Source organism: Pseudoalteromonas sp. P1-7a (assembly GCF_001401855.1).
In the GTDB taxonomy this organism is placed as follows: domain Bacteria; phylum Pseudomonadota; class Gammaproteobacteria; order Enterobacterales; family Alteromonadaceae; genus Pseudoalteromonas.
This window is the reverse complement of sequence record NZ_LKDU01000011.1, coordinates 1-57,671: the sequence shown is the minus strand read 5'-3', so window position 1 is coordinate 57,671 and position 57,671 is coordinate 1. Positions and strand designations below refer to the sequence as shown.

At 41.0% G+C, this 57,671-nt stretch carries 56 protein-coding genes (1 of these 56 running past the window's edge); 26 read left to right on the top strand and 30 right to left on the bottom strand.

Translation table 11 applies throughout. From position 1 onward, the window contains the following. Window positions 1-606: the beginning of an ATP-binding protein gene (locus AN389_RS09155; RefSeq protein WP_055019680.1), read on the bottom strand. Its footprint begins 879 nt before the window's first position; 606 of the gene's 1,485 nt are visible here — the first part of the coding sequence; its start codon is at window positions 604-606; the stop codon falls past the left edge of the window. A gap of 567 nt (window positions 607-1,173) precedes the next feature. Here AN389_RS09155 and AN389_RS09150 point away from each other — a divergent pair. The 8 genes from AN389_RS09150 to AN389_RS09115 all read left to right on the top strand — a co-directional run bounded on the left by AN389_RS09150 (window position 1,174) and on the right by AN389_RS09115 (window position 8,294). Then, window positions 1,174-2,034 carry a phage integrase N-terminal domain-containing protein gene (locus AN389_RS09150; protein WP_055019679.1) on the top strand — a complete coding sequence of 287 codons (861 nt, stop codon included), beginning with the start codon at window positions 1,174-1,176 and terminating at the stop codon, window positions 2,032-2,034. A gap of 138 nt (window positions 2,035-2,172) precedes the next feature. After that, window positions 2,173-3,150, top strand: a complete 978-nt coding sequence (locus tag AN389_RS09145) for a hypothetical protein (protein ID WP_055019678.1) — start codon at window positions 2,173-2,175, stop codon at window positions 3,148-3,150. Further along, on the top strand, window positions 3,147-4,232 hold the full coding sequence (locus tag AN389_RS09140) for a hypothetical protein (protein ID WP_146258069.1): 1,086 nt from the start codon (window positions 3,147-3,149) through the stop codon (window positions 4,230-4,232). The genes AN389_RS09145 and AN389_RS09140 overlap by 4 nt, the downstream gene beginning before the upstream one ends. A gap of 3 nt (window positions 4,233-4,235) precedes the next feature. Next, window positions 4,236-4,913, top strand: coding sequence for a hypothetical protein (locus tag AN389_RS09135; protein ID WP_055019676.1), 678 nt, complete (start codon window positions 4,236-4,238; stop codon window positions 4,911-4,913). A 547-nt stretch (window positions 4,914-5,460) separates the two neighbouring features. Further along, the gene (locus tag AN389_RS09130; protein WP_055019675.1) at window positions 5,461-5,688 is read left to right on the top strand and encodes an AlpA family transcriptional regulator; all 228 of its coding nucleotides are present in this window, start codon (window positions 5,461-5,463) and stop codon (window positions 5,686-5,688) included. Further along, window positions 5,688-6,554, top strand: a complete 867-nt coding sequence (locus AN389_RS09125; protein WP_055019674.1) for a hypothetical protein — start codon at window positions 5,688-5,690, stop codon at window positions 6,552-6,554. Before AN389_RS09130 ends, AN389_RS09125 begins: the two co-directional genes overlap by 1 nt. A 241-nt stretch (window positions 6,555-6,795) precedes the next feature. Next, window positions 6,796-7,143: a hypothetical protein gene (locus AN389_RS09120; RefSeq protein WP_055019673.1), complete on the top strand. Its 348-nt coding sequence runs from the start codon at window positions 6,796-6,798 to the stop codon at window positions 7,141-7,143. 158 nt (window positions 7,144-7,301) lie between these two features. Continuing rightward, the gene (locus AN389_RS09115) at window positions 7,302-8,294 is read left to right on the top strand and encodes an Abi family protein (protein ID WP_055019672.1); all 993 of its coding nucleotides are present in this window, start codon (window positions 7,302-7,304) and stop codon (window positions 8,292-8,294) included. A gap of 64 nt (window positions 8,295-8,358) precedes the next feature. Here AN389_RS09115 and AN389_RS09110 read toward each other — a convergent pair whose 3' ends face one another. Both AN389_RS09110 and AN389_RS09105 read right to left on the bottom strand, forming a co-directional pair. After that, entirely contained in the window at window positions 8,359-9,675 is a 1,317-nt protein-coding gene (locus AN389_RS09110; RefSeq protein WP_055019671.1) for a tyrosine-type recombinase/integrase, read from the bottom strand. A gap of 506 nt (window positions 9,676-10,181) precedes the next feature. Beyond that, entirely contained in the window at window positions 10,182-11,003 is an 822-nt protein-coding gene (locus AN389_RS09105; RefSeq protein WP_055014710.1) for a DUF4437 domain-containing protein, read from the bottom strand. 143 nt (window positions 11,004-11,146) lie between these two features. On the opposite strand from AN389_RS09105, the gene AN389_RS09100 reads away from it, so the two are divergent. Continuing rightward, on the top strand, window positions 11,147-12,100 hold the full coding sequence (locus AN389_RS09100) for a LysR family transcriptional regulator (protein WP_055014711.1): 954 nt from the start codon (window positions 11,147-11,149) through the stop codon (window positions 12,098-12,100). Between the two features lie 197 nt (window positions 12,101-12,297). Next, a complete protein-coding gene (locus tag AN389_RS09095) occupies window positions 12,298-14,178 on the top strand; it encodes a methyl-accepting chemotaxis protein (RefSeq protein WP_055019670.1) in 1,881 nt (626 codons plus the stop codon). A 61-nt stretch (window positions 14,179-14,239) separates the two neighbouring features. Here the strand turns inward: AN389_RS09095 and AN389_RS09090 are convergent, their stop codons facing one another. Then, entirely contained in the window at window positions 14,240-14,569 is a 330-nt protein-coding gene (locus tag AN389_RS09090) for a 5-carboxymethyl-2-hydroxymuconate Delta-isomerase (protein ID WP_004588643.1), read from the bottom strand. Between the two features lie 167 nt (window positions 14,570-14,736). Here AN389_RS09090 and AN389_RS09085 point away from each other — a divergent pair, with 167 nt between their 5' ends. From AN389_RS09085 to AN389_RS09060, 6 genes are all read left to right on the top strand, one after another. Then, entirely contained in the window at window positions 14,737-15,219 is a 483-nt protein-coding gene (locus AN389_RS09085) for a CreA family protein (protein WP_055014713.1), read from the top strand. 9 nt (window positions 15,220-15,228) lie between these two features. After that, the gene (locus tag AN389_RS09080) at window positions 15,229-16,002 is read left to right on the top strand and encodes a hypothetical protein (protein ID WP_055019669.1); all 774 of its coding nucleotides are present in this window, start codon (window positions 15,229-15,231) and stop codon (window positions 16,000-16,002) included. An 11-nt stretch (window positions 16,003-16,013) separates the two neighbouring features. After that, a complete protein-coding gene (locus AN389_RS09075) occupies window positions 16,014-16,640 on the top strand; it encodes a LysE family translocator (protein ID WP_055014715.1) in 627 nt (208 codons plus the stop codon). A 15-nt stretch (window positions 16,641-16,655) separates the two neighbouring features. Continuing rightward, entirely contained in the window at window positions 16,656-17,150 is a 495-nt protein-coding gene (locus AN389_RS09070; RefSeq protein WP_055019668.1) for a gamma-glutamylcyclotransferase family protein, read from the top strand. 11 nt (window positions 17,151-17,161) lie between these two features. After that, window positions 17,162-18,703 carry a serine hydrolase gene (locus AN389_RS09065; protein WP_055019667.1) on the top strand — a complete coding sequence of 514 codons (1,542 nt, stop codon included), beginning with the start codon at window positions 17,162-17,164 and terminating at the stop codon, window positions 18,701-18,703. Window positions 18,704-18,779: 76 nt separating this feature from the next. Then, on the top strand, window positions 18,780-19,697 hold the full coding sequence (locus tag AN389_RS09060) for a histone deacetylase family protein (protein ID WP_055014718.1): 918 nt from the start codon (window positions 18,780-18,782) through the stop codon (window positions 19,695-19,697). A gap of 54 nt (window positions 19,698-19,751) precedes the next feature. Here AN389_RS09060 and AN389_RS09055 read toward each other — a convergent pair whose 3' ends face one another. The 14 genes from AN389_RS09055 to rsmD all read right to left on the bottom strand — a co-directional run bounded on the left by AN389_RS09055 (window position 19,752) and on the right by rsmD (window position 35,744). Next, window positions 19,752-20,045, bottom strand: coding sequence for a hypothetical protein (locus AN389_RS09055; RefSeq protein WP_055019666.1), 294 nt, complete (start codon window positions 20,043-20,045; stop codon window positions 19,752-19,754). Between the two features lie 2 nt (window positions 20,046-20,047). Next, window positions 20,048-20,857, bottom strand: coding sequence for a DUF2797 domain-containing protein (locus AN389_RS09050; RefSeq protein WP_055014720.1), 810 nt, complete (start codon window positions 20,855-20,857; stop codon window positions 20,048-20,050). A gap of 28 nt (window positions 20,858-20,885) precedes the next feature. After that, window positions 20,886-23,426, bottom strand: a complete 2,541-nt coding sequence (locus AN389_RS09045) for an EAL domain-containing protein (RefSeq protein ID WP_055017934.1) — start codon at window positions 23,424-23,426, stop codon at window positions 20,886-20,888. A 339-nt stretch (window positions 23,427-23,765) separates the two neighbouring features. After that, complete coding sequence (purD, locus tag AN389_RS09040; RefSeq protein ID WP_055014722.1) at window positions 23,766-25,049, bottom strand: phosphoribosylamine--glycine ligase; 1,284 nt, start codon at window positions 25,047-25,049, stop codon at window positions 23,766-23,768. 16 nt (window positions 25,050-25,065) lie between these two features. Next, window positions 25,066-25,887, bottom strand: coding sequence for a class I SAM-dependent methyltransferase (locus AN389_RS09035; protein ID WP_055014723.1), 822 nt, complete (start codon window positions 25,885-25,887; stop codon window positions 25,066-25,068). 97 nt (window positions 25,888-25,984) lie between these two features. Then, the gene (gene purH / locus AN389_RS09030; protein WP_055019665.1) at window positions 25,985-27,571 is read right to left on the bottom strand and encodes a bifunctional phosphoribosylaminoimidazolecarboxamide formyltransferase/IMP cyclohydrolase; all 1,587 of its coding nucleotides are present in this window, start codon (window positions 27,569-27,571) and stop codon (window positions 25,985-25,987) included. 325 nt (window positions 27,572-27,896) lie between these two features. Beyond that, window positions 27,897-28,187: a DNA-binding transcriptional regulator Fis gene (gene fis / locus AN389_RS09025; protein WP_002957804.1), complete on the bottom strand. Its 291-nt coding sequence runs from the start codon at window positions 28,185-28,187 to the stop codon at window positions 27,897-27,899. A 19-nt stretch (window positions 28,188-28,206) separates the two neighbouring features. Next, entirely contained in the window at window positions 28,207-29,178 is a 972-nt protein-coding gene (gene dusB / locus AN389_RS09020; protein ID WP_171037620.1) for a tRNA dihydrouridine synthase DusB, read from the bottom strand. 282 nt (window positions 29,179-29,460) lie between these two features. Further along, on the bottom strand, window positions 29,461-30,342 hold the full coding sequence (gene prmA / locus AN389_RS09015) for a 50S ribosomal protein L11 methyltransferase (RefSeq protein ID WP_055019664.1): 882 nt from the start codon (window positions 30,340-30,342) through the stop codon (window positions 29,461-29,463). A gap of 66 nt (window positions 30,343-30,408) precedes the next feature. Next, window positions 30,409-32,256 carry an RNA polymerase sigma factor RpoD gene (gene rpoD, locus AN389_RS09010; RefSeq protein ID WP_055014727.1) on the bottom strand — a complete coding sequence of 616 codons (1,848 nt, stop codon included), beginning with the start codon at window positions 32,254-32,256 and terminating at the stop codon, window positions 30,409-30,411. A gap of 123 nt (window positions 32,257-32,379) precedes the next feature. Next, entirely contained in the window at window positions 32,380-34,131 is a 1,752-nt protein-coding gene (gene dnaG / locus AN389_RS09005; protein ID WP_055019663.1) for a DNA primase, read from the bottom strand. A 179-nt stretch (window positions 34,132-34,310) separates the two neighbouring features. Then, a complete protein-coding gene (locus AN389_RS09000) occupies window positions 34,311-34,757 on the bottom strand; it encodes a GatB/YqeY domain-containing protein (RefSeq protein WP_055014729.1) in 447 nt (148 codons plus the stop codon). A gap of 20 nt (window positions 34,758-34,777) precedes the next feature. Then, a complete protein-coding gene (gene rpsU / locus AN389_RS08995) occupies window positions 34,778-34,993 on the bottom strand; it encodes a 30S ribosomal protein S21 (protein WP_002957797.1) in 216 nt (71 codons plus the stop codon). A 145-nt stretch (window positions 34,994-35,138) separates the two neighbouring features. Beyond that, the gene (gene rsmD, locus AN389_RS08990) at window positions 35,139-35,744 is read right to left on the bottom strand and encodes a 16S rRNA (guanine(966)-N(2))-methyltransferase RsmD (protein ID WP_055014730.1); all 606 of its coding nucleotides are present in this window, start codon (window positions 35,742-35,744) and stop codon (window positions 35,139-35,141) included. Between the two features lie 207 nt (window positions 35,745-35,951). Here rsmD and ftsY point away from each other — a divergent pair, with 207 nt between their 5' ends. From ftsY to rpoH, 4 genes are all read left to right on the top strand, one after another. After that, complete coding sequence (gene ftsY, locus AN389_RS08985) at window positions 35,952-37,841, top strand: signal recognition particle-docking protein FtsY (RefSeq protein ID WP_082430552.1); 1,890 nt, start codon at window positions 35,952-35,954, stop codon at window positions 37,839-37,841. Window positions 37,842-37,916: 75 nt separating this feature from the next. Then, the gene (gene ftsE / locus AN389_RS08980; RefSeq protein ID WP_055014731.1) at window positions 37,917-38,594 is read left to right on the top strand and encodes a cell division ATP-binding protein FtsE; all 678 of its coding nucleotides are present in this window, start codon (window positions 37,917-37,919) and stop codon (window positions 38,592-38,594) included. Then, window positions 38,591-39,577: a permease-like cell division protein FtsX gene (gene ftsX / locus AN389_RS08975; RefSeq protein ID WP_055014732.1), complete on the top strand. Its 987-nt coding sequence runs from the start codon at window positions 38,591-38,593 to the stop codon at window positions 39,575-39,577. The genes ftsE and ftsX overlap by 4 nt, the downstream gene beginning before the upstream one ends. 259 nt (window positions 39,578-39,836) lie before the next feature. After that, on the top strand, window positions 39,837-40,700 hold the full coding sequence (gene rpoH, locus AN389_RS08970; RefSeq protein WP_055014733.1) for an RNA polymerase sigma factor RpoH: 864 nt from the start codon (window positions 39,837-39,839) through the stop codon (window positions 40,698-40,700). Between the two features lie 139 nt (window positions 40,701-40,839). Here rpoH and AN389_RS08965 read toward each other — a convergent pair whose 3' ends face one another. The 4 genes from AN389_RS08965 to gpmM are packed head-to-tail and all read right to left on the bottom strand — an operon-like array spanning window position 40,840 to window position 45,625. Further along, window positions 40,840-41,595, bottom strand: coding sequence for a divergent polysaccharide deacetylase family protein (locus AN389_RS08965; RefSeq protein WP_055017928.1), 756 nt, complete (start codon window positions 41,593-41,595; stop codon window positions 40,840-40,842). Window positions 41,596-41,635: 40 nt separating this feature from the next. Next, window positions 41,636-42,901 (bottom strand): S41 family peptidase, encoded by a 1,266-nt coding sequence (locus AN389_RS08960; protein ID WP_055014735.1) that lies wholly within the window; start codon window positions 42,899-42,901, stop codon window positions 41,636-41,638. Between the two features lie 36 nt (window positions 42,902-42,937). Beyond that, on the bottom strand, window positions 42,938-44,077 hold the full coding sequence (locus tag AN389_RS08955; RefSeq protein WP_055019662.1) for a murein hydrolase activator EnvC: 1,140 nt from the start codon (window positions 44,075-44,077) through the stop codon (window positions 42,938-42,940). Between the two features lie 3 nt (window positions 44,078-44,080). Further along, the gene (gene gpmM / locus AN389_RS08950) at window positions 44,081-45,625 is read right to left on the bottom strand and encodes a 2,3-bisphosphoglycerate-independent phosphoglycerate mutase (RefSeq protein WP_055019661.1); all 1,545 of its coding nucleotides are present in this window, start codon (window positions 45,623-45,625) and stop codon (window positions 44,081-44,083) included. A 577-nt stretch (window positions 45,626-46,202) separates the two neighbouring features. Here gpmM and AN389_RS08945 point away from each other — a divergent pair. From AN389_RS08945 to gpsA, 4 genes are read left to right on the top strand one after another with little or no spacing between them, the layout of a single operon-like run. Continuing rightward, window positions 46,203-46,634 (top strand): rhodanese-like domain-containing protein, encoded by a 432-nt coding sequence (locus tag AN389_RS08945; protein WP_055014738.1) that lies wholly within the window; start codon window positions 46,203-46,205, stop codon window positions 46,632-46,634. A 31-nt stretch (window positions 46,635-46,665) separates the two neighbouring features. Beyond that, window positions 46,666-46,923 carry a glutaredoxin 3 gene (grxC, locus tag AN389_RS08940; protein ID WP_055014739.1) on the top strand — a complete coding sequence of 86 codons (258 nt, stop codon included), beginning with the start codon at window positions 46,666-46,668 and terminating at the stop codon, window positions 46,921-46,923. Window positions 46,924-46,957: 34 nt separating this feature from the next. After that, entirely contained in the window at window positions 46,958-47,443 is a 486-nt protein-coding gene (gene secB, locus AN389_RS08935; RefSeq protein ID WP_055014740.1) for a protein-export chaperone SecB, read from the top strand. Between the two features lie 3 nt (window positions 47,444-47,446). Continuing rightward, the gene (gene gpsA / locus AN389_RS08930; protein WP_055014741.1) at window positions 47,447-48,454 is read left to right on the top strand and encodes an NAD(P)H-dependent glycerol-3-phosphate dehydrogenase; all 1,008 of its coding nucleotides are present in this window, start codon (window positions 47,447-47,449) and stop codon (window positions 48,452-48,454) included. Window positions 48,455-48,655: 201 nt separating this feature from the next. Here the strand turns inward: gpsA and trmL are convergent, their stop codons facing one another. Further along, window positions 48,656-49,120, bottom strand: coding sequence for a tRNA (uridine(34)/cytosine(34)/5-carboxymethylaminomethyluridine(34)-2'-O)-methyltransferase TrmL (gene trmL / locus AN389_RS08925; protein WP_055014742.1), 465 nt, complete (start codon window positions 49,118-49,120; stop codon window positions 48,656-48,658). Window positions 49,121-49,279: 159 nt separating this feature from the next. Here trmL and AN389_RS08920 point away from each other — a divergent pair, with 159 nt between their 5' ends. Further along, window positions 49,280-50,116, top strand: a complete 837-nt coding sequence (locus tag AN389_RS08920) for a cation diffusion facilitator family transporter (protein WP_082422798.1) — start codon at window positions 49,280-49,282, stop codon at window positions 50,114-50,116. Here AN389_RS08920 and AN389_RS08915 read toward each other — a convergent pair. Genes AN389_RS08915 through AN389_RS08905 form a run of 3 tightly spaced genes read right to left on the bottom strand, consistent with a single transcriptional unit; the run spans window position 50,106 to window position 53,139 of the window. Further along, complete coding sequence (locus tag AN389_RS08915) at window positions 50,106-51,053, bottom strand: alpha/beta fold hydrolase (protein ID WP_055019660.1); 948 nt, start codon at window positions 51,051-51,053, stop codon at window positions 50,106-50,108. The two genes, AN389_RS08920 and AN389_RS08915, sit on opposite strands and share 11 nt — an antisense overlap. A 3-nt stretch (window positions 51,054-51,056) precedes the next feature. Continuing rightward, complete coding sequence (locus AN389_RS08910) at window positions 51,057-52,472, bottom strand: ATP-binding protein (RefSeq protein ID WP_055014744.1); 1,416 nt, start codon at window positions 52,470-52,472, stop codon at window positions 51,057-51,059. Beyond that, entirely contained in the window at window positions 52,450-53,139 is a 690-nt protein-coding gene (locus AN389_RS08905) for a response regulator transcription factor (protein ID WP_055014745.1), read from the bottom strand. The genes AN389_RS08910 and AN389_RS08905 overlap by 23 nt, the downstream gene beginning before the upstream one ends. 175 nt (window positions 53,140-53,314) lie before the next feature. On the opposite strand from AN389_RS08905, the gene AN389_RS08900 reads away from it, so the two are divergent. Next, window positions 53,315-53,806: a Spy/CpxP family protein refolding chaperone gene (locus AN389_RS08900; RefSeq protein WP_055019659.1), complete on the top strand. Its 492-nt coding sequence runs from the start codon at window positions 53,315-53,317 to the stop codon at window positions 53,804-53,806. A 73-nt stretch (window positions 53,807-53,879) separates the two neighbouring features. Here AN389_RS08900 and yacG read toward each other — a convergent pair whose 3' ends face one another. The 4 genes from yacG to AN389_RS08880 all read right to left on the bottom strand — a co-directional run bounded on the left by yacG (window position 53,880) and on the right by AN389_RS08880 (window position 57,510). Next, the gene (gene yacG / locus AN389_RS08895) at window positions 53,880-54,110 is read right to left on the bottom strand and encodes a DNA gyrase inhibitor YacG (protein WP_055014747.1); all 231 of its coding nucleotides are present in this window, start codon (window positions 54,108-54,110) and stop codon (window positions 53,880-53,882) included. A gap of 52 nt (window positions 54,111-54,162) precedes the next feature. Continuing rightward, a complete protein-coding gene (gene pilB / locus AN389_RS08890) occupies window positions 54,163-55,839 on the bottom strand; it encodes a type IV-A pilus assembly ATPase PilB (RefSeq protein WP_055019658.1) in 1,677 nt (558 codons plus the stop codon). Window positions 55,840-55,985: 146 nt separating this feature from the next. Then, a complete protein-coding gene (coaE, locus tag AN389_RS08885) occupies window positions 55,986-56,606 on the bottom strand; it encodes a dephospho-CoA kinase (RefSeq protein WP_055019657.1) in 621 nt (206 codons plus the stop codon). A gap of 1 nt (window position 56,607) precedes the next feature. Further along, a complete protein-coding gene (locus tag AN389_RS08880; RefSeq protein WP_055018833.1) occupies window positions 56,608-57,510 on the bottom strand; it encodes an A24 family peptidase in 903 nt (300 codons plus the stop codon). Window positions 57,511-57,671 lie beyond the last annotated feature (161 nt).

Below are 57,671 nucleotides of genomic sequence, written 5' to 3'. Positions count from 1 at the left end.
ACGACTTGATATAAAAGGTATTCTAAATGGAGCTTTGTTTTCTACAGCTTCAACTCCGCAAATATTGACTTTTTTACTATCTAAGAATTTGCGGAAGCGCCCATCTAGATCTTTCAAAATTTCACTTCCCCAAGTTAGTTCAGACGAGAGTTGGTGATTTGTCAGCTTTGATAAAGCTCTAGCAAGGAAAGGAATCTTTGAACCATAAGATGGAGAAGCGCCTAAAAATAAAGCTACTCGCTTGTCCCTGAAAAGTTCGCATTCTTGTTCTAAGATGTATCTAGCAACAATCCCACCAGTACTATGCGTAACGAAAACTATTTTTTCGAAGGTAATTGGAGCTCGGTTACCAAGTACATCAACCCTAGTCAGCTGACCTTTAACTTCTTCAGCACACTCTTGGACACCATAGTCATTCGAAGTTGGTGATGTATAAAATTGTGATAAAAAAACAGAAGGGTTTTTAAAACGACTATCTTGCGTTATTAAATTAGGCCAGAAAGTATTTGTAGCTTTATTTTTCCAACAGTATTCAGGGGACGAAAATAGTCCGTGAATGAAAATAATTACCGTGTCAGAGCCATTAATTTTTTGCCATCCTTTCAATATCGTTTTGTCCTTAAGATTTGATTTATAAGTCTCATTTTATAGCTACTAGTAATTTAATCAATAATTAAAGTCGTACCTACTCGAAGAGGTAGGGACGACTCACAGAGTCGCCTATCTCAAGGCCACTGCTCATGATGCCTTGAGACCTAGTATCCAACCGCAAAATCGAAAGGCCAGAAGAGGGAACGGCATCCACTTGAAGAAATAGCTACTTGCAATCTAAGATCAATATGCTAGTTTAAATATGAACTAGCTCAATTTGAGCAAACAAGAAAAAGGGCGTTTTCCAACTGCCCTCGACACGTCAAGAGGAGCTACATCCGTAGCTGTCAGGCTCAACAGAGCCAGATTAATAATTACCAAAACCACTATAGTCTGCGCCTTGAATCAACAGACTCAGAGCCGCTTTGCTTGTTTGCTTTTGATCAGCCAGCCCATGTGTCTTATGACAACTTTTTTAGTTATGCACTAACTAAGTGGCTTTAAAACTTACCTTTATTGGCTTACGCCCCCTGATCTTCGGTTTTGGTTTTCTATCTTCCACTTAAATTTTGAGGAGTTGATATGAGCCAGTTGGGATATTCACTAAATCAGTTAAACATTAATAACAAAGAACGTAGCCATGCTACACGTCAAAATAGAAAGAGCATTTTTAATCTCGTTGCTAAACAGCTTCATGGTTTTGGCTTTAAGTTAAAAGATGCGAAAGGGTTAAAACCTAAACACGTAAATGCTTTAGTAAAGCATTGGCAAGATCAAAAGCTGGCAAACAAGACTATCAAAAATCGAATGTCGGCCATTAGATGGTGGGCAGATAAAGTAGGTAAACGTAATGTAGTCGCTCGTACTAATGATGAATACGGTATTGATAAGGTACGCAATAGTCCTTTGGGGAAATCCAAGGAGCTTGATATGCAGAAGCACGCACAAATTAATTGCCCATACGTAAAGTTTTCACTGCGATTACAACAAGAATTCGGGCTACGCCGAGAAGAGGCGATAAAGTTCAATGTCAGCTATGCAGATCAAGGCAATTATATCCGCTTAAAAGGCTCATGGACTAAAGGTGGTAAACCCCGCTCCTTGCCTATCCAGAAAGAGTCACAGCGCTCTCTGCTTGATGAAGTTCGCTCTTTTACACGCTCATCATTAATTCGCGCGACAGACCGCTACGTGGATCAAATGCGCCGCTATGAGCGCGAAACTAATAAGGTAGGCCTTAGCAAAAATCATGGCTTACGCCATCACTATGCCCGTCATCGTTATCTAGAACTAACTGGTTGGCAATGCCCCGCTAATGGTGGGCCACGACGTATGTATTTAATAGGCAAAGAGCGGGAGCTAGATTACAAGGCACGAATGATAATTAGTAAAGAGTTAGGGCACGAAAGATTTAGTATTACTTACACATATTTGGGTAGTTGAGCTCAATATACAGCCAACATTAAGACATATTATTGTGTTGTGAGCCTATGAGATAGGCGCTAATTACTCTTTGACTAAACAGATAGAAATGCCATAAAGTAAGTAGCCATAAGGACCCTTAAATAATGGAGTAATGAAATGGCGGAGACCATAAACACAGCAGAAGCAGCCGTTCAGATATCTAAGGAAATATTTTCTGTTTTTAAATGGAAAAAAGGAGAACTACACGACCAAAACTTAGATTGTGTAATACCGGAACACGAAAAGCCTACTCACCCTTGTGATTGTGTTTTTTATTATATTGACCCTTACCTTGGGAAGGTCATTTACTTAAACACCGATTTAAAGAGCTATGGTGCTGGTAGTATCAAAAAAACAGCTGTTGGTAACGCATTAAAAAGCCTATCTCTCGCTACTCACTGTGCAAACGTTTCTGATCAATGGAAAAACTTATATCTATTGCCAGATATTGAGTTTGACTACAATATTCGTGGGTTCTTGTTTGTATACAATCACGATAAAGAATATTCCAATAACTTTCACGAACAGTTATCCGCAATAAACCCTGCTAACTTAAAAATTGCGAAAAATCAGCAGTTGCATGTTTTTGGCCCTAGGCAGATTGAAGATTGCTTCGCTATTTCCAGCGATCTGAAAATCCAAAAAGGTGATCAAGATATCGAAAAGTATTCTTTTTGGTACCCCGATATGATCATTCATAAAGTTAGGCATGGAGATCCATGGGACCAACCAGCAACAATAGAACTGCTATCAAGCCCCCTGATAATCGTCAAATACTTAACCAGGGCAAAAGAGGAAGGTTATATTATTTATTACCGTAGAGATGGGAACTCAGTAGAAGAGTTCGTTTATTTGATTGATTTACTATCACACTATCAAATACTTTCTGAAGAACTTCCTATTAACCTGCGCTTTATCTCCAAACACGCAGATAATAACATCCAAACCAATTTCAAAAATGCGAAGTACCAATATATGCAAAATTGGTCGATGGATGAAGCACGGGAAAGACAGCTTAACCAAATATCTCCAGAGCTAGTTACTCGACATACTGCACACTATAATATTGGAGAGTTAGGATGGAGGGAATTATGATCAATAAAAAACAGTACGGACCGACCTTATATTACTTCCATGATAAAGCTATTTATGACGGACTTTCTCAGCATAGTATATCGAAACCTGACCTACACCGCTTCTTATTAAAAAAAGGTGTTCTAGCTTCACAGGAAAGTGATACTGGTTTATTGGCTTATTATTTATCCTCGTTTACTTTTGATTATTTTGATCGAAACCACTTATCGGAATTGTTAACTACCACTCCTAAAAGAGAAAACGTTAGTTCTAGTACCATTAAGACTGAAGAAAACCCAGCCCTATCAGATGAGGCAATCCGACAAGCATTGACTGTTTTAAAGGGAGAGTTAGCTACAGATCCTGACTGTGCCGCAAATGTGGTTTGTTCAAAAGATAGTTTTGTTCTGGATATTACATACAAAGACCACGATCTCAGAAAACCTGAGGCTCGACAAATAGAAACCAAAAAAGCTCAAGTTGAGATAATAAAGGATGAAAGTGGCTATACAATAAGAAGTCCTGCAAATGATTTTGGTTCAAAAATAGTGGAACAGCTAAAAGACTCCTTGAGCAAAGAAGTTGAAGAGCAGCTGGTAGTCAAAGAACTTAGTTTAACCTCAATCACGGATAGTCTTTACGTATCAAAGTTCTTTGAAATCTTGATGAATAATGTAGAAGGTTACAATCTGAAGGATGTAACTAACGTTAAGCTTTTTCATCCTGAAAATGATGAGGAAAGTGAAGAAATAGCAGCTAGTCATATAAGGAAAGCTATGCTTAATGGTGAACAGGTTCTTATTTCACCTGAGCTTAAAAGCTTATTTGATAGAGGTTTCCACATTTCCAGTGTGCAATGGGTATCGGATGAAAAACTATATGCTGGTGACAGAGTTGCTTTCGAAGCATCACTTAAGAAACCTGAAACTAAGGAAGGGTTCTCTTTTCAAATTCGAGGGATCTATAGGTATAGTGAAAGGACTCATGACATAACACAGAAATTAACCACACCTAGTAACATTGAAAAAAAAGCAATCCATAAAAAGTTAGAGCAGGCTTCAGAGAGCGCATTAAGTGAAGTTAATGCGATGCTAGAGGACTAATTCATGGAAAGGTTCTATTGGTATAAAGCTGAATTGAGAAGTAATTTCGAGAGCTTTGCACGTGCGATTAAAAAATGTACATTTGATGATGGTATTGGTCAAGGTTTTACCGTGTCTTCAATTACCGAAAACACTTTAACGGGAAAATACATTCTCTCTAAATATGTAACCCAAGAATACATCAACCCATTTGGTGAGAATGAAATAGAAGAGCGACGAGTTTTCGAAATGATAGATTTCGAGCTAATAAACGGTCCTACTATTCTAATAGAAACAAAAAACCCGGGAAGGTGTATGAAGCCATTTTTTAATGATCTCCATAAATGCTCAAACTATGATTTATCAGTAGATACCCCTTCTTTCAATCTACCTAACGTAATAGCTGAATTAAATAGCAAGGGCTTGAAGTTCATCGATGTAAAAGAAATAGAGTTAACTAATTTAGTGTTGGGAGCCAAAGCTACTGGTTCCTTAATTGTAAAAGGTAGCTTATCTCTTGAAGATTATGAGAAGACTTTACCTCTAGCTGATATCAGACATCGTTTAAAAAAATTTAAAGCTATAGTCGATTATAAAGGTATTAGAGATACTCTTGAAGTTCACACTTCATCCAAAATCATCACGTCAGGTAAGCTAGCACAGTTAATAATCCCCCATATTCGAGACACCCTCTATGATTAAGGGTGTCACTATCTCTTACCACCACGACGCATCCAAAGAAACGATTATGGATGAACTAGACTTAAGTTATGAAGACAACAGCATTAAATAGTTCAATTCAGGCCTCAGCTGGGCTGAACTACAAACGTTAAAGCTAAAGAGATACAAAGAGGAACAAGGCTATAAGTAAGCCCCAAAATTAGGCATGCCTAATCTTTCTAAACCGACTCGACCGGAGTGAACCACACAGAATTAGGCATGCCTAATTCTATCTGGCAACACATCAATCAAAGGAGAGAACAATATGCTACCGCTAATCGTAAGCAATATCATGATCTTATCGCTTGTTTTATTTTTCTGGTTGCTGTTTCGACGAATGAAAGTGCGTAATTATTAAAAAAGCGGTCTAAACCATTCCCCGATTTGGCATGCAAAATTGAGCTCTCTCCCAGCACTTAAATTGTTCAAAAAAAAAGCTCCGGAAAAGTCAGGGGGGTTTTTCTGAGACAACGGTAAATTCATTCCCATAATAGTAAGGCATTCCATATATTAGTAAACGGAGTGCTTTATGCCGAAAATCAAACCTCAATTTTATACAGCAGATGAAGTTGCAGAAGCTTTATGCTGCTCTAAGCAAACCTTATACAATAAGCTAAGTGAGAACAGGCAAGCAAAAGCACGTCACTCACTGCCTCCTTATATCAAGCAAGGTGGTAAAACACTCTTTCCTATATCAGAGTTCCACCACTGGATTGAAACGCAGCCTTTAATTCGCAGCGGGGAGGTTCATTACTAATGGCCCTTTCTCATAACAACATAGAGATAATTACAAAGTGCCCTATAGAAGAGCGCACCATTGGTTTATACCCAGCATTTTTGATAGACCCATGTATTTTGCCTCTTAAAAAGCTTGAGAAGTGCAATGTCGAAGGCTTTGGCAAGTACAAAACTGTAATGTTGAGTAGCCCTCAAATCTTGCCTCATGGCCATTATGCAAGGTTGATTATTGCTCATCTTACAACACAGATCAGCCGAAGGCCTGAACTACCTTCATACGTCATAGCTAAATCGGTAAGCGACCTGTTTCAGCAAATAACAGGTCAAGACTGTATATCAGGTGGCACATACGCTAATTTTTTACTCTCTCTCGAAAGAGTGTTTGATAGGACATTTACAGTTGTTTCAACTAATAATTCAGAAGATAAAACTCGAAGAAGAGGGTTTTTCGCTGAAGCAGATAATGTGAGCACCAATGAGTATGACGTTGGTCAATTCAACGCTAAATACAAGCAAGTTCTCTACACTCCCTCGAGCAGTTTTAAGGCGTTGATTACCGATGATAAAAGTATTATCCCCATTGATTTAAGATTCCTTCAACTTGCTCGAGCTAAGGACATTGTTCTCGCCCATGATCTCTACCTATTTCTCATACGTCGAGGTTACGGACGCAAAAGAGTTGGTTTTGTTCCTTGGGTGACTCTCCACAAAGACATCTTTCCTTATTTTAAACGATTAGCCTTTAGTAGATTTAAACGGCGCTTTTTGCTCGCTTTAGATTTCATTCTTGACTGCCATCCTCATTCAGGCATTCGTGTAGATAAAGAGGACAAAGGTTTAGTCATTCCACCTAACAACTATCTACTTCGTGGCAGAGGAGGCTAGTGTTTAGTTGCTTACAAATTATGTATAAGTAGTTGCTAGTAATGTCACTGGCGGGCAAAAGTTTGTCACTGGCGAACAGTTTTATGTCACTGAGAGCCAAATGTTTGTTACTGGCGTGCAAATGTTTGTCACTGAAGGACAGTAGTACCAGTGCAGCCCTTTACTATCAAGGCCTCTAGCTCTCAGCTTAATACCTTAAATTCTCAATATCCAAAAATCTTATTATTAAGGACACTTAACTGTGAATAACAAAGCATATAAGTACGAAAAGTACATGAGGAAGCTGCCTTACATTAAAGACCTTCAGTTATACAAGGCTGTGGGGATGACTCTTTATCTTATCATTGATAAAAATAGAACTTTGAAGTTTGCACTATCTTCTGCAAGCACAAAACATAATTTTAAGCCAAAGAAGCGAATTGAAGACCTTGTTCGAATAGCTCTCCCTGATGACTTCTTCGACAAAAGGCAAAGAGCTAATGCACCAAAAGAAAAGCGAGAAGAGGCTGCTATCAGGCACCAAATGCTCCGTGATATGGAGGCTCAAGCTGATTTACACATTAACTCGATGCGTGAAAAAAACGAGTAAATTTCTAATGCCCAGAAACGAAAAAAGCGCCGCAATGGGCGCTTTTTCGCATACATACAACCTACTCTGTTAATTTCGGCCACATGTATGTACTATGCACATAGGTTATGGAACACAGTGAACCTATGTACGTTCACTAGAGATGATAATAGATAAGAATGATTAGAAACGCAACACAAATTGACAATAGCGTCAAAAAAATATGTGACAAAGAAATTGAGCGCTACATCTCAGCCCCTCGATTAAGAAGCTATGAAAAAATAATAAAAAACAAAACCCAAAAGAACCTTATCGCTGCATATGCTTGGAATAAACACGTTTCCTCAGCTATTTACCCAATCATACAATGCCTTGAAATTTCACTAAGAAATGCTTTGCATGAAGCCGCTTCTGTTCATTTCAAGACCAAAGATTGGTACGAGCCAGTATTGAAGCATGGTGGAGACAACAAATTTATAGCTGAACATAAAAAGTTCACTACAAAATACTACAGAAAATCAGCTGGTTACAAGAAAGAGAAAGGGAAGCAAGCATGGGTGTCAAATCATGAAAACATGCTTAAACGGGCCCAGAAACAGCTAACTAACAATGGAAAAAGCCCTAGCCCAGATGCTATCGTCAGCGAGACAATGTTTGGATTCTGGGTTAGCTTTTTTGAGGATGCTTATAGTGACAAAGATCCAAAGAAAAGTCTTTGGCCTCATATCACAAGCGATGTTTTTAAGAATAATAAACGGTTGGATAGAAAAAGTGTTCAAGCAATGTTATTAAACCTCAAAGAGCTAAGAAATAGGCTTTCCCATCATGAGCCAATCTGGAAGAACTCTGCTGTCAAAAATGATGAAGATGCCATAAAACTCCTACATGAACGTATTGAAGATGCAATGACTATCATTAGAGGAATCTCAGAAGATCGCTATAGACAGTTCGTAGCTTCAGGACAGCTTTCCTACTTCAAAGGTATATGCTCAAAGAAGACGTTGCTCAGATACTTAAAAGGCAATAGTGAAGTCACGATTGATAAACGCAAGCTAAAAAGACTAACAGTAAAATCTTTAAAGCAGCCTCAAGTAGAGCCTATCGTTCTATCTGTTAAAGGAGTTCCAAAAATTGTTATTGATTTGTGGCCTGGATGTGGACTGACACCATAGTGAGGCAATGGTATGGTGCAGCTAAGTATACCATTTTACTATTACACCATACTTCGCTTAATACCTACCCCATAAAGCTAGCCAGCAGCTCTAACCTTTGTTCTTTTGACAGCCCGGAAATCACAGACCTTAGATTTCCAACCTGAACATCAGCGTAGTCGTCTAAAAAACCTGCATATTTGGCTATTGTTTCTGTTACTTTTTCTGCGGGCTCTTTAAGCTCCTCAGCGGTTAAAATTAAATAGCCAGCAGTTACATCACTTTTATCTGTAATATGGTTTAGAAGGCGTTTCAGGAGGTATCCTGATACTCCGCTACTCTCAGCCATTGATGTAAATGTACGGCGCAAATCATGCGAAGTGATTTTTACTCCTGCAATTTGGCATACATGTTTCAGCGTTTTTTTAGGATCAGTGAGGTAGCCCTTTTTACTGTTTGTCCCAAACACATAGTCAGATACTTTGTATTCTTTTCGTCGATTAAATATCTCAGCTAATCGATCTGTAATAGGGAACTCGACATCTAAGCCATTTTTTGTATCTTCTAAAATGAATATCCTATCTTCAAGGTGTACTTGTGACCAAGGAAGTTGCAGTAACTCTGATCTTCTTAGGCCTGAAAAGGTTAAAAATTCTAGGTAATCACAAAAAGCAACGCGGCTATTTTGACGATACTTAGCAGCTTCATTTCTAACTTCATATAGTGCGTCTATAAATGGTTTTAGTTGTGAACGACGCAGTCTTGTTGTTTTACGCTTTACATTATTCCAGCTTCGTTTTTCAGAAAGTGCATCTACAGGATTTTCTGGAAATAATGAACGACCTTCTGAAGATTTGTATTCAGCTTTAGCAAAGTTAAATAAAGCACGCATTAGGCGCATGGTATAATTTGCCTGAGTAGGGCTTCTTGAGGTGATTTCTCGTTGGCGCTTTAAAATCATTGTTTGATTAATATCGGCTAAGCGCTTGTTATGCCAGTCCGGTAGATAGCAGTCCATTTTTTGCTTATAACCTCTTTTGGTTATAGGCTTGAGATCTCTAGATTCGATGTATGAATCAAAGGCTTCTTTCAAAGTAACTGAAGCCGCTCTAAATTGGCGCTTAAGGTCGTTAGGGTTTATACCCTCTGCGATATCTGCCATTACTTTTCTAGCCATTCGCCTTGCATCATCAAGTGCAATTGATGGAAAGTAACCAAGGGTGACATTAATCGGGGTGTCTCTCCCTGGTATTTTTTTATAAACTCTAAATGATTTTTTACCTGCTACGCTCACATCTAAAATGAGTCCTGACAATAGACTGTCATAATAGCGAGTACGTTTTCCGTTTGTTTCGATCTTTTCAAGCGACAATTCTGTGAAGCGAAATTTTGTGTCTGACATATGGTGCTACCTCTGTGCTACTTTGAACGTAAAATTTAACGTTTTGAAATACATAATGATTTATGCATCAGAGGTATGGGTTATTCAATAACCCTATGATATAACTATGAAAATTAGTAAATAGTTATATCAAAAAGTAAATCGTAGTAAGTCCTTGTTTTGCAACTCATAATCGTTAGGTCCCCAGTTCGAGTCTGGGAGGGGCCACCATTTTAAATATCCTATAGTAATAACATTTCATTCAATGGCTTATAGCTACTTAGCCAATATCTTTAAGATAACTAATCATTTAGCATTTTAGGCAACAAGCTAGAACTGTAATTTAGATTTATCCCTCTATTTTATATTCTGCAATCAAGAAGGTAGTTATCTTGCTAGCGACAGCTGTTATTATAAGTCCTGCGGCTTTTTCAAAAACTGCTCGTTATAGCTTTTAAGTATTAATAAATGAAAAAGCGCACTAAACAGTGCGCTTTTTTATGCAATTTACTTTTTATAAGTAGCTTCTAATTAACTTGGTACTTACTGTTAGTACGAATGTAGATAGTTGCAGGTTTGTCGCTGTTATTTTCAAGCGAGTGGGTAAAGTTACCGGTTGATTCTACATAGCTGCCTGCGCTTAGGTTTTGCGCTTTATCTTGCTCGCTTGAGTTGTACTCAACGGCGCCGGCTATAACAACAGCACGAAATTCGCTTGCATCTGTTTTTATTTCACCTTTAAAGCCGGCAGGAAGTTTAATCATTGAGCCGTTCATGTCAGCTGTATTTCCCCAAAGGTAGGTTGTTTGCACGCCTTGGGCGTTAATGTTGTTTAAATCGCTGCTGTTTAACCACACCATGTTGTCTGCATGTAGGTTTAGCGGGCGCTCGCCATTATCAAACTGCTCTTTTGTGGGCTTTACCAAATAAGGGCCTGAGTCTATTTCTAGGTAAATTAAGTTAGTTTTGCTATTAGCTGCTGTAGTGTGGTTTTCACCTGCAGGTTGTGTCCAAAATGAACCCGCTGGCATCCACATTTTTTCAGCTGTTGGGTCGTCATTATGCATTTGTCCTTCAATAACGATACCGCGGTAGGTAATGTTGTGAATGTGTGGTGGAGATTCAAAGCCTTTTTTAAACCGTACTAACATGCCTGTAGCAGTATTGGTTGTGCGATTTCCCCATAAATCTGCAGCGCCTGGGCTTTTATCTCCACGTAGTGGGTTTAAATAACCCCAATCAATATTGCTAGCGGCAACTACTTTTGATGCGCTTTGCTGTGCTAAAGCTGGCGTTGATATGAGTGTGGCAACCAGTGCAAGGGTTGATACATTAAGTGATAATTTCATTAAAAGCTCCGTTGAATTGGTATGCCGTATATAGTAAGACCTAAAATTCAGTCAATAAATGAGCATATATTAAATACACTTTCGCAAAAACGTGGATAATAACGTTATAGTTATGCAAGCTGTGAACGTAACAAGAGGGCGTGATGAAAATAGCCGATCTACAGGTATTATTGAAAGTGGCTGAGCTGCAATCCATTACTGCTGCTGCAAATCAATTGGACATGAGCTCATCTGCTGCTAGCGTTTCTTTAAAGCGGATAGAGCAGTCGCTTGGTGCACAATTATTTGTGCGCACAACAAGGCAAATACGCCTTACACCTGAAGGGGAGCGCTATTTACCTCTTTGCCAACAGGCGCTGGATTTGTTGCAGCAAGGGCAAGTACTTATTCATGAAGAGCAGCAATCAATTAGTGGTGAAGTACGAATCGCCGTGTCATCCGAAATGGGGCGCAACCTTATGCGGGTGTTACTTAATAACGTGATGGATAAACACAGCGAAGTGACGCTGCGCTTGCAAGCAAGCGACAGCCGCGCAGACTTTTACCGCGATGGTGTTGATGTTGCGCTGCGCGCCTTGACCAAAGAGGCTGCACAGGATTTAAATTTATATGGGTTTAAAATTTGTAACATTGCACATGTGCTGTGTGCCTCGCCTGATTATATTAACAAGCATGGTGAGCCTTCAGCCCCAGAGGATTTAGTGAATCACAATGCGCTGTTATATAAGCTTTATGAGGTAGTGCATGATGGGTGGGAGTTTTATAACGATAACCAAAAATATAAGGTTAAAATGAACAGCGACCGCGCTGTTAACGATGGCGATATAGTTAGACGTTGGTGTATTGATGGCACCGGGATTGCTAAAAAATCGGCCATTGATGTAGCAGAAGACTTATTGACTGGTAGGCTAAAAAGATTAATGCCTGATTACAAAATCCCCCTAACTGAAATGTGGTTAGTACTACCTAGCCGCCAGCTAATAACGCCCGCCATTAGACTTATTCGTGATGAGTTAAAACACACTATTAGCCAATTAAGAAAAAACTTGATTGCGCAAGGGATAATCAACGAGCAAGAGTGGCCCGACTCACCTTAGTTTACTTTACGTGAGGTTAGTTTTAGCTAGCCTTGCGCCTTTAAAATTCAATTCGCTTTCCAGCGGTGGATTAAATTAAAATATACGCTCTTCTTTTATGTTCTATTTTTTCTAATTATTGGGCTTATTGCTCAGCTGATCCTATATTTATTCTAAGCAGGTGTTAGTTAAGCCCTTTATCCATTTACAGGTATCGTATGTTACTTAAACAAAAAGTTTATATTAGTCTTATTTTAGCTATTGTTGTGCCATTAGCGGTTTCTACGTTTTTATTTTCAAATAGTATTCAAAATCATACCGATGAAAAGCTCGCAAAGGTTGATTTACCTACCGCGCTGAGTGAAGTTAAAAGCAAAATTGAGCTTGAACTTGCCACTCCCATTATTGTTGCTAAAGAGATTGCGCAAAACAGCTTTGTTAAACAATGGCTAAGTAACGGTGAGAGTGAGCAAGCAAGGGCCGATTATATTAATTATTTAGCCAGCATTAAAAAAGATAACAACGCAGTTATTGCTTATATAATTTCTAAAAACACTAACAACTATTACACAGATACTGGTATATCTAGAAAGATAGATAGAAATGAAGATGTATGGTTTGATCAGTTTTTATCCTCTAACAGACCCTTTGAAATAGCACTGGACATAGATAAAACCACAAATAGCATGGTGGTTTTTATTAACTATGCGCTACAAATTAATGGCGAGCGTACCGCCATTACGGGCGTAGGACGCTCGCTTGATTCTATGATCAACTTAATTAATGAATACCGTATTGGCGAGGCCGGTGTAGTGTATTTGGTTTCTGATAAAGGTGAGGTAATGCTTCACAGTGATAGAAGTAAAATGGGCCAAAAAATTAATATTAACGATATTAAAAATGGCGCCATTATTAGTAAAACAATGGCCGGTGAAGATTATGTTGTATCGAGTACACCTATTGAATCATTAGGCTGGCACTTAGTAGCAGAAGTACCCGAGCAGCAGCTATACGGGCCAATAAACAGTGCCATTAATAGCAATTTATTATTTGGTGTGATCATTGCCATTATTGGCTTTGCCCTAGCCAGAGTTTTAGTGTCGCAAATATTTAAACCCATTGAAAATATAACCGCTGCTGTGAGCGCGTTAACTAAAAAAGACGGCGATTTAACTGTAAGGCTGCCCACTAACGATAACAACGAAATATCAGAACTTGCCGCTAACTTTAATTTATTTTTAGAGCAGTTGCATGGCATGTTTAAGCAGGTTTCGGACTCAGCAACTCACGTAAAAAGTATTTCAGAGGATGTGTTAGTACAAGTACAAGGAGCCGCCAATTTGGCCGAGGTGCAATCATCTAGTACGCAAACTGTTGCGGCAGCCGTTAACGAGATGGAAGTCACCGTACAAGATATTTCAAATAGTGCCAGTAATGCCTCTGACATTGCTTCTTCAACAGAGGAAGCGACCCACAAAGGGGTTGAGTTTGTAAATAGTACGATAAAGCAAATGGAGCAGTTAGAAAACGCCATGGCTACCTCGGTTGCCTCGGTAACTGAGCTTTCAGGGGAAATAAAATCAATTACACAGGTGCTTGATGTTATTAAAGCAATATCGGAGCAAACTAACTTACTGGCGCTCAATGCTGCCATAGAAGCTGCACGGGCAGGTGAACACGGCCGTGGTTTTGCGGTTGTAGCCGATGAAGTAAGAACCCTTGCTATGCGTACTGCAGAGTCGACCGAGCAAATTAACGAAATGATAGACACGTTAAACTCTAAGGCGTCTAGCACGGTGTCGGATATAGAGCTGGGGAGTAAGAATACCTTAGAAAATGCTGAGCGCTTAAAAGTAACTGGCAGTACCTTAACGGGTATTTCTCAAGAAATTGTTACGCTAAGTGAACTAAATAGCTCGGTGGCTACAGCCACCCGCGAGCAAACATTGGCGACCTCAGAAATTAGCCAAAATGTAGTAATGATTTCTGACTCTGCGCAGCAAACAAAGCAAAATATGAAAACCTCAGAGGAGTTATGCAGCGGGCTAAATGAAGAGTCAAATATATTAAAAGAATTACTAGGTAAGTTTACGCTTTAGCAAAGTAATAGGTTTCAGTGAAAAGCGCGCTGTAATTTGGTAACAGCGCGTTTTATAACACTTAGTTCTTTCGGTAAATCTCGTGTTGAATGTCGTAAATATTAACGCTTAAACTATCAGAGTCTCGACAGTAGGTTTTTAGACATTCAAGCAAGCTCTCACTCAACATTTGTTTTTGTTCAATCGAGCGCCCAGCCATGATATGCGCCGCAATATGAATAAACCCTTCTTTTCCTTCACCTAGCTGATATTGCTGATAAGCAATTGCGCGGGTTTTAATGGTTTCTAGGTCAAACAAACCACTTTGAAAAGTCGCGTTGTGTACTTTTTCAACAAGCACTTGCGGTAATACAGGAAGATCTTCAGAGTGTTCAATAATAATGTGCGGCATTTACGCGTTTCCTATTATGAGTTACTACGTGGGCGTGCGCGTCATTGTACCAAAGCCTGAACTGCGCGCTAACCCCTGAAGAGTCTAAATTTAGTTGTATTAATTTTTGATGGTAGTATAAAAACAGTCACGTGAACCTTCGCTTATAAGCAAAATTAAGGATTAATATGAAATTACCATACCGCTTTAAACGTTTAGCTGTGCTCTTAGGTGCAGTGGTTACATTAAGTGCCTGCTCAGATGACGTTGCGTCGGTGAGTTTAGGGCTGTTTACTACTAAAGATGTAGTGGTAAATTCGCAGCAAGACCCGCTAGTAAAAGGGGTTACGTGCCATATTAGCCATATAGAGGCCGATTTAGATTTTTCAGATCCCTCTGATATGTCTATTGCGTGTCGTCAAACTGGGCCAATTACAGCCGATATGTTACAAGCAATAGATCGCAGTAAGTCGGGCGAAGTGGTGTTTAAGTCATCAAAAAGTATTTTATTTAAATCGCTAAAAGTGCGCCGTATTTACGATGCACAAAATCGTACATTACTGTACTTATCGTACTCGACTAAAGAGTCGAGCGGCAGCCATCACCATGCACTTTCAACAGTGCCTTTATATAAGACACAGGCCTGGAACTGGGCACTTGAACAAAAATAAGAGCACATTATGTTAGCGTTATTTAAATCAAAGCCGTTGCTAGAACAAGCTGAGCAGCAATGGCTGATTGATACCTTTATTTGGGCGGTAGAGCACTTTGATGCCGAATTTTTTACCAATCATACGCAAATAATATTACCAACCGTTGAGCACTTTCCTGATTCGGTATCGAGCATTGAGGAAATGGCTACTAAGGTTTTTGTGCGAGTACGCGATTACGCAGGTATGAATGCGTGGCCAATACAGTTGGTTGCACCACAGCAGTTACAACCACAAGTATTCCCACACTTTGAATTTGCTGAACATATAAGGGGAGAGCAAAGCCAGCTTATAGTACCGCCAAGCCATACGATTAATATCTCGTTTAACCCTAATCAAATTAATCAGCCGCAAGATTTAGTGGCCAGCTTTGCTGGCACGCTGGCGACTGCATTAATACATCATGTTGGGGTGTTACCGCCAGGCGGTAAAGACTACTTACCACAAGCGGCAGATGCGCTGGCCTGTTTTTTAGGGTTTGGGGTAATGATGAGCAACACTGTGTATCAATTTAAAGGCGGGTGTGGCTCGTGCTATAACCCGTATGCTAATCGTGAGGCTAAGTTAAGCGAAACCCATACTGTATTTATGCACGCGCTAATTAGTTATTTTAAAAACGACAGTGTCTCTAAAAAACATTTAAAGCCACATTTGCGCAGCCAATTTAAAAAAGCCCAAAAAGAGATCAAAGCATTAGTTGAAAACTCTGCTAATCCACTATTGCTTGCCTATGCACCCACTTAAACCGGATACTTGTGAACTACTTAGACGAATTTTTACTAATTGCCATTGCCCATTTTTTTGCTGTAGCCAGCCCAGGCCCCGATTTTGCTGTGGTGCTCAAACAAAGTATACAGCAGGGCAGGCGTAACGCCCTATGGACAAGCGCTGGCGTAGGCGCGGCTATTTTATTACACGTAGGATACTGCGTATTAGGGGTTGCGCTAATTTTAACGCAATCGCCTACTTTATTTATGGCACTAAAGTACGTTGCGGGCGCGTATTTAGCCTATTTAGGCGTACAAGCATTAAGGGCTGCCAAACCACCGGTAAATAAAACAGATAACATTGAAAGCAAAACAGCCCCACAAGAAAGCGTATGGCATGCATTTAGGCGCGGCTTTTTAACCAATGCACTTAATCCTAAAGCAACCCTCTTTTTTATGTCGTTATTTACCTTAGTTATTAGTGTAACTACACCTACCAGCGTGCAAGTTGTGTATGGGGTTTATATGGCTTTAGCTACTTGGGTGTGGTTTTCTATGCTTTCTTTAGTGTTGTCAAAACCCAGTGTAAGGGCGTTTTTTCAAAAAAGTGGCTATTGGTTTGACCGAGGGATAGGTGTTATTTTAATTGCTCTAGCCATTCGTGTTGTCATTTAACCTTAGGAGGAAGTCATGCCTATTTATAATTTTTCGTTTGGATCGAATATGTCTTCTAACCGCTTGCTTGCGCGTTTACCAAAAGCAAAGCGAGTTGGCACGGCTGTATTAAAAGGCTACGAGCTTACGTTTAATATGTTATTTAAAGATGGCTCGGGTAAGTGCAGTATTCAAAAGAGTGATGATAAAAACGCCCTGGTATACGGCGTGGTGTATGAGCTTGATGAAGCTGAAAAAGCAATTTTAGACACCATAGAGGGCCCAGGCTACGACTGTGTTGCTGTTAACCCCACTCTGTTAGATGGTGAGCAAATAGAGGCGCATTGTTATATAGCCAATACGCACGATAACGATGTGCTGCCATACGACTGGTATATTCAGCACGTTCATCGCGGCGCACTTGAGGCGGGCGTACCAAAAGAATACAGTGATGCAATACTTAATCGGCCGCATAAGCCCGATACAAATAAAGCGCGTGCTGATATTGAATTTGCAGTGCACCAAAAATAATAAGGATAATCATGAAACTCACCAAATTAGCCAGTTTAGCCTTGCTTGCCAGTACCACTTTTAATAGTTGGGCACAAATTAATACCACGCACTTAGAAGAGGTGATTAATACCTCAATGGCACGCTTTGACGTACCAGGTATGGCAGTAGCGGTTGTGCAAGACGATAAAGTGGTATTTGCTAAAGGCTTTGGCACAAGTAATCTCAATACAAATGCAAAAGTAAATAAAGACACACTTTTTGGTATTGCCTCAAATACAAAGGCGTTTACCAGTGCAGCACTGGCTAAGTTGATTGATGAAGGTAAGTTAAGTTGGGATGACAGAGTAATTGACCACTTACCTGAGTTTAGGCTGTACGACTCATACGTCACTCGCGAAATGCGTATCCGTGATTTATTAAGCCATCGCAGTGGATTAGGGCTTGGCCAAGGCGATTTAATGATTTGGCCAAGCACTGATAAATCTATAGCAGATATTTTAGCCGGCCTACAATATTTAAAGCCAGCCAGCAGTTTTCGTAGCCAGTATGCCTATAACAATTTAATGTTTGTAACCGCAGGCGAAGTGGTGGCACGTGTATCTGGTATGAGCTGGAGCGATTACATCGAAAAAAATATTTTACAGCCTTTGCACATGGAAAACTCGCGCGCGGGTTTTTCGCGTATTCCTAAAAGCAATAAAAACTGGGCAATTGGCCATATTCCTATGGATGGCAAGCTTAATCCATTCTTTGTTAACTACCTAGAGGACTTTAGAGGCGCAGGGGCTATTGCATCGAGTGTAAACGATATGAGCCAATGGTTACTTACGCAGTTAGCTGGCGGTAAAATGCCAAGCGGTGAGCAACTCTTTAGTGAGAAACAGCAAGCGCAAATGTGGCACCCGCATATTACCTCTATGGCGTCTAAAAGTGCGTATGAGGCCTATCATCAGCAATTTAGAGGCTATGGGCTAGGTTGGAGTATTGAAGATTACCACGGCTTTAAAAAGCTAGGCCACGGCGGGGGCATTTTAGGTATGGTGTCGCAAGTTACATTACTGCCTGAGAAAAAGCTTGGCATAGTTATTTTATCTAATCAGCAAGCGTTTAGTGCGCTTTCTGCGGTTACCCACGAAGTGCTTGAAGATGCCCTTGATCTTGAAGATAAAGACTGGGTTGAAGAGTTAGCTAAAAAACATTTTGCGAGTAAACAAAAAGCCTACGCAAATGCAAAACCCGACACCCCAGCAGATTATCAGCCACAATTACCTAATATAAATTACACCGGCACGCTACATGACGATTGGTATGGCGATGTAATTATTGAGCAGTTAGATGGCAAACTACGTATTGATTTTACCCATACCAAACGCTTAAAAGGCACCCTTGAGCATTACACAGGTAATACGTTTATTGTTAAATGGGATGAAAAACTACTTGAGGCCGATGCGTTTATTCGTTTTGATATGGGCGAAAATAACCGTGTAAATAGCGCTAAAATGCGTGCGGTATCAACAGCGGTAACAGACTTTAGTTTTGATTTTAGAAACCTTAATTTAAAAGCTAAGTAGTAATGCTATACACCAAAGTCGCAAAGCCACCTTAAGGTGGCTTTGTTATATTTAGACTCAAAGGAAAGGAGCGTTTATGCGTACTGCTGTTATTTCACACCCCCATTGCCGTAAACATAAAATGATTGACGATCATCCTGAGTGCCCACAGCGCCTTGACGCCATTGCCGATAGACTTCTGGCAAGTGGTATAGATATCGGCTTAACGCATTTACAAGCACCTAAAGCGCACCGTGAACATTACTTGTTAGCACATGACGAGTCGTTAGTTAATCTTGTGGAGCGTTTGCTCCCTAATGAGGGGTTAAATAACCTTGATGGCGACACTTGGCTATGCCCTGATTCATTAAAAGCAATAGAGCGCGCCGTAGGGGCAGGGCTGTTGGCTGTAGATGAAATACTCGCAGATAAACTCGATGCCGCCTTTTGCGCTGTACGCCCGCCTGGGCATCATGCCAATGCACATGCTTCATCTGGATTTTGTGTATTTAATAATTTAGCTATAGCGGTTAAGTATGCTCAAAGCAAAGGCGTTAAACGTATAGCCATAGCTGATTTTGACGTACACCACGGTAATGGTACACAAGACATATTTTTGGATGACGACAATGTATTACTTTGTTCGTTATTTCAATATCCATTTTATCCAAATACAGCCGTAAAAAATAACAGCCACATAGTTAATTCCCCTTTGCCAATAGCCAGTAATGGCGATGATTTAAAAGAGGTGTTTAATACTCAGTGGTTGCCTAAATTAAAAGCCTTTAAGCCAGAGCTGCTATTTATAAGTGCAGGGTTTGATGCACACCTAGAAGATGACATGGCCAGTTTAAAGTTTGTAGAAGATGACTACAGCTGGCTTACTGAGCAATTATGCGACGTTGCAAAAGAGAGTGGCTGTAAAGGTGTTATATCTTACCTTGAAGGCGGCTATGCGCTATCAGCATTAGGAAGAAGTGCTGTAGCGCATATAAAAGTGCTTAGTGAGTACTAATACCAATTTGAAATAATTAATAATTAAGCGAATTGGTATAACAAAGGCTGAGGGTTATAAACCTAGTAAATCAAACGCCTGCCTGGTATTAAGGGTTTTAATTTTGCCAAGGCAGCATTGCCCTTCATTTAACAAATAAGTGGTTACCAGCTGCGCAAGTTGCTCTTCATTAAGGGGCTTACATGCAGCGCCTTGTAGGTCAACGTATTCGCCTTGCTTATTCAGCACACGCACATTACTAAGCTCACTTTGTGTTACGCTGTGCAAACACGCTTGTTGCTCTTGTTTATCGCGTGCTATTTCAAGCTCATTATAAACAATTAATAACTGTGGAAAGCTGTTTAGCATAGTTACCCTACTGTTACCTCATATGAAGTAAATTTACGTACATTAATTACGCCTGTATCAAAAATTAAGTACTGACCTTTTATACCTTGGAGCACACCGCTTACTACTGGGTTTTTATCAAAATTAAACGAGCTAATTTTAGTGGGGTACTCTGTCACCGGAAAGTTTAAGTCAACCACGTCTTCATCAAGTTGCTCTATAGCTGTGGCACCAAATAACTCGCTTAACTCATTTAATTTATCGCTAATTTGCGGGATAAGCTCAGCCGCAGCGGCTTTTAAGTCAATTTCTTCGTTTTGGCCCTTTAGCATATTACGCCAATTGGTTTTGTCGGCGATAAACTCAGCCAAAGCCACCTCCACTAAGCCTGATTGCAAACGTGTTTGTACTTTAAAAATAGGTAAGGCTTGAGTGGCACCCTGATCAACCCAACGTGTCGGTATTTGAGTATGACGGGTAATACCTACTTTAAGGCCAGAGGTATTGGCTAAATAAACGTAGTGAGGAATCATGCAGTTTTCTTCGCCCCACTGCGGCTCGCGACAAGTGCCTTGATCGTAATGGCAGGTTTCTGGCTTCATAATACACATATCGCAGCTAGCAAGCTTACGCATACACACAAAACAGTGGCCTTGCGAGTAACTCTTTTTAGTTTTTTTGCCACAGTTTGAGCATAAAATAGTACCGCTAAATGTAAGCGTTAACTCTTTACCAATGAGTGCGTTTAGGTCGATTAAGTTGTCGCCCACAGGAAGGTGATATTGAACCGGTTCTGTTAAGCTCGATTTTAGTTTACGCAAAGTGCCTTGCATCTTTACTTGGCCCCTAAAGATGTTGATATTAAAACGTGGAGTTTAACATCTTTAAACTGTATTGGCTTTTTAAGAAGTGTAAATAGTCATCATAGGGCAGGGGTTTTGCGTATAAGTAACCCTGTGCTCTGTCTGCGCCCATCTCTTTTAATAAGTGGTGTACATCTTGGGTTTCTATGCCTTCCATGGTGATAGATAGCCCTAGGTTATGTGCCATGTCTATAGCGGTTTGCACAATCACTTTATTGGCGGTGTTATTTGTTAAATCAAATACAAATGATTTATCTACTTTAAGCTCTGTAAAGCGGTAATTTACCAAATAGCTTAATGATGAATAGCCAGTGCCAAAGTCATCAAGCACTACCCGTACCCCTAAATCTGATAGTTCATTAACTAATGAAATAAGCGCTTCGTGGCTATCAACGAGAGCCGACTCCGTTAACTCAAACTTAAGTAACTGTGGCGGAACTTGGTATTTTATAAGAATGTTTTCTACTTTTTCAGCTAGGTTTTTAATTGACAGGTTTTTAGCACTTAAGTTTACGCTAATAGGGTGGTCTTTATAGCCTTGCTCCGTTAGTTTAATAATATCTTTACAGGCCTGCTCAATAACCCATAAGGTGAGCTCATTAATTATACCTGTGTGTTCAGCAAGGGTAATTAGCTCCTCTATAGAGACACCTTTAAAAGCGGGATCAGGCCAACGCAGCAACGCTTCGGCGCCACTGACTTGATTGAATTTAAGCCCTATTTGGGGTTGGTAATATAGCGCTAGTTGGTTGTCTTTAATCGCTTTTTGTAATTTAGCCGCTAATGCTACATCCATTAATATATTACTGTTATTAGAGGCGCTGACGACTAAATCGTTACTACTCTTGGCTTTTTTAAGCGCTAAATAACCCCGTTTTGTCCAATATTCAAAATCGTCATTTTTGGCAGCATTACTAATGCCTATGTTATAGGTCAGTTGTAAGTTTAGCCCTTGAATTTCGTATTGCTTTGGCAGGCTATTAATCACTTTAATTAAAGCCCCTTCAAGAGATTGCTGATTTTGGTTCTTAGTCGATATGCAGGCAAATATCCCGCTGCCTAGATCGGCTAAGCGGGGACTGTTATTAAAGTCTATGTCGAGGCTGGTAAATTCCCGCTCATGGCTAAGCTCTAACTCTATTTGCTTAGCCACGTGCTTTATTAACGTGTAGCCCTGTGATGGGGTAATTATTGTGTTGAGCGAATTAAAGTGGCGAATTTTAATCAAGCATAGGGTGGTATTACGCCCTTGTGCTTGTAAGCTCATAAACGCTTGTTTTAATTTGGCACTGTTAAGTAATTTAGTTTGCTGAGTATGTGTAGCATGATAAAGCGCGCGCTCGCGCTGATAGCGCACTCTATCGGCAAGCGCCATAGCCATTAAAATAACTTCACACAAAATCGCCACTAAAAACGCGTGACGAATCGCAAAACTATAATCCAAAAAGCCGGTTAACTCTAATGGCTGTATTGCTGCGCCAACAATGAGAGGAACCCACGAAAAAACATAAAACTTCGCCCACCTAAAGCCCGTGCGTAGTTTATTGTAAATCAAAATAGCGCACATGATGTACAACAGGCTTAGCACACAAAAAAACAGCGGCGCTGCAATGTACTCGGGTATGAATAATGTAATTAATGCTAATAAAAATATTAGAGTAAGTAGCGCTTTACTCATTTTATAGCGCCAACATTTATCTTTGTGGTAGCGTAAAAACATGGTGCAAAAGGCGAGGGTAAAGAAGGCCATTGAGTAGTTTGAAAAAATTACTTTTTCGTGCAGATACAATTGCCACTCTAGGGGCCATAAATAAAAGCCAAAGCCCATTACAATGCCCATTAAACACAGCGCACTAATGATATAGCCTATATAAACTAAATAAACGCGGTCTTTAATTCCAAAATAAAGCACTAAATTATACAGGGCGGCCATTAGTAGCACGCCTGCAAATATGCCCCAAATACCGGTTTGCGAGCGAACTAAATCAACAAATTCTTTATGGCGATACAAATTAATAGGGGTTTTGCTAATCCCCGTTGTATCAATTTTAATGGCTAAGCGCTCTGTTGTTTTACTCTCAAGTGCAAAACGTATATGCGGTACGCTATATTGGAAAAGCGTGAGAGACTTTACTTTATCACCTAATTTATAGCTTTCTATAAGCTCATTTCTTTTATTTAATCGATACACGCTTAAGTGATCAACCATAGGGTTATCAAAATGAGCAACAATGTCTTGAGTATCTAAACTTTTATTTTCAAGGTCTATAAATAGCCAATAGTTTTGCTGCTTAAAGCTCCACGGAATATCGCTCAGCGATTGGTGGGTGAGCAAATTAGGATTTAAAATAATATCGTTTAGCGTGTGAGATTTACTCTCATCTATATAGTAAGCAAAGTCTAAATATACAGGTGTGGTTTTATCGATGGTATAACGAGTCGGCACTACTAGGTTAGAAGCGAGTGTGCTAATAATATATAATATGAAAATCAGTATGGCTAAGGCCGTGGCATGATAACGTAAAGTTTTCGTTTCCAACGTTGTATACTTGTAATAACTCTTTTAATTAGTGTAGCACTAAAAAAGCGCATATAAACTGCGCTTTTTTAGTTAAATTTTTAGGGCCTGCTGACCTTTCAGGATTAAAATTTGTTTATCCTAGAGATAATTTAATCGCGGCGTGAGGTTTGTAACCTAGTGGATTAAGTCAAACCCTTTGGGCAGCGCATGTTTGGCATTTATTCCTCGTTATCGCCCATTTATGGGGAATAACCACATTACATAGGCGCTGCCTTGCCTAAATACCAAACATACTGCTGCAAATTTAACCTATAAAGATAAGCAAGCTCTAAGTTAAACCAATAATTTAGTTACAGGCTACTGCTCGCGAGCAATTGCTCTGTAAGCTATATCGGTGCGGTACTCCATACCTTCCCAGCTAATTTGTTTTACAAGCTCGTATGCACGTTGCTGCGCCTCGGTAACGGTATTGCCAAGTGCCGTTGCACATAATACACGTCCACCTGCGGTGACAACGTTTTCGCCCGCTTGCTTAGTACCTGCATGAAATACTTTTTCATCGGCAGGGTAGTTAACTTTAAGGCCTGATATTGCATCACCTTTAGGGTAATCACCTGGGTAGCCTTTAGCGGCAAGTACAACACCTACGGCTGCGCGCGGGTCAAACTCAATGGTTGTTTTATCAAGCTCTTCGCGGTTAGCCGCTTCAACAAGCTCAACTAAGTCTGATTTAAGACGAAGCATCATAGGTTGTGTTTCAGGGTCTCCAAAGCGGCAGTTGTACTCAATCACTTTAGGTGTGCCCTGGGCATCAATCATTAAACCTGCGTATAAAAAACCAGTGTAAGGGTGGCCTTCGCTTGCCATTCCTTCAACGGTAGGAACGATGACTTCGTTCATAATACGCTGGTGGATCTCGTCGGTTACGACAGGTGCCGGTGAGTACGCGCCCATGCCGCCAGTATTTGGCCCTTTGTCACCATTGTAGGCGCGTTTATGATCTTGGCTTGTTGCAAATGGCAAAATATTTTTACCATCAACCATAACAATAAAAGAAGCTTCTTCGCCTTCTAAAAACTCTTCGATTACAACACGGCTGCCAGCTTCGCCAAACGCATTACCTGCCAGCATATCGCGAATAGCGTCTTCAGCTTCACGCTCGTTCATTGCTACAATCACACCTTTACCAGCCGCTAGGCCATCTGCTTTTATTACAATTGGCGCGCCTTTTTCTTTTAAATAAGCAAGGGCAGGGTCAATTTGTTCAAACGTTTGGTAATCAGCGGTTGGGATTGCATGGCGAGCTAAAAAGTCTTTAGTAAACGACTTAGAGCCTTCTAGCTGTGCTGCGCCGGCTGTTGGGCCAAAAATAGCGAGACCGTGTTCACGGAACTTATCTACTACACCCAGTACAAGCGGAACTTCAGGGCCCACAATAGTAAGTTCTACATTGTTTTGTTGCGCAAAGTGTAATAGGCCATCTAGGTCTTCAACGTTAATTGCAACGTTCTCTAATTTTGGCTCAAGTGCAGTACCAGCATTACCTGGTGCTACAAATACGGTGTTTACTTTACTGTTTTGAGCGGCCTTAAACGCAAGTGCGTGTTCGCGGCCGCCACTGCCAATGACTAATACATTCATGGCGAAATATTCCTATTTAAAGCGGTTTTTTAAATTTCAGCGTCATACGGTCGCTTTCACCAATAGCTTTGTATTTATCGGCATCTTGCTCGCCAAGGCGTAAGCTTGGTGGAAGCGTCCATACCCCTTTAGGGTGATCGGCTGTATCTTTTGGATTCGCGTTAATCTCACTTGTTGCAACTAATTCAAACCCAGCTTTTTTAGCTAAATCGATGACGTAGCTTTGCTTCATGTAGCCAGTTGATTTTTGATCCTCATCAGCACGGCTCTCATCTAAGCGGTGTTCAACTACACCTAATACGCCACCTGGTTTTAACGCTTTATAAAAAGATTTAAACGCGCTTAATGCACCTTCAGTGTCTTTACCCATGTACCAGTTATGTACATTGCGAAAGGTTAGTACCATGTCGGCAGTACCGGCTGGGGCAATATCAGTGTGCGTTAGAGGAGCAAATTCAGAAATTTTTACTTTGCTAAAACGCTCATCTTCGGCCACTTTTTTCTTAAAGTTGGCCAGTGAGCGTTGGTAATATCCCACCGATGAATCACTCGGAAAGTGCGCAGCGTAATATAGGCCTTGCTCTTTAAGTGCTGGTGCTAATATTTCACTGTACCACCCACCGCCTGGCGCAATTTCAACCACGGTCATTGTTGGTTTAAAACCAAAAAATGCCAGAGTTTGCTCAGGGTGACGGTATTCATCGCGGGCGCTATTTTTAGCGCTGCGCTCACTTGATTGAATAGCATGGCTAAGGCTTGACTCATGGTTATGGCTAAGTGCCATAGTTGATGTAAGCGCAAGCGAGGCAACAAGTAGTGACTTTAGTGCAAATTTCATCGTTTGTTCCTTAACATTTTATATAGGTGTTGAATCAGAATACGTGAATTGATTGCAAACAAAAAGGGCTAAACGCTGTGTTTAACCCTTTGTGTGATTAGTGGCGGAAGTGGCGCATGCCGGTAAATACCATTGCCATGCCAGCTTCGTCAGCAGCGGCGATAACTTCTTCATCGCGCATTGAGCCACCTGGTTGTATTACGGCTGTAATACCGGCCGCTGCAGCTGCATCTATGCCGTCACGGAACGGGAAGAATGCATCCGACGCCATCACTGAACCAGGTACTTCTAGGTTTTCATCAGCGGCTTTAATACCTGCTATTTTAGCGGAGTAAACACGGCTCATTTGACCTGCGCCTACGCCAATGGTCATTCCGTCGCGGGCATATACAATCGCGTTTGATTTAACAAACTTAGCCACTTTCCAGCAAAACAGTAAATCTTTAAGTTCTTGCTCAGAAGGCTGACGTTTAGACACAACTTTTAAGTCGCCTTGAGTAACCATGCCTAGGTCGCGGTCTTGTACTAAAACACCGCCGTTTACGCGTTTAATGTCGTGGCCTGTTGCTTTGCCACTCCATTGTCCACACGCTAATAAACGTACATTCTTTTTCGCTTCAACAATTTTTGCCGCTTCGTTTGAAATGCTAGGGGCAATAATCACTTCAACGAACTGGCGATCAACAATGGCTTGTGCTGTTTTTGCATCAAGCTCGCGGTTAAAGGCAATAATGCCGCCAAACGCTGAGGTTGGATCTGTTTTAAAGGCACGGTCGTAAGCACTAAGAATATCTTCGCCAATTGAAACGCCACATGGGTTAGCGTGTTTAACAATAACACATGCAGGTACATCAAATTCTTTAACACACTCAAGTGCGGCGTCGGTATCTGCAATGTTATTAAACGACAGGGCTTTACCTTGTAGCTGAGTAGCTGTTGCAACGGATGCTTCGCTTACGTTGTTTTCAACATAAAAAGCAGCATCTTGGTGCGAGTTTTCACCGTAACGCATATCTTGCTTTTTAGTGAACTGCATATTGATAGTACGAGGGAATTTAGACTCTTCGGCGGCTTCTTCTGTGTAATCAGGCACCATTTTGCCAAAGTAGTTAGCAATCATGCCATCGTACTGAGCAGTGTGCTCATACGCTGCAATGGCTAAGTCAAAACGTGTTTTATACGTAGTTGAGCCATTATTGTTTTGCATTTCGCTAATAACACGCTCGTAATCGCTCGCGTTTACCACAATCGTTACATCTTTGTGGTTTTTAGCGGCTGCACGAACCATTGTAGGCCCACCAATATCAATATTTTCAATGGCATCTTCAAGGCTGCAGTTTTCTTGAGCGACAGTATTCGCAAAGGGGTATAAGTTAACTACAACAATATCGATAGCTGAAATGTTATTATCTGCCATTACACCTTCATCTTGTCCGCGACGCGCCAATATGCCGCCGTGAATTTTAGGGTGAAGAGTTTTTACGCGACCATCCATAATTTCAGGATGACCTGTGTGATCTGATACTTCAGTCACTTTTATGCCGTTATCAGCAAGGAGTTTGCAGGTACCGCCAGTTGATAAAATATCAACACCTTGCGCTTCTAGAGCGCGGGCAAATTCAACAATACCAGTTTTATCAGACACACTTAAAAGTGCGCGACGAATGGGACGATGAGTATCCATTGTAGTTTGATTTCCTCAGTTAATGAGCTAGCTTAGAAGCGGGCATTTTAACTGATTACTACTCAAAAAACGACTTATAAAGCGCCAATAAGCGTGAGCATTTTGCAATTTGGTTAATGAATTGCAGGTATAAAAAAAGCACCCAAAGGTGCTTTTTTTGCATGATACCAATTGTATTGGATTAGTAAGCAGTTATTACGATAGAAAAACAAGTCTATAACAAGGCAAAAATTTTACAGTGTAGTTATTCTACATAAGAAATTTTTAACGCCGTTATGGGCTTGTTTAGTCCGTTAGAATGCTTACGCTTTCAATATCATTGGTATTAGTTCATGCCGTATTTTTTTAGCTTTTTACGTAAAGTACCGCGGTTGATACCTAGTAAAATTGCCGCACGAGTTTGGTTACCACGTGTGTATGTCATTACTTCTTCAAGTAATGGCGCTTCTAGCTCTGAAAGAACAAGGTCGTAAACGTCTTGCACATCTTGACCGTTAAGCTGCTTTAAATAGTGGTGAACAGCTTTTTTTACTGCATCACGCAATGGCTGCGGTTTCTCGTGTGACTGAACATGAGGGTTTGTGATAAATGGAGAAGTCACGTTTTGTTCGAACATTATTTAATCTCTTTCTTTCTTAGTTAGCTGCTAGTGTTTTAAAGTATTGCGTTAATGCGTCAACTTGTGCTTTTGGGTTGTCGAGCGCATTAAATACTCGCCTAAACTGACCGTCACTGTCATGGGTTTGCAAATACCAAGATACATGTTTGCGAGCGATTCGCGCTCCCATTGGCTCGCCGTAAAACGCATGGAGGTTATCTAAATGCTCCATTAAAATACTTCGCACCTCTGAAATAGCAGGTGGTGGTAAGTGTTCTCCAGTTCGCAAATAGTGGTCTATCTCCCTAAATATCCAAGGGCGACCTTGGGCGGCTCGGCCAATCATAATGGCATCTGCACCCGTATAGTCCAAAACCTGCTTTGCCTTCTCTGGTGATGTAATATCACCATTAGCAACCACAGGTATCGACACTGAGCGTTTTATATCCCTAATCGTGGCATATTCTGCTTCACCTTTGTACATACATGCGCGCGTACGCCCATGTACAGCAAGTGATGCAATGCCATAACGCTCAGCTATTCTCGCAATCTCTACACCATTACGGTTATCCTGATCCCATCCTGTTCGGATTTTAAGTGTGACCGGGATATCAACAGCATTTACTACTGCATCAATTATCTCTTCCACAAGTTCAGGAAACTGTAATAAGGCAGAGCCTGCGAGTTTCTTGTTCACTTTTTTTGCTGGGCACCCCATATTGATATCTATGATCTGTGCACCGTTTGCAACATTGAATTGTGCGGCCTGCGCCATAAGCTCAGGATCTGCTCCTGCAATTTGCACCGCGCGTATACCCGATTCGCCGCTGTGATCCATACGGTTCATCGATTTTTCAGTCTTCCAAACCTTCGGGTTTGACGATAACATTTCAGACACGGCCAAGCCTGCGCCTAAGCGGCGGCAAAGCTGTCTAAATGGTCTGTCTGTAATACCTGCCATTGGCGCGACTATTACATTATTCTCAAGTTGGTATGAACCGATACGCACTGTATTCAATAGGCCTCTTTTCAAGGGGCGCTAAGTTTACGGTTTTTTTAGGAAAAATCAAAGGCTATAAATTGAACAAAAGTGACTTTTTTTTGCCCTTTTCGTATTGACTTTTGATAACCGCATGACAAGCGGGTTGATTTGTTTGAAATTTAAGCAAAAAATAATTTTGCCAAATGATGCGGGCTAATTTTTTAACTGTAAAAAAATAGTAAAGCCTGTTAAATACAGGCTTTACATGCAAGTTTTGAGTTAAAACTCTAAATTTATAAATGTATGAGGCTAGCTATTTTTTGTACCGCTTACACGGGTCCAATCACCCTCAAGTGCAATATCATCAAGCTTAATAAACGGTGCGTAAATATCGGCAACGGATTGAGCTTGTTCTTCTAATATGCCCGACATAGCAATTTTGCCACCAGGCTTTAGTAAACCCAAAATTACACTGTGAAGCTCACGCAGCGGCTGCGCTAAAATATTAGCTACTACAATATCAGCACTAAACTCAGGCAGGTTTTCTGGCAGGTATACCTCAAGCTTATCGGCTACGCCATTACGTTGTGCGTTATCTAAGCTTGCTTCAAGCGCTTGCGGGTCGATATCAATACCTATCATGCGCTCTGCACCAAGTTTGATGGCTGCAATGCCTAAGATTCCCGATCCACACCCAAAATCAACCACTGTTTTACCGCTTAAATCCTGGCTTTCTAGCCATTTTAGGCATAGTGCTGTTGTTGCATGTGTACCCGTACCAAACGCAAGGCCTGGGTCGAGCAATACATTGACTGCATCTGGGTCTGGAATTTCGCGCCAGCTTGGGCATATCCACAGTTTTTCACCGAACTGGATGGGGTGAAAGTTATCCATCCACTCACGCTCCCAGTCTTTATCTTCAAGTTGCTCAATTTTGTATACTAGCGTGTCTTTAATTTCATCATGACGTTTAAGTAGTGCAATTACGCTGTTCATATCATGATTGGCTTCAAAAAGACCAATTACAGTGGTATCGGCCCAAAACTCAACGGTGCCAATTTTAGGCTCATAAATAGGTGTATCTTTAGCGTCAATAAAAGTAACAGAGGCACTGCCTGCTTCCATTAATAAGTCACTCACTGCATCTGCGGTTGCAGCATTGGCATTGATACGGATTTGGATCCAAGCCATGGTTGTTTCCTTTAAATAGAAAAAAGGCCGCTACAGCGGCCTTTTTAGTTTATAAGAAGCGCTAAATTATTTAGCGTCTAAAAAGCTTTTTAGTAAGTCTGAGCGAGAAGGGTGGCGTAATTTACGCAGTGCTTTCGCTTCTATTTGACGAATACGCTCACGGGTTACGTCAAACTGTTTACCTACTTCTTCTAAGGTGTGGTCGGTATTCATATCAATACCAAAACGCATACGTAATACTTTAGCTTCACGTGCTGTTAAGCCCGCTAACACATCGTTTGTCGCGCCACGAAGAGACTCCATTGTTGCCGAGTCGATAGGCGAATCAATAGTAGTATCTTCGATAAAGTCACCTAAGTGCGAATCTTCATCATCACCGATTGGGGTTTCCATTGAAATTGGCTCTTTGGCAATTTTAAGTACCTTACGGATTTTATCCTCAGGCATCATCATGCGTTCTGCTAATTCTTCTGGATTTGGCTCACGACCCATTTCTTGTAACATTTGACGAGAAATACGGTTAAGTTTATTAATCGTTTCTATCATATGTACCGGAATACGGATTGTTCTTGCTTGGTCAGCAATTGAGCGAGTAATCGCTTGGCGAATCCACCACGTAGCGTAAGTTGAGAACTTATAACCACGGCGGTATTCAAACTTATCTACCGCTTTCATCAAGCCAATGTTACCTTCTTGGATTAGATCTAAGAATTGTAAACCACGGTTTGTGTATTTTTTAGCAATTGAGATTACAAGACGTAAGTTAGCTTCAACCATCTCTTTTTTCGCACGGCGCGCTTTTGCTTCACCAATGCTCATACGACGGTTTATGTCTTTAATACGCTCAATGCTTAAGCCTGTGCTTTCTTCAATAACACATAGCTTTTGAATGCAACGAATAATTTCAGGCTTCACTTGCTCAAGTTTAGCTGAGTGTTTTTCGTTAGCAGCAATTTCTAGGTCTAGCCATGCTGTGTCTGTCTCGTTATTAGCAAAATGCTTAATAAACGTTTTCTTAGGTAGCTTAGCTATTTGTACAGCTTGTTTCATGATAAGACGTTCTTGAACACGCACTCTGTCCATCATTTCTCGCATGTTATTTACCATGCGATCAAACTGTTTTGGTACTAATTTAAAGGTTCTGAAAAGCTCGCCAATCTCAAAAATAGCGGCTTGAGAATCTGGGTGCGAACGCCCTTTTTCATCAAATGTAGTACGAGCCTTAATGTATAAATCACGTAAGTTTTCAAAGTGAACACGGGCTTCCTCTGGATCAGGGCCTGTATCTACTTCTTCTTCGTCTTCATCATCATCGCTGTCTTTGTCATCTTCATCATCGTCTTCATCAAGTTGCTCTTCACTTAATTCAGAACCAATGTGTGTCGCAGAGATTTGTGCTTCGTCTTCGTTAGGATCGAAAAAGCCAGAAATAATGTCGCTTAGGCGCATTTCTTCTGCTTCGAACTTATCCCACTGCTCGAGTAGGTAAGTGATTGCTTCTGGGTATTCGGCAACAGAAATTTGTACCTGGTTGATACCTTCTTCAATGCGTTTAGCGATTACAATTTCGCCTTCACGAGTAAGAAGTTCCACAGTACCCATTTCACGCATGTACATGCGCACTGGGTCAGTAGTACGGCCAATTTCTTTTTCTACAGTTGCAAGGGCTGCAGCAGCAGCTTCTGCTGCGTCTTCGTCTGTCGTGGTTTCTTGCATCATTAATTCATCAGCATCAGGCGCATTTTCGCTAACCTTAATACCCATGTCATTAATCATGCTAATGATATCTTCTACTTGATCTGAGTCGATTATGTCTTGTGGAAGGTGATCATTTACTTCAGCAAAAGTTAAGTAGCCTTGCTCTTTACCTTTTTGAATCAGAAGTTTTAATTGTGACTGAGGAGTTGGATCCATAGAGATTGTTTCTTCCACTCTGATAAGTTGATACAACAGGCGTCATCATAGAATTAGCCTTTAACTAACTTTAATAATGTGACGCAGTGAATAGCACAGTATAACAGTTTAAATCAAGTCTGACTAGCCGTTACTCGCTTTTAGCGCTGTCATAAGTAAATGACATTCGAGTTTTTCATCACTTGATAAGCCCTGTGTCTTGTCCTTTATTAATAGGGTCTCTAGTCGATAATTTAAACACTGATCTTCAATAAATTTAAAAGTATTTTGAAAAACAGTCTCTAAACGCTCATCACTAATTTGGTGCTGCCATGTGGCAAGCTTTACTAGCGGTTCGTAATCCTCGGAATCTCTAAATGATTCGAGTAAAACTGCTGTGTTTGCATTATCTTTTTGCAGTGCGCGCTCTTGTAAGCGCAGTAGCAAACCTATGCCGGCTATGTTCATTTGAGCAAGCTCTGGTAAGTAAGGCACACTTTTAGCTAACTGTGGGTGCTGAATTAAAATACCAATAGCCTGTCGCATAGGGGTAATTTTAAATTTACGCTCAACCGCTTGTTGCTGTTTAGGGGTTTTTAATCGGCTGTTTAATTGCTCACGCGTACGGCCAATTAAACGACCTAACTGCTCTAAAATATTCTCTTGGTAAAATTCACTCGGAATTTTTTCAATTAACGGCAATGCAGCACTCAATAATTTAGCTTTCCCAGAGTCGAGTGTTAGGTCTACTTCTTGGCTAAGTTTATTAAACAGCACTTTAGTGAAGTCATCTGCTTGGCTTAAGCGTTGCTCAAACTGTGTTTTACCTTCTTGTTGTACTAGTGAATCTGGGTCTTCGCCATCGGGTAAAAATACAAAATGCAGGGCTTTGCCATCGTTTAAATAGGGCAAGGCGTTTTCAAGTGCTCGCCAAGCTGCATCGCGGCCCGCTCGGTCACCATCGTAACAACAAATAACCTTGTCGGTGGTCCTAAATAGCGTATGCATATGCTCGCTTGTCGTAGCTGTACCAAGAGCTGCCACTGCGTATTCTATTCCTTGCTCAGCAAGCGCAACTACATCCATGTAACCTTCTACAATGAGTACATGTTCAAGTTTTTTATACGCTTGTTTTGCCTCATAAAGACCATAGAGCTCAAAACCCTTATGAAAAATACGGGTCTCTGGTGAGTTTAGGTATTTTGGCCCTTGGTCGGCTTGCATAACACGCCCACCAAAGGCGATAACACGGCCACGTTTATCACGAATAGGAAACATTAAACGGTCGCGGAAAAAATCAAACTGCCTGCCTGGTGTCTTTTCAGAGGCAAGCTTAAGCTCAACTAATTGCTCTTTTTGTTCTTTTGTTCGGCCAAGTTGCTGGCAAAGCGCTTCCCATTCGCTCGGCGCATAACCAATCATAAACTTTTTAACTGTTTCGCCGCTTAAACCACGTCCTTTTACGTAATCAATTACCGTAGCAGAGTTGCTATGGTGCTTTAATTGGTGCTGGTAAAAGCGTGCTGCGTGTAACATTAAATCGTAGTCTGAGCGTTTTTGTGCTGCCGTGCGCTCTGGGGCTGAGCTGTTGCCATTCTCTCGAGGCACATCTAAATTTAAAAGGCTAGCGAGCTCTTCTATGGCATCAACAAACTCAAGCTTGTCGTACTCCATAACAAACGAAATAGCATTGCCATTAGCACCACAGCCAAAGCAGTGGTAAAACTGTTTATCTTGAGAAACAGTAAACGAGGGAGACTTCTCGTTATGGAAAGGGCAGCAAGCTTGGTAGTCTTTGCCTGCTTTTTTAAGACCAACCTTAGAGTCTATTAGCTCTACAATATCTGTTCTGGCGAGTAAATCGTCAATAAAATTTCGTGGGATCTTTCCAGCCATGTTTTGTAAGTAGTCCTAACAATTGGTGAGGTGTAATTTCAACACAATGCGTGCATTTATAAAAGAGGTATAGTGTGTTTAAAGTATTGCTCACTCTAAAATGAGTGCTAGCTCTATAAACGAAGAAACCGAGCACAGGGCTCGGTTTACTTGAATCATACTTTATGTATGTGGGGGTATTAGGCTGTTAATCGTTGCTTAATTAAACCAGAAAGCTTGCCCATATCGGCACGTCCTTCGGCTTTGCTTTTGATTATGCCCATTACTTTACCCATGTCTTGCATACCTGCTGCATTAGTATCAGCAATAGCCGCATCAATAAGGGCAACAATTTCTTCTTCACTCAGTTGTTGAGGTAAAAAAGTTTCTAGTGCTGCGATCTCATTGGCTTCAATTTCGGCTAAATCTTCACGCCCAGCACCTTTGTACTGAGTGTAAGAGTCACGACGTTGTTTAACAAGCTTCACTATAACGGAGGTAATACCTGCGTCGTCGAGTGTTATTTGCTCGTCAATTTCACGTTGCTTAATTGCGGCAAGCACCATGCGAATAGGGTTAAGACGTTGTTTGTCTTTTGCTCTCATCGCATCTTTTTGCGCATCTTTTAGCGTTATTAAAAGGCTCATTTATACAAGACCAAATACGATTAGTATAATTTAACGCGACGTGCGTTATCGCGAGAAAGCTTCTTCATGTGACGCTTAACCGCTGCAGCTTTTTTACGCTTACGCTCAGCTGTTGGCTTTTCATAGTGCTCGCGACGACGAACTTCTGAAAGGATACCTGCTTTTTCACATGAACGCTTGAAGCGACGAAGTGCTACGTCAAACGGTTCGTTCTCTCTTACTTTAATTACTGGCATTAAAAATTCACCTACCTAAATTATGAGCGTTGCTCAAGTTGATCAAACATTGATCAAGTGGTTCAAAAATGGTGCGGTATTGTAATCCGAAGCAGCACCATATGTAAAGGATAATATTAACAGAAATGCAGCGGCTTAAATACTGTTAATTTGACTGGCGTTGGTATAACCGGCAGAACACTTGCCCAGATTTTTTTTCTTTGATTAACAACCAGTTATTTGGGGGTGAAAAGTTGCTTAGCTCTATTTCTACCTCAACATAAATAAGTGCATCTTGACTAAGCCATTGGTTATTTTCTAATAAATCACAGCTACTTTGCGCTAAATTTTTACGAAATGGTGGGTCAACAAAAACTAAATCGAATGGTTGATTTATGTTCTTTTGCGCTAAATATGAGAGCGAGTTGGTTTGTACTACCTGAGCGTTGTTAAGGTCTAATGTGCAAATGTTTTGTTCAAGTTGCTTCGCAGCTAATGCGTCTAATTCGATAAAAGTCGTGTTTTTAGCAAATCGAGACAATGCTTCAAAGCCTAATCCGCCTGAGCCTGCAAAGCAGTCTAACACAGTTGCATCGCGTGTATCTTGCATTAACCAATTAAACACGGTTTCTTTAATACGGTCTGTTGTTGGGCGAAGCCCTTCTACATTTTTTACCGGTAGTTTACGGCCACGAAACTGCCCGCTAATTACTCTAATAAAGCCGTCAGTAGATTTGCTAATTGCTTTATTTTTCGCTGCTTTTTTTCTCATTTAGGTCACTAAAAAATGGTATATGGGATCTAGCTCAGATAATATTGTACGTAGTTTACGTTTAGCTTCATTTTTCAACCGCATTAAAAGTGTTACTATTTAGCACTTACGTTTTGAACGGTTGATTGGCCGGCACGTGTTGCTGAGCCACACCAAGCTATTTCAAATTTTAGTTTATCAGATTTTTATAAGTGGTTATTAGCAAGTATGGCAAAAAAAAGTAAATTCATGTCTTGGCTCGGTTTTGGTAAGTCAGATAAAAAACAAGCAGAAGCTGATAAACAACAGGCATTAGCTCAGCAACAAGAAGCTGAGCGCTTAGCGGCAGAAAAGGCCGAGGCAGAGCGTGAAGAACAAGCGCGTATCGCTGCTGAAAAAGCCCAAGAAGAGCGTTTGGCTATTGAAAAAGCGAACGCTGAGTTGCTTGCAAAAGAGCAAGCTGAGGCACAGGCGCAACAACAAGCACACGCTGCACGTTTAGCAGAGCAAGAAGCGCAAATGCGCTTAGAGCAAGAGCGTGTAGCTGCTCAGCGCGCAGAGCAGCAACGTCTAAACCAAGAGCGCGAGCAAGCTGAGCAAGATGAAAAATTAGCAATTGAAAAAGCCAACGCTGAGTTACTTGCCAAAGAGCAAGCTGAAGCACAGGCGCAACAACAAGCCCAAGAAGCTCGTTTAGCAGAGCAAGAAGCGCAAATGCGTTTAGAGCAAGAACGTATAGCTGCAGAGCAGGTAGAAGCTGAACGCCTAGAACAACAGCGTATTGCACAAGAACAGGCAGAAGCTGAACGTGCAGAGCAAGAACGTATTGCAGCAGAACAAGCAGAAGCTGAGCGCTTAGAGCAAGAACGTATTGCTGCAGAACAAGCAAAGGCTGAGCGCTTAGAGCAAGCGCGTATAGCTGCAGAGGCCGAAGTTGAGCGTTTAGAGCAAGAACGTATTGCAGCAGAACAAGCAGAAGCTGAGCGTTTAGAGCAAGAACGTATTGCAGCAGAGCAAGCAGAGGCGGAGTGCTTAGAGCAAGCGCGTATTGCTGCAGAGGCCGAAGCTGAACGTTTGGAGCATGAACGTATTGCAGCAGAGCAAGCAGAGGCTGAGCGTATAGAGCAAGAACGTATTACGGCAGAGCTTGCAAAAGAAGAGGCTAAACTTGCTGAAAAGCCTAAAAAAGAGGGATTTTTTTCACGTCTTAAAAAAGGGCTATTAAAAACCCGTGTAAATATAGGCTCTGGCTTTGCCTCTATTTTTAGTGGTAAAAAAATAGATGACGATCTATTTGAAGATCTAGAAACACAGCTTCTTACCGCCGACTTAGGTGTTGATACCACCATGAAGCTGATTGATAGCCTAACTGATGCCGCCGATCGCAAACAGCTTAAAGATGGCGATGCGCTTTATGAGCTTATGAAGCAAGAAATGGCCACCATGCTTAAAACTGCAGAGCAACCGCTTGTTGTAAACACAGATAAAAAACCATTTGTTATATTAATGGTAGGTGTAAACGGCGTAGGTAAAACAACTACTATTGGTAAGTTGGCTAAGCAGTTTCAAAATGAAGGTAAGTCAGTTATGTTGGCCGCAGGTGATACGTTCCGTGCAGCAGCAGTAGAGCAGCTGCAAGTGTGGGGAGAGCGTAACAGCATTCCTGTGATTGCCCAGCATACTGGCGCAGATAGTGCTTCAGTAGTGTTTGACGCATTTCAAGCCGCTAAAGCACGCAATGTTGATGTGTTAATCGCTGATACAGCAGGGCGGTTGCAAAATAAAGATAACCTTATGCAAGAGCTTGAAAAAATAGCCCGCGTAATGAAGAAAATTGACCCTGATGCACCGCATGAAGTTATGCTAACTATTGATGCTGGTACAGGTCAAAATGCAATCAGCCAAGTCAACCTATTTAATCAGTGTGTTGGTTTAACCGGTATTACCCTTTCAAAACTTGATGGTACGGCTAAAGGTGGGGTTATATTTGCTGTTGCAGACAAGTTTAATATTCCTATTCGTTACATTGGTGTGGGTGAAGGTATTGATGATTTGCGCGCATTTAAAAGCGATGACTTTATTGATGCTTTATTTAGCCAAGATGAGGACGACGTTTAATAAATAAAAGGGAGCTTACTCCCTTTTTAATTGCAAGGAATTCCATTTTACAAATTTGGGACTGGCATAATAAAAATGATAAATTTTCAGCAAGTAAGTAAAACCTATCCGGGGGGACATCGTGCTCTCGAAAAAGTTACATTTCATATTAAGCCTGGCGAACTGGCCTTTTTAACAGGTCACAGTGGTGCGGGTAAAAGCACCTTATTAAAGCTCATTAGCTTGATGGAACGCCCTTCTGCTGGAAGCGTTTCAATTAACGGTGTTGATTTAAATAAAGTAAATTCTCGGCAAATTCCTTATGCGCGCCGCGATATTGGAATTATTTTTCAAAATCATCGTTTGTTAGAACGCTACACCGTTTTTGATAACGTTGCATTGCCGTTGATCATTGAAGGTACACACCATAAGTATATTGCTAAGCGGGTACATGGGGCGTTAGATAAAGTCGGGCTATTAGATAAAGTGAAATGCCATCCTTCTACGCTCTCAGGTGGTGAGCAGCAGCGGGTAGGTATTGCCAGGGCGATTGTAAATTCTCCGCCTATTTTATTAGCTGACGAACCAACGGGTAACCTTGACCCAGAATTATCTATGGAAATATTAAGGCTGTTTGAAGATTTTAATAAACACGGTACCACCGTACTTATAGCAACGCACGATCTTGGTCTTGTTTCTCGTTTGAAATACCGTAGCCTGACTTTAAAAGATGGCCGTATGCTTGAAGACCCACTTGCGGAGGTAGCACTGTGAGCTTGTTATTTAAAGGGCGACAAAACTCCAACGATAAACAAAAAAAATCAGCGATTGCAGGCGGTTATTTTTTTATTATTAATATTTTTCGCCAAGGCGTACACAGTTTAGGTGAAATGTGGCGTACACCACTTGCATCATTAATGACAATTGCTGTACTTGGCCTAAGTTTAACATTACCTGCAACCCTGTATTTAGTTGTAAAAAATGTACAGCAAGTCAGTAGCGGGTTTGAAGAAGCTAGCGAAATATCACTTTTTGTAAAAGAAAGCATGAGTGAGCAAGAAACACAAACCTTAGTAAAGCGTTTAGCACTTTACGCCGAGGTGGACAGTGTTGAATTTATTTCTAAGCAACAAGCGCTAACTGAATTTAAAGACGTGTCGGGGTTTGGGCAAGCTTTAGAATACCTAGATAGCAATCCACTTCCCGATGTTGTATTGGTTACACCTACTAAACGACATCGCCAGCCCAATGCAGCTAAAGCACTGCTTACAAAACTTGAAAACGAGCGAGAGGTAGATTTTGGTAAGCTTGATATTGCATGGCTTGAGCGCCTGAATGCTTTGTTAGACTTATTGAAAGAAAGTGTTATAACAATTGCGCTGTTACTTCTTACCTCTGTCACCCTTATAATTGGTAACACGATTCGTTTATCTATTATGGATAAAAAAGAAGAAATACAGGTAATGAAGTTGGTAGGGGCTACCAATACGTTTATACATGCCCCATTTTTATGGACGGGTATTTGGTATGGTGTAATAGGTGGTTTATTTGCCTTTATTTGTATTGCCCTAATGATGTGGTGGTTAACAAGTGCAGTAAGTAGTGTTGCTGGCGTGTATCAAACAAGTTTTTCGTTAATTGGGTTAACACTTAATGAGTTTGGAGCATTGGTATTATTAGCAACCAGCTTAGGCTTTGTCGGTTCTTATTTATCAGTTAACCGGTATATTAAAGAGATTGAGCCAGACAAAGTATAACAACGCCTGCTAATGGCTGACTCAAAATTGTCATTTTTGTATATTATTATCCTTAAAAGAGATTAGTTGTAAATGTGCTGTTATGTTTACGCTAATCTCTGCAATCCCTTAGTTCATCACTTATTCAGTCGCATGTAGTAGACTTAACATACACTAAAAAACCGCTTGATTTACGCTTAAAAAAAGTTTTAAATTGGGGTTAGCACTCTTAGAGAAAGAGTGCTAAGATGGTTTCAAATGTTTATCACCGAGGTGAAAAATGAGTAAAGATTTATACGCAATGGCACTTACAGTTGGGCAACAAAGCGCAAGTATGGACGGCTACCTTCAAGCGGTTAGTACTATTCCTATGCTTAAAGCTGAGCAAGAGAAAGAGCTAGCAACACGACTTCAAGAAGAAGGCGATCTTAGTGCTGCAAAGCAACTCATTATGTCGCATTTACGCTTTGTAGCACATATTGCTAAAAGCTACTCGGGTTATGGTTTACCACAAGCAGACTTAATCCAAGAGGGCAACATAGGCCTGATGAAAGCGGTTAAGCGTTTCAACCCTAGTGTGGGCGTACGTTTAGTGTCGTTTGCTGTTCATTGGATTAAAGCAGAGATTCATGAGTTTGTGCTTAAAAATTGGCGCATCGTAAAAGTAGCGACCACTAAAGCGCAACGTAAATTGTTTTTCAATCTTCGTAAAAACAAAAAACGTTTAGGTTGGTTTAACCAAGCTGAAGTAAGCACTGTAGCCAATGAGCTAGGTGTGAGTGAAAAAGAAGTTCGTGAAATGGAATCGCGCATGAGCGGCCAAGACATGGGCTTTGACTTAACGGGCGACGACAACGATGACGCGCCTACAAGCACGTATTCACCAGTGCAATACTTAACAGATGGTTCAACTGATTTAGCTGACGATATTGAGCAGCAACAATGGCAAGAGCAATCTCATACACGCTTGTTCAGCGCGCTTAAAACGCTAGATGAACGCTCGCAAGACATTGTTAGTGCACGCTGGTTGTCTGATGACAAGGCAACACTACAAGAACTTGCTGAAAAATACAGTGTGTCAGCTGAACGTGTTCGCCAGCTTGAAAAAACAGCAATGAAAAAGCTGCAAAGTGCTATGAGCTAATAGCGCAAAAATAGTAAATTTTAAAAAGCCCTGCATTATCTGCGGGGCTTTTGCTTTGTGGCTGTAAGTATTTCAATCAATTTTATTGTTTTATCAGCTTGGTTGTATGGCTTAAATATATTTAAAATACCACCCACAGCTACCTGGCGTTAATCCCTTTACCTTGGGCTAATTGAATATACTTTTTGTGTACTAACTGCGATACCGGCACTAACTCAAAACCCTGCTGAGTGAGCTTAGGCAGGGCTTGACGTAAAAAGTCGATGGTTTCAGGGTACGGATGAGCAATGGCAATAGCAAAGTGGTGCTTTGTTGCTTTGTGTTTTAGTTCATCTAATCTCAGCTGTAGCTGGTCATGCGTTGTTATATTGTCTAAAAACACATGGCGGCCAATATTTTCAACCCCGATAAAATTTGCTGCATTTTGTGCCTGACTTAGGTCGGTAGTGCGGCTATCTAAAAAGAATAAATTACGTTTTTTTAGTACTTCCATAGTCCACTTCATGGCTTGGCTGTGCTGAGTTAGCGCCGAACCCATATGATTATTGACCCCTTTTACTTGGGGTAGGCTGGCTAGTGCCGTGCCTAAGGTTTTTTGTAGCTGTTCTTTATCCATATTAACTGTGAGCCCGCCAGGGCCGAGTGCTTTACCGTTTAAGGCTTGCATGGGTACATGTAATAACAGCTCTTTATTTGCTTGGCTAGCAAGGCTTGCAAAAATTTGAGAGTAGGGGGTGTGGGGCAAAATTGAATATGACAATTGCCCAGGTAAGGTAAGAAATTCTAAATCTCGCTGATGATAGCCAATATCATCAATTACGATGGCTATTTGCTTTGCCCAAGCAGTGCTAGATATAAAGCAGGTAGCCAACAGCAGCCATTTTATTATTTTCACGTTTATAGTTTTTATTATCTTTTTAGTTTATTGAGATTTACTATTGCATACTAAGTAATTGTTTAGCTTTTACTAACTGCAAGTCGCCCAGTATTTCATGTTCAAACTGTGGTGCATTTTTGTTCTGTTTATTTTTTATTATAACGGCTTTATTTGATTGTGGAAGGGTTGCTTGCGCAATTGCTACATCTGGCGTGACTCCCACGCCTTCAATTGATATGCCCGCAGGTGTAAAGTATTTGGCGGTTGTTAATTTTAGTGCCGTGTTGCCATCACCAAGTGGTATTAAGGATTGCACTGAGCCTTTGCCATAAGACTGATTACCAACCACTTTAGCGCGCTTGTTGTCTTTTAAAGCTGCAGCAAGTATCTCAGCAGCAGACGCTGAGTTTTCATTAATAAGTACCACAATAGGTATACCTTTGAGTATGTCGCCCCGTTTAGCGTAGTAAGCTTGGTTAGCATCATAATAACGCCCTTTAGTGGTGACTATAGTGCCGCTTTGTAAAAATAAATCCGCTACTGCCACTGCGCTTTGTAAAGTACCACCGGGGTTGTCGCGTAGATCAATCACTAACCCTTTAAGTGGTGTGCGATAATCATTTTTAAGTGCAGCTACCTGTAGCGCCACTTCGTGTAAGGTGTGATTAGAAAAGTTATTAATAGCTAAATAACCAGTGCCCGAATCGAGTAATTGGCTAGAGGCGCTTTCTAAATTTATTTCTCTGCGGTCGACTGTAAAGCTTAGCGTTTTTTTGTACTGCGCACGCTTTATAGTTAGTTTAACAGTACTGAAACTATCATCTTTTATGAGCGAAGCCACTTGCTCTAAACTGCGTGTTAGTGTGCTTGTACCATTTACATTAACTATAATATCACCTGCTAAAATACCCGCTTTTTTGGCTGGGGAGTTTTTAACCACCCCCACAACAGTAATGTTATCATCAACCTCTTTTACTTCTATGCCCACGCCGGTGTATTGACCATTTGTATTGTTAAATAAGGCGTCTAAGTCATTTTCATTAAGGTATTTGGAGTAAGGGTCCAGCTGGTTTAATAACATCTCTACCTGTTGATTATTGAAGGCATCCTCCGCACTTTTTGTAAGCGATAGGTCATCAACATAATAGGCTTTAATATTAAAGAGTATTTCAGAAATTTGCTGGCTTTTGAGGTCTTTAACTGAGCCAGCAAGTAACGGATTGCTAAAGCAAAAAAAAGCAATAAAGGCAAGTGAACACAGTAAAAACGAATAGCGCGTACAAGAAGCGGGAAATAATCGGATTTGTAGTATTTTATGAGTCATCAGCTGCTCCTAATGCGGTGCAGCTGCTTTATTCACTTAAATACGTCTGCACCATTTAACAGGATTTACTGCGCGTCCTTTGTGGCGTATTTCAAAGTATAGACCAGAACTCGACTGCCCGCCGCTTTGACCCACTAAAGCGAGTGTTTCGCCTTCGCGGACCATATCGCCTACATCCTTTAGTAAAGTTTGTGCATGGCCATACAGGCTCATAAAGCCTTCGCCGTGATCAACCACAATTACCCAGCCAAAACCTTTTAGCCAATCAGCAAATACAACTTGGCCATTGTTAATACTGTTGACATTGGTGCCTTCTTTGGCGCCGATTAATACGCCTTTCCAATCTATACCGCCATGTTTACGTTGGCCAAAGGTGTGCTTTAGCTTTCCTTTGCTGGGCCAATTAAGCTTGCCCTTACTTTTATTAAGGCCAAGTAATTCAATTTTTTGGCTTTTTTCTTGCTCAAGCTCTTTGATAGTAGAGATTAAAGTTTGTTCGTTATCTTTTAAGTAATTAATCGAGCTTTTGGTGTTGTTGAGCTGTGCTTGTAGGTTTTTAAGATTAGTTTGGCGCTCGCTTTGGGCGTTTACTAGCGCATTTTGGCGCCTTTTTTGTTCTTCAAATAAAGCGGCTAACTTTTGTTTGGTTTTTTCAAGCGCAGCTTGGTTATCTGCAATGTGTTGTTGCAGTACTTTAAGCTCTTCAATTTGCTCTATACGTGCTTTATTTAAATAGTTGTAATAGCTTAAGGTACGCTCAAATTTAGCTGTGTCTTGCTGGTTTAACAGCATTTTGGGATAGTCGTCGCCCCCAGCCATGTAAGCACTTTTTAGTTGGGCAGCTAAAACGGCTTGAAATTTTGCCTGCTGGGATTTTAATTGCTGTGCTTTTTGTTGCTGTATTTGTTGTTTTAGCTCTGTCTCTTTTACCGATTGCTCAGCCATATTGAGGGCTTTGGCATTTTTAGCTATTTCTAGCTCGTGTTTTTTTAAGTTTTTTTGCAGTGCAGCAATTTTCTTTTGTTGTGCTTTAAATTCTGCTTGGCTTTGTTCTAAGGCAGATTGCACTTCGGATAGGTCTTTTTTAGTGCGGTTTTCGTTAGCGGATGCAGGTGCAACCACTAACGAAACGAATACCAAGGTATAAACACTAAACCAATTGACTGGCTTGTTCATGTGTTATTTCAACGTCATGATTGGTGTGCCAGTCATTTCGCTTGGTTGCTCCATACCCATAAGATGTAGCATGGTAGGGGCAACATCACTTAATGCTTTACCTTCACTTGGTGTTGCATCGCGTCCTACATAAATAAACGGCACAGGCTCGCTGGTGTGTGCTGTATGTGCTTGCCCAGTTGTAGGGCTGGCCATTTGCTCAGCATTACCGTGATCGGCCGTTATTAGCGCTTCACCGCCAAACTCATCTAGCGTCTCTACTACTCGACCTATACAAGCATCCACGGCTTCACAGGCTTTAACGGCTGCTTCGAATACGCCAGAGTGGCCAACCATATCGCCATTCGGGTAATTACAAATAATGGCATCAAACTTACCGCTTTTAATGGCTTCAATAAGTTTATCGGTTAACATTTCTGAGTTCATTTCTGGCTGTAGGTCGTAAGTTGCAACCTGTGGAGAAGGAATTAATTCACGCGATTCGCCTTCAAATTCATCTTCGCGTCCGCCACTAAAGAAAAAAGTAACGTGAGCGTATTTTTCTGTTTCCGATATACGCAGCTGCGTTTTACCATTCTTTTCAAGCCACTCGCCTAATACGTTTACAAGTGGTGTAGGACCAAATGCGACAGGGGCATTAATATCGGCTGCATATTCTGTCATCATTACAAAAGCGCTAAGCTGGGGTGATTTTTTCTTTTCAAACCCGTCAAAGTCAGGCTCTACGAAAGCGCGGGTAATTTCACGGGCTCGGTCGGCTCTAAAGTTAGCAAAAATAACGGTGTCACCGTCATTAATTTGTGCAGCTTCAGTACCTTGTGGTGTGATTGTGGTTGGTGCTACAAACTCATCATTTTCGTCGCGCTCATAAGCGGCTTCTAATGCCGATACGCCATCAGCATAGTTAAACTCGCCTTCACCTAGTGTCATTACATTATAGGCTTTTTCTACGCGGTCCCAACGGTTGTCTCTGTCCATTGCGTAATAGCGACCCACTAACGATGCTAAGCGCCCACAATTTAGATCGGCGAATAGGGCTTCTATACGTTCTATTGAGGCTTTAGCGCTGCGCGGTGGTGTATCACGGCCATCTAAAAAACCATGGAAGTACACTTCTTTTGCACCACGCTTAGCTGCTAATTCAATACTGGCGACAATATGATCTTCATGGCTGTGCACACCTCCTGGGCTTAATAAACCCATAATATGTACTGCTTTACCTGCATTTATTGCTTTGTCGATGTTTTCAACAAGTGCAGGTGTTGAGTCAAACTCGCCATCGTTAATCGCTTTGGTAATACGGGTAAAGTCTTGATAAACAATGCGGCCAGCACCTAGGTTTACATGGCCTACTTCTGAGTTACCCATTTGCCCTTCAGGTAAGCCTACATCTAATCCTGAGCCTGAAATTAATGTATGTGGGCGGGTTGCCCATAGGTTGTCTAAAACGGGGGTATTTGCTGCAAGAATTGCATTACTTTGCTCTTCTTCGCGGTAACCCCAACCGTCTAAAATCATTAATACCAGTGGTTTTTTATGCTCTGTCATAATCGCTCCTGAAAATTAGCACCTGTTGATGGGTACTGTGCGCCGAAAGGTTATCTGGTTAGTTTTAGCATACCGTGTTTTAGCGATAGGATCAGCACTGAAAACAAGATATTAAATTTTTACATACTATTTTATATGGGGCGCTTTATGTGTTTTTAAACCGCAGCAAACTCGCATTTTAACTTGGTTTGGGTATACTTGCGTGGCTAAAGTACAAAATACCTAGAATATTAGGGCGTGTTGCGCTTTGGTGGCTGAATTTGCAGCAGTATGTTTGGTTTTTAGGTAAGGCAGAGCCTATGAAGTGTGGTTATTTCCCATAAATAGGCGATAACGTAGCATAAATACCAAACATGCGCTGCCTGTTGGGTTCTTTCTAGGGACTATTAGCTCTTTGTTGCCTACATGGATGTAGGTAAGGGCGTGAGCAGGACGCGGAAGCTTTGCTCGGTTTTTACTTAGCCCACTAGGTTACAAACCTCGCGCCGCGATTTAATCGCCCCTAGATCGAACAAATTTTAATCCGCAAAGGCCAACACGCCCTAGGTTTAGAACATAATTTCATAGTGGAAGTAGAATGGATCAATATATTGAATTTATTACAAATCATCCTATTTTAAGCCTAGCTTGGGTTGGTATTGTATTTCTTATTGTAAGCGGTTGGATTAAAAGTAAACTTTCAGCGGTGAAAGAAATAAATCCACAGCAATTAACACTTCTTATTAACCGTGAAGATGGCAAAGTAGTCGATATTCGCGCTCAAAAAGAGTTTAACGCTGGTCGTATAGCGGGCGCTGAACACTTAAGCCCTGAAAAAGCAAAACAATCTGACTTTTCTAGCCTTGAAAAGCACAAGAGTAAACCCATTATACTAGTATGTGCCACGGGCATGACTGCACAAGGCGTTGCTAATGCAATGCATAAAGCAGGCTTTGAATCGGTTTATGTATTATCAGGTGGTATGGGGTCGTGGCAATCAGCCAGCCTTCCAACTACAACAGGTCGCTAATCAGTTTAGTAGTACCGATAGAGGATTTATTATGAGTAATGTTGTTTTATACACCAAAGCGTATTGTCCATTTTGCCAACGTGCTCTTGCACTTTTAAACAGTAAAGGCGTTGAGTACACAAATATCGATATTGGTGTTCAACCAGAGCTTCGCGACGAAATGATTACCAAAGCAGGTGGCGCAAGCACAGTACCGCAAATTTTTATTAATGATGAACATATCGGTGGCTGCGACGACATGATGGCTATTGAAGCGCAAGGTAAACTTGACGCTAAGCTAAATGCTTAATTTTAATTATAAAAACTAACACGTAGGAAGCACAATGAACGAAGAAAATCAAAACGCAGCAGCACAAGAGGGTGGCGCACAATTTGCGATTCAACGTATTTACACTAAAGATGTATCGTTTGAAACGCCTAACTCGCCTGCGATTTTTCAAAAAGAATGGACGCCAGAAGTTAAATTAGACTTAGACACACGCTCTAATAAATTAGACGAAGGTGTGTTCGAAGTTGTTTTAGCATTAACTGTTACTGCCTCTATTGGCGAAGAAACTGCGTTTTTATGTGAAATTCAGCAAGCTGGTATTTTTACTGTTGGTGAGCTTGAAGAAGTACAACTAGCACATATGCTAGGTGCATACTGCCCTAACGTGTTATTCCCATACGCGCGTGAAGCCGTATCTAATCTTGTTAACCGTGGTACTTTCCCACAGCTTAACCTTGCGCCAGTGAACTTTGATGCGTTATTTGCACAATATATGCAACAACGTACTGCGCAAGCTGAGCAGGTTTCAGCAGACGCATAATCTATGAGTACAGCAACTTCAGCTGTTACTGTATTGGGAGCGGGGTCTTACGGCACCGCTCTTGCTATTTGCTTAGCCCGAAATGGTCACCGAGTGACACTTTGGGGTCGCAATAGCGACGACGTTGCCACGCTTGCAGCTGAGCGGAAAAATCAACGTTACCTTCCTGATGTACCATTCCCTGACACTCTTGTATTACAAGCCAATTTACAACAAGCCGTAGCGAGCAGTGCTATTGTACTTGTGGTTGTGCCAAGCCATGCCTTTGCCGATACCTTGCAGCAAATAAAACCAGCACTGGTTGAAGGTGCGCAAGTGGCGTGGGCAACTAAAGGGCTTGAGCCAAACACTGGGCGTTTGTTACAAGAGGTTGCCCTGCAAGAACTGGGTGATGCAATACCGCTTGCGGTTTTATCAGGTCCCACTTTTGCTAAAGAAATGGCGATGGGGTTACCTACCGCAATATCGGTCTCGTCTACTTCAACGGAGTTTGCGCAACAACTTGCAGGTTTACTCCATTGTGGGCGCTCGTTCCGTGTGTATAACAACGATGACTTTATTGGCATTCAGTTAGGTGGAGCGGTTAAAAATGTAATCGCTATCGGCGCGGGTATGTCGGATGGGGTTGGCTTTGGTGCTAATGCGCGTACCGCGCTGATCACCCGTGGCTTGGCTGAATTAACACGCTTAGGGTGCGCCTTAGGCGCAAAGCAAGAAACCTTTATGGGGATGGCAGGGCTTGGTGATTTAATCTTAACCTGTACTGATAATCAATCACGTAACCGACGCTTTGGCCTAGCATTAGGCAAAGGTGAAGGAGTAGACGCTGCTATTGAGTCTATCGGGCAAGTTGTAGAAGGCTTTAGAAATACAAAAGAAGTGTATTTATTAGCTCAGCGCGCCGGTGTAGAAATGCCAATTACAGAGCAAATCTATAAAGTACTTTACGAAAGTAAAGATATGAAAGAAGCTGCTATGGCCCTATTAGGCCGAGAACAAAAGGCCGAATAACCTCGGCCTTTTTGTTAGGTTTTAAATTTGATGAGCCTAGCATGATACCAATGTGCAATAATACTTATGCCATTTTACGGAGCTAAACGTGTTGCTACCTTTGTTAAAAAATTTTCTTTTAAATTAAATAGAAAATTTTTGCCTAGCCATCCACACGTTTTTCTAACCTCAAAACAGATCAATTAATTAAGCAAATTGGTATTACTTGCCTCCAACAAACCCCAGTTGTCGCCAAGATTCGTAAATAAATACAGCAACCGAATTTGATAGATTCATACTGCGGCTATTCGGCTGCATAGGAATACGTACACGTTGATTGTTAGGTAATGCTTGAATCATTTCATCGGGTAGTCCACGAGTTTCTGGGCCAAATACTAGGCAGTCACCGGCTTCGTAGCTTGCTTCGTGATGAAGCTGGCTGCCTTTAGTGGTACATGCATAGACTTTTTTAGGTTGGCATTTTTCAAGGTATGCCTCAAACGATGCATGTCGCTGAACATTGCTAAACTCGTGGTAATCAAGGCCCGCACGTTTTACTCGTTTATCGTCCCATTCAAAACCTAATGGCTCAATTAAATGTAGGGAGTAACCTGTGTTTGCACACAAGCGTATAATATTGCCTGTATTTGGCGGAATTTCAGGTTGATATAACACGATATCCAGCATAATGCGCCTTTCTATTAATCTATAATTTGACGTTTGGCAGTATACACGAAACCGTTAAAAAAAATGATATACTCGCGCCATTGAATACCGTAAATAGTGAATATTGACGTGCATCACCGCAGTTACGAATTTTGGGTTAAAACATCAAGTATAGTGACCATGGTTATGGTGAGCTTAATGATAGCGGCCAAAGCTTGGGCTTGGTTGGCATCGGGTTCGGCCTCTATGCTTGGCTCGTTGACCGACTCTTTAATGGATATTACAGCCACTGCTATGAGCTTTTTAGTACTTGGCTACGCACTACGTCCAGCCGATGACGATCACCGTTTTGGCCATGGTAAAGCAGAAGCGCTTGCAGGGCTTGGTCAAGCTGCATTTATAGCTGGCTCTGGGTGCTTATTAGCATTTCATGGCATTGAGCGTTTATTCAACCCCATCGTATTAAGTCATTCACTGCTTGGCGTGTGGGTAAGTGTATTTGCTATTGCGTGTACGTTAGTGATTGTGTTTTTTCAAACTAAAGTGGTTAAACATACCGAGTCTATCGCTATAAAAGCAGACTCGGTGCATTATAAAGGCGATTTAATTTTAAATGCTGCGGTATTACTGGCTATTTTGCTCTCATACTATGGGGTGTTATATGCTGATCCACTATTTGCTATTGGTGTAGCCGGTTATTTACTTTACAACAGCTGGGATATAGCACGTGATAGCGCTGATCATTTAATGGATAAAGAGCTGCCAGACGAAGAAAAGCAAAGCATTTACGATATAGCGAATAAGCATCAAGATGTTTATGGCGTACACGACATCCGCACTCGCCAAGGTGGAAAGATCAAGTTTATACAAATGCACTTAGAGTTAGATGACGATTTAACGTTAATTCGAGCTCATAATGTGGCTGACGAAGTCGAAAAAATGATTGCCGATTGCTTTGAGTCTGAGGTTGATATACTTATCCACCTCGACCCACTATCTGTTGTTATTAAAGATTAATCGTCTCGCAAAATGTGTATAAACTTTTGAGTGCTGGTTTACGAATTTCGTCTCGTTCAAAAAAAAGTTCGTGCTTTGCATCTTTGAAGCTTTCAATTGATGCATTTTCATGACTGTTTGCCAGCTTATCAAGAGCCGTATTATTAACTACTTCATCTTTTTCGGCTTTAGCAATATACATTGGAATAGTAATATTTAGCTTATCTACTGATGGCAAAAACTTAATAACAGCATGCAACCACCCATAGGTTACCCCGCCGAGCTGCAACGAAGGTGTAGCATGATAGGTTTGCCTAAATTGTTTATAACGTATTTCACTACTTGTTAGCACGTTTAGGTCAAAATTTAAGGGAATATAGTTTTTTTGCCCAAAGGCATAGCTGTATTGAAAGCCTAAAATTTTAGCTATGTTGACGGCCAAAGTAGTCGAAAAACGAGGCACCTTTTTGGTAAAAATATTTAACATGGGAGCTGACAAAAATACCCCTTTGTAATCATGCGTATAGGTTGCTAAATAATGCAGCGCAATAGCACCTCCCATCGAATGCGCTATTAACGCTTTATTGCCTTGCCAGTGAGCATTAACTACCTGTTCAGTAAATTGGTTTAGATCTGCACTGTAATCTTGAAAGTCTTTAACATAACCTTTGTGCTTGTTTTTTAAATGCCGATAAGAGCGACCTTGTCCTTGATGGTCGATTATAAAAATAGCGTAATCATTGTTATAAAACTCCCACAAAAGCTCTTTGTATTTATCAGTACCCTCTACTCTGCCAGAACTAATAACTAACGCCATTTTTGCATTAGCGGGTTTTGCATAGGCGTAAAATAATGTGCCATGCAAGGTTTTTAAGTTAGATTTAATGAGTGTGTTTTCAAAAAATTCTTCAATTGCAGATTGGTTATTTTCAAGCTCACTTTCACTGCTATAAAACATGGGTTACTCTTTAGTTATTGGTAAGGTTATGTTGGCACATAAACCACCATTTTCTTTATTTGATAACGCTAAACTACCACCATGCGCAATAATAGCATTTTTAGCGATGGCTAAGCCAAGCCCCGTGCCACCACTTACTCGGTCGCGAGCGTCAGATTGCCTAAAAAAGGGCTCACAAAGCTTGCTTAATTGATCATTTGGCACGCCTGGTCCGTCGTCGCAAATTTCAATATAAATTTTGCTGTTATAGTGTACGTTAAAGCTAATATTGCTGTGTGCGTATTTTATTGCATTGCGTAATAAGTTTTCGAGTGCACTGGCTATTAACGACTCATCGCAACTGAGCATAACATCGGCACTGCCGCTAAATGTGAGTGTTTTAGTATTTTGCTTAGCTTCAAACTGCGCATCGTTTAATACGTGCTCTACTATATCTTTTAACGACTGCTTTTGAAGAGACAGTGCTTGGCTTTGTGCTTCTAAACGTGAGACTTGCAGTACATCAGCAATCATTTTATCAAGTTGATTCGCTTCTTTTTCTATCCGTAATAAATACGATTGGCTTGCCTCGTTGGCTTGCATTTGAGCAAGCCCTGTGGCCATTTTTAAACGCGTAAGTGGGGAGCGCAATTCGTGAGATATATCAGCAAGCAAACGCTTTTGGGCACTAATAAGTTGCTCAAGCTGATTGGCCATACTGTTAAAGTCGCGGCCAAGCACCCCTAATTCGTCTTTTCTGTTAGCAGGTATGGCAACACGCGCTGATAAGTCGCCTGATGACAGTTTTATGGCTGCTTTTTTAAGGCTGTTAATTGGGGCAATTAAGTTACGGCTAAATATAAAGCTCAGTACTAAAGAGGCAAAAATAGCCACCAAGACTTTCATCCAATTTGGCATTAACTTAAAGCGCATGAGCAAAGGCGGTTGATGGTTAATATCGATTTCGTAAAGGTAAAATTGCCCCTCGGGCACAGTGATTAGTACTGGGCCAAAAGCTTGGTACTTTTCGGTAAAAATAATCTGTGGTGCTAAGTTTTGGCTAAAGCTAAGTAAATTTAAGTCTATTTCGGCGGGTATCTCTTTATTACTTAATGCGTCTTCGGGTTGCGCTGTAGCTAAATATAAAATTTTGCGTTTTGAAAGCCTAGGGTGCGTTAAAACATCGGCAAGCGTTCGTTTGTGCTTAGTTACACTTCGCTCAATACTTTTGGCTGTGTAAATTAGGTTTTTTTTCATTGGTCCACGCAGAGACTCAGTGCTTACAGCATTGATTGCAGTAATGTTACTTAAAAATATAAGCGCTGCTACAGTCCCCGTTATCGTCAGCCAAAACCAAGCAAATATTTTAAAAAATAAATAATGCCTAGGATGCTTTAGCCAGGCAAAGTAATGCTTATTACTCCCCTTGGATGAAAACATAGCCTGTACCTCGCATTGTTTTTATTCGTTCGCCTGGGATGTGCTCGGCTATTTTTTTGCGAATATTGCTAACGTGCATATCAATTGAGCGATCAAACGAGGCTAAGCGCCTGCCCAGTACTTCCTCGCTTATTTGCTCTTTACTGACAACTTCGCCGGCATTTTTAATTAATAGCACGAGTACCTCGTACTCTGTGCCAGTAAGTGTAAGGGGGTGGTCGCTAATGATTGCCTCACGCGCTGCCAAATTAACCGTAATGCCGTTTATAGTTATTTTACTGGGTGTTGCAACATTTAAGCTATTTATGTGCTCTATGCGACGAGTAATCGCTTTTACGCGAGCAAGCAACTCACGGTGGTTAAAGGGTTTGGGGATATAATCGTCAGCGCCCAGCTCTAAGCCAAAAATACGATCAAAGTCTTCGCCTTTTGCAGTGAGCATGATGACCGGCGTTAACTTGGTTTGCCTAAGTTGTTTAAGTACCTCAAAACCATCAAGGGTGGGGAGCATGACATCTAGTAATATCAGCGCGTAGTCGTTTGCTTGGGCAAGTTTTAAGCCTTGCTCGCCATCGTGAACGCTTTGTACCTCAAAACCTTGCGCGGCTAAATACTCAGTAAGTAGTTCACACAAACCTGTGTCGTCATCAATCATTAATAGCTTCATTTCAAACCCTTAGGCAGTTTCTATATGGTTATTTTACTTCGTAAATTGTGCAAAAGTGAATCTTTACACAACCTTTACACTGCTTTGCGTTACTTTGCGTTGCAAGGGGTATAGTTAACTCACTGGCTTAGCAGTCACAACCAAATTCAAACCATCCAATATTAAGGTGATGATTATGACTAAAGTAAATGCACTTTCAAAATTAGTACTTATTTGTGGTCTAGCAACAGCTACACTTGGTGCCGGTAGCGTATTAGCAAAAGGCGGCATGCACGATAAGCAAGGCCATTCTCAAGCGCGTTTTTTATTATCTGAGCGCGTTGCCGACAAGCTTGATTTAACTGACGAGCAACAAACTAAGCTTGAAGCTATTTTTGAAGCGCAAAAAACGCAAATGAAAGCACTACGCGGCGATGATAAAGAAGCCCGTAAAGCACAGCGCGAAGCGCATAAAGCTAAAATGGATGCACTACTTAGCGCTCCAACATTTGACGAAAACGCGGCTAAAGAGCTATTAAATGCACGCCACGAAAAAGGCACTGAAATTGGTTTAATTAAACTAAAAACACAGCACCAAGTAATGCAGGTGCTTAACGCTGAGCAGCAAGAAAAGTTTGCTAAAATGCAAAAGCGCATGGGTAAAAAACACCGTAAGCAAAGAGACTAATTATATTTTTTACTCAACACATCAAAAAGCCAGCTTAATGCTGGCTTTTGTTGTTTAAGAAGATGAAAAAGATTTATTTAAAAAAGTCATCATCGTTTTTAGCCATCATTTCTTCAATATCTTCAATCATATCTTGGCTAATTTGGCTCGCCGAGGTTATAGGCGTTGAGATTTTATTGTTCTCAAACGACCACTCACCCAAGTCTATAAGCTGACAGCGCTTAGAACAAAAAGGACGATGGGGGCTTTGCTGTGACCACTCAACTTTATTTTTACAGGTTGGGCAGTTAACAATTGTTGGCATACTTTACTCTCTACAATTACGCGTTAAGCACATGTACTTAACACTACTAACTCTACATATTTGTAACGCGGTTTATTTCAGCCAAAGACGTTAAACCATCTGCGGCTTTGCGTAAACCCGATAATCGCAAGTTATTAAACCCAGCTTGCAGAGAAACCTCTGCTATTTCGAGTGAATTACCGCCGCGCATAATAATTTGTGCAATTTCAGGGGTAATCTGCATTACTTCGTAAATACCTACACGGCCTTTGTAACCATCGGTGCAATTTTCGCAGCCTTTGGGTGCGTATAGTGTCATGTCTTCAATTTGTGCTGTGCTAAAACCTTGGCGAGCTAATTCTTCTGCTGGCAGTGTTTCAGGGGTTTTACATTTAGGGCATAAACGCCGAGCTAAGCGCTGGGCAATAATCAAACTTATCGAGCTTGCCACGTTATACGCAGGCACGCCCATATTTAATAAACGTGTTATGGTTTCGGGGGCTGAGTTGGTATGCAGTGTTGATAACACTAAGTGACCTGTTTGCGCCGCTTTAATTGAAATTTCTGCGGTTTCTAGGTCACGTATTTCACCAACCATTACCACATCTGGATCTTGACGTAAAAAGGCACGCAGGGCGTTGGCAAAGGTCATCTCGGCCTTGGGGTTTATTTGTACTTGGTTAACCCCTTCAAGGTTTATCTCAACCGGATCCTCGGCGGTGCTAATGTTTCGCTCTGGTTGGTTAAGTATATTTAAACCAGTATAAAGCGATACTGTTTTACCTGAGCCGGTAGGGCCGGTTACAAGTATCATACCTTGTGGTTGCCCAAGCGCATCCATGTAGAGCTTTTTTTGATCCTCTTCGTAACCTAATACGTCAATACCTAGCATAGCGCTTGATGAATCAAGGATACGCATTACTATTTTTTCGCCCCATAACGTAGGCATAGTACTTACACGAAAATCGATGCTTTTTCGCTCGGTAATCTTTAATTTAATACGGCCATCTTGTGGTTTACGTTTTTCTGCAATATCAAGGCGCGACATGACTTTGATACGCGCCGATAGCTTACTCGCTAAAGTATTAGGGGGGTTGGCAACTTCATGCAAAATCCCATCAATACGAAAGCGAATACGGTATTTATGCTCGTAAGGTTCAAAGTGTAAATCAGAAGCGCCTTTTTTAATGGCATCCATTAAAATTTTATTGATATAAACAATGATTGGCGCATCGTCTTTATCATCATCTTTAGGTGTGGTTTCTTTAGGGCCTTCACTATCTAAGTCGGCAAACTCTTTAAATTCATCGGCGCTTAAATCTAAGCTGCCTGCAGCATCAAGAAGTTGCTCAATTTTATTATCCAGCTGAATGTAGTCAACTACAACTATTTCACACGATAAGCCGGTGCTAAATTCAAAGTTTTCAAAGGCGCCGTAGTCAGTCGGATCGGAGGCGGCAATGTATACTTTTCTGCCTTTTTGAACCAGCGGTAAAATGTGGTGTTTACGTATTAGCTTTTCTTTAACTAAGTCTTCGGGGATTTGTGCAGGGTCGAAGTCTTTTAAATCAAAATACGGTACGCGGAATAAGTCTATACATTGTTCAGCTAAGTCGTTGCTGTCAATTTTTCCACATTTAGATATAAGCTCAGCGGTTGAGGCAAACTCTTGCTGTTTTGCTTTTACGGTATCGGCATCAATGCGGCCAAGCGTTATAAATTTTCTCAATAACGGTGAGTTAATATTCATTGCGCACCTATTTTAGTCCTTCAATAGTTAACAATTTATCAGAAAAAAGCAGGTGATTAAATTCGTCAAGTTTATCAACACCTTTTTTGCTAACCAAATTACGAGTTTATGTTGTTATGACCGCATTAAGGGGCATTAGTTGTATTTTATACCGCATAGTGTAGGTAATTTTTATGAAGAACAACAAGTTCTGCATGAACAAGCGATAAATCGCGGTCATTATTAAGGATATCATCGGCTTTTTGTTGTTTTTCTTCACGTGACATTTGCGACGCTATAATGCTATTTACTTGCTCAAGGCTAATATTGTCGCGTTTTATCGTACGTTCAATCTGTACAGGCAGTGGTACATCAATTAATAGAGTACGGTTGCAGTATGCGTTAAGTTTATTTTCAAACAATAATGGTGCAACTAATACAACATAAGCACTGGTTGCATTGTTTAAATCGGTGAGTATTCTCTCTCGAATAAGTGGGTGCAATAGAGCATTAAGCCACTCTTTATCATCATTGTTGGTAAATATTTTAGTGCGCAGCACTGCTCTGTTTAATGTGCCATCGGGTAGTAAAATACCCTCACCAAAGTGTTCAGCAATAGCATTTAGCCCTATGCTATTAGGCGCTACCACTTGGCGGGCAATAATATCGGCATCAACAACGCAAATACCGAGTTCTTCAAACATATTACTAACAGCTGTTTTACCGCAGCCAATGCCGCCTGTTAAACCCAATACCCAATTGTTTGTTTTAGTTGCTGGCTTATTCATACTAATAACCAATTAAATTAAAATAGGCCGCTTGAATTTGAGCGCCCCATAAAAGTGTTATCCAACCTGCTATGGCTAAGTAGGGGCCAAATGGGATAGGGGTTGCTTTGTCTTTACCTTGTATACTTAAAAGGGCAATACCAATAATGGCGCCCACCACGCTTGAAAGCAAAATAATGGTTAATAGCGACTGCCACCCTAGTAGTGCGCCAAACACGGCCAGTAACTTAAAATCACCATAGCCCATCCCTTCCTTGCCCGTTAATAGCTTAAATAGCCAAAACACACTCCACAGGCTTAAATAGCCGCAGGCTGCGCCTACTATTGCATCACACGGGCTTATTGTTATACCCATTACAGCGGCAATAAGCGCAAGCCATACTAAGGGCAAAGTGAGCTGGTCAGGTAGTAACATGTGGTCAATATCAATAAAGGTGAGCGCGACTAAAATCCAAGTAACAAAAATATATAAAAGAGCCTGCTCTGTAGCCCCAAAACTATAGGCAATAACTAAACTTAATAGCGCGGTAATGGCTTCAACTATTGGGTAACGCGCTGATATTGGGTTACTGCAATTAGCGCATTTACCTTTAAGCACAATCCAACTAATAATTGGAATATTTTGCCAAGGCTTAATCGCCGTTTTGCATTTAGGGCAGGTAGAGTTAGGCTTTACTAAATTAAATGGCTCGTTGGGTTTAGCCTTTGAAGGCTTAGTTGTGAGTTCATCTTCTAATAATAATCGGCATTCACTTCGCCATTCACGCTGCATCATCAGTGGCAGCCGGTAAATAACTACATTTAAAAAACTACCAATACACAGGCTTACTAAGCCCACAGTTAAAAAATAAAACCACAGCTGGCTTTGCATCGCGGTGGTTACATCAAGAAAAAGATTTTCCATTAAAATACCTAACTTCAGGCCATTTATAAGCCAACTTTATTTCGCAAGCTATTAATTAGCGTTTACAATTTTGCTTACAGCTTACAGCTTACAGCTTACAGCTTACAGCTTACAGCTTACAGCTTACAGCTTACAGCTTACAGCTTACAGCTTACAGCTTA

Coding starts and splice junctions, on each gene's coding strand:
- AN389_RS09150 (WP_055019679.1), top strand. CDS start 1,174: ATGAGCCAGTTGGGATATTCACTAAATCAGTTAAACATTAATAACAAA.
- AN389_RS09145 (WP_055019678.1), top strand. CDS start 2,173: ATGGCGGAGACCATAAACACAGCAGAAGCAGCCGTTCAGATATCTAAG.
- AN389_RS09140 (WP_146258069.1), top strand. CDS start 3,147: ATGATCAATAAAAAACAGTACGGACCGACCTTATATTACTTCCATGAT.
- AN389_RS09135 (WP_055019676.1), top strand. CDS start 4,236: ATGGAAAGGTTCTATTGGTATAAAGCTGAATTGAGAAGTAATTTCGAG.
- AN389_RS09130 (WP_055019675.1), top strand. CDS start 5,461: ATGCCGAAAATCAAACCTCAATTTTATACAGCAGATGAAGTTGCAGAA.
- AN389_RS09125 (WP_055019674.1), top strand. CDS start 5,688: ATGGCCCTTTCTCATAACAACATAGAGATAATTACAAAGTGCCCTATA.
- AN389_RS09115 (WP_055019672.1), top strand. CDS start 7,302: ATGATTAGAAACGCAACACAAATTGACAATAGCGTCAAAAAAATATGT.
- AN389_RS09110 (WP_055019671.1), bottom strand. CDS start 9,675: ATGTCAGACACAAAATTTCGCTTCACAGAATTGTCGCTTGAAAAGATC.
- AN389_RS09105 (WP_055014710.1), bottom strand. CDS start 11,003: ATGAAATTATCACTTAATGTATCAACCCTTGCACTGGTTGCCACACTC.
- AN389_RS09100 (WP_055014711.1), top strand. CDS start 11,147: ATGAAAATAGCCGATCTACAGGTATTATTGAAAGTGGCTGAGCTGCAA.
- AN389_RS09095 (WP_055019670.1), top strand. CDS start 12,298: ATGTTACTTAAACAAAAAGTTTATATTAGTCTTATTTTAGCTATTGTT.
- AN389_RS09090 (WP_004588643.1), bottom strand. CDS start 14,569: ATGCCGCACATTATTATTGAACACTCTGAAGATCTTCCTGTATTACCG.
- AN389_RS09085 (WP_055014713.1), top strand. CDS start 14,737: ATGAAATTACCATACCGCTTTAAACGTTTAGCTGTGCTCTTAGGTGCA.
- AN389_RS09080 (WP_055019669.1), top strand. CDS start 15,229: ATGTTAGCGTTATTTAAATCAAAGCCGTTGCTAGAACAAGCTGAGCAG.
- AN389_RS09070 (WP_055019668.1), top strand. CDS start 16,656: ATGCCTATTTATAATTTTTCGTTTGGATCGAATATGTCTTCTAACCGC.
- AN389_RS09065 (WP_055019667.1), top strand. CDS start 17,162: ATGAAACTCACCAAATTAGCCAGTTTAGCCTTGCTTGCCAGTACCACT.
- AN389_RS09060 (WP_055014718.1), top strand. CDS start 18,780: ATGCGTACTGCTGTTATTTCACACCCCCATTGCCGTAAACATAAAATG.
- AN389_RS09055 (WP_055019666.1), bottom strand. CDS start 20,045: ATGCTAAACAGCTTTCCACAGTTATTAATTGTTTATAATGAGCTTGAA.
- AN389_RS09050 (WP_055014720.1), bottom strand. CDS start 20,857: ATGCAAGGCACTTTGCGTAAACTAAAATCGAGCTTAACAGAACCGGTT.
- purD (WP_055014722.1), bottom strand. CDS start 25,049: ATGAATGTATTAGTCATTGGCAGTGGCGGCCGCGAACACGCACTTGCG.
- AN389_RS09035 (WP_055014723.1), bottom strand. CDS start 25,887: ATGAAATTTGCACTAAAGTCACTACTTGTTGCCTCGCTTGCGCTTACA.
- purH (WP_055019665.1), bottom strand. CDS start 27,571: ATGGATACTCATCGTCCCATTCGTCGCGCACTTTTAAGTGTGTCTGAT.
- fis (WP_002957804.1), bottom strand. CDS start 28,187: ATGTTCGAACAAAACGTGACTTCTCCATTTATCACAAACCCTCATGTT.
- prmA (WP_055019664.1), bottom strand. CDS start 30,342: ATGGCTTGGATCCAAATCCGTATCAATGCCAATGCTGCAACCGCAGAT.
- rpoD (WP_055014727.1), bottom strand. CDS start 32,256: ATGGATCCAACTCCTCAGTCACAATTAAAACTTCTGATTCAAAAAGGT.
- dnaG (WP_055019663.1), bottom strand. CDS start 34,131: ATGGCTGGAAAGATCCCACGAAATTTTATTGACGATTTACTCGCCAGA.
- AN389_RS09000 (WP_055014729.1), bottom strand. CDS start 34,757: ATGAGCCTTTTAATAACGCTAAAAGATGCGCAAAAAGATGCGATGAGA.
- rpsU (WP_002957797.1), bottom strand. CDS start 34,993: ATGCCAGTAATTAAAGTAAGAGAGAACGAACCGTTTGACGTAGCACTT.
- rsmD (WP_055014730.1), bottom strand. CDS start 35,744: ATGAGAAAAAAAGCAGCGAAAAATAAAGCAATTAGCAAATCTACTGAC.
- ftsY (WP_082430552.1), top strand. CDS start 35,952: ATGGCAAAAAAAAGTAAATTCATGTCTTGGCTCGGTTTTGGTAAGTCA.
- ftsE (WP_055014731.1), top strand. CDS start 37,917: ATGATAAATTTTCAGCAAGTAAGTAAAACCTATCCGGGGGGACATCGT.
- rpoH (WP_055014733.1), top strand. CDS start 39,837: ATGAGTAAAGATTTATACGCAATGGCACTTACAGTTGGGCAACAAAGC.
- AN389_RS08960 (WP_055014735.1), bottom strand. CDS start 42,901: ATGACTCATAAAATACTACAAATCCGATTATTTCCCGCTTCTTGTACG.
- AN389_RS08955 (WP_055019662.1), bottom strand. CDS start 44,077: ATGAACAAGCCAGTCAATTGGTTTAGTGTTTATACCTTGGTATTCGTT.
- gpmM (WP_055019661.1), bottom strand. CDS start 45,625: ATGACAGAGCATAAAAAACCACTGGTATTAATGATTTTAGACGGTTGG.
- AN389_RS08945 (WP_055014738.1), top strand. CDS start 46,203: ATGGATCAATATATTGAATTTATTACAAATCATCCTATTTTAAGCCTA.
- grxC (WP_055014739.1), top strand. CDS start 46,666: ATGAGTAATGTTGTTTTATACACCAAAGCGTATTGTCCATTTTGCCAA.
- secB (WP_055014740.1), top strand. CDS start 46,958: ATGAACGAAGAAAATCAAAACGCAGCAGCACAAGAGGGTGGCGCACAA.
- gpsA (WP_055014741.1), top strand. CDS start 47,447: ATGAGTACAGCAACTTCAGCTGTTACTGTATTGGGAGCGGGGTCTTAC.
- trmL (WP_055014742.1), bottom strand. CDS start 49,120: ATGCTGGATATCGTGTTATATCAACCTGAAATTCCGCCAAATACAGGC.
- AN389_RS08920 (WP_082422798.1), top strand. CDS start 49,280: ATGGTTATGGTGAGCTTAATGATAGCGGCCAAAGCTTGGGCTTGGTTG.
- AN389_RS08915 (WP_055019660.1), bottom strand. CDS start 51,053: ATGTTTTATAGCAGTGAAAGTGAGCTTGAAAATAACCAATCTGCAATT.
- AN389_RS08910 (WP_055014744.1), bottom strand. CDS start 52,472: ATGTTTTCATCCAAGGGGAGTAATAAGCATTACTTTGCCTGGCTAAAG.
- AN389_RS08905 (WP_055014745.1), bottom strand. CDS start 53,139: ATGAAGCTATTAATGATTGATGACGACACAGGTTTGTGTGAACTACTT.
- AN389_RS08900 (WP_055019659.1), top strand. CDS start 53,315: ATGACTAAAGTAAATGCACTTTCAAAATTAGTACTTATTTGTGGTCTA.
- yacG (WP_055014747.1), bottom strand. CDS start 54,110: ATGCCAACAATTGTTAACTGCCCAACCTGTAAAAATAAAGTTGAGTGG.
- pilB (WP_055019658.1), bottom strand. CDS start 55,839: ATGAATATTAACTCACCGTTATTGAGAAAATTTATAACGCTTGGCCGC.
- coaE (WP_055019657.1), bottom strand. CDS start 56,606: ATGAATAAGCCAGCAACTAAAACAAACAATTGGGTATTGGGTTTAACA.
- AN389_RS08880 (WP_055018833.1), bottom strand. CDS start 57,510: ATGGAAAATCTTTTTCTTGATGTAACCACCGCGATGCAAAGCCAGCTG.